We start from the raw sequence: 57,671 nt of genomic DNA, 5'->3' as shown, positions 1-57,671 counted from the left end.
TCTGGCCGTGCCAAGGATTACGGTTCACTCGCTGTATTTATAGCTATCATTCTTGCTCTGACAACCTGGCTGACTGTTCTCTGGCCATTAATCGTGCGGGGCTGATAATGACTAAAGTAAAGTCTTTGTTTGGTCCTTACCAGGTTTTTATCAATCTAGTAGTAACAGGTTTAATCATGTTATCGCTGTCCAGATTGGGACTGGTAATCTGGCAATGGGACAGGGTGGTGGCAGCGACAGATTTACCAACGATTTTTCTGCAAGGATTTCGAGCTGATTTAATTATTTTAGGCATGTTGCTGGCTCCATTGGTGTTATTAATGCCTGTATTGGTCAATCGTTGGGCATGGAAGATCTGGCAAAAGCTGGTGCTGATATGGGGCGTCATCATTATCGTCATTATCAGCTTTATGGAAGCATCAACCCCGGCGTTTATTATGCAGTATGACTTGCGTCCAAACCGCCTGTTTATTGAGTATCTACAGTATCCCAAAGAAGTCTTCGCCACCTTATGGCAAGGCTTTCGTGTGCCGTTATTTGTGGGTGTTGCTTTAACCCTATTATTTGGCAGTGGGACAATCCTGTTATTAAAACGCTGGATGGCACAGTCTCAATCCGACTGGCCGCTATGGAAGTTATGGTTAACCTGGCCACTTTTGGTGATTATTTTAGTGCTGATGATTCGATCTTCCATCGGTCACCGCCCGGCCAACCCTGCCAGTTTTGCACTGACTTCTGATGCCATGGTGAACAGTTTGATGATCAACTCCGCCTGGTCAGTGTATTTTGCCATTTACAATATGCAGCACGAGTCTAACTCTGCCGAAATTTATGGCACGATGACTGAGGCCGAGATCATGGCTGAACTGCATCAAAACTACCCTTGGATTAGTGTTGATAGCCAGGCACCATTTCCCACCTTAAATACCCGGCAAGCTAGCGTAAAGCGTGATAAACCGCTTAATCTGGTGATTATTCTGCAAGAAAGTATGGGGGCAACCTTTGTTGAATCTTTAGGTGGCGAGTATTCCGTCACACCAAATTTGGAACGCCTGAAACAACAAGGTTGGTGGTTTGAACAGCTTTATGCCACGGGCACTCGCTCAGTAAGAGGTATTGAAGCCGTGGTAAGTGGCTATTTGCCAACGCCTGCTCGCAGCGTAGTCAAGCTTTCGCTGTCTCAACAAAACTTTTTTACCATAGCTGGTTTACTTAAACAGCAAGGCTATTTCACTGAATTTATCTATGGTGGTGAGTCACATTTTGACAATATGGCGAGTTTCTTTATTGGCAATGGCTTTGAATCAGTAATTGATCAACATGATTACTCCAATCCGGTTTTTACTGGTAGTTGGGGTGTATCAGATGAGGATTTACTGAATAAAGCACACCAGCAGATTCAACAAAAACATGCGCAAGGTCAGCCTTATTTCAGTCTGGTGTTTACTTCCAGTAATCATTCACCTTATGAATTTCCGGATGGACGCATTGAACTGGATAACCCTGTTAAACAAAGTGAGACCAATACAGTTAAATATGCCGATTACGCCCTGGGCCAGTTTTTTGATAAGGCTAAGCAAAGCGATTATTGGGAGGACACCTTGTTTCTGGTGATTGCAGATCATGATTTGAATGTTTATGGCGATTCACTTGTACCCATCGAGCGTTTTCAAATACCGGGTTTAATTTTAGGTGCTGATATTCAGCCACGGAACATACCGACGATTGCCAGCCAAGTGGATATGCCACCGACCTTATTGTCGTTAATGGGTATAACAGCTGAAACACCGATGATTGGTCGAGACTTAAGCATTGAGGCTGAACAGCAATCAGAGGGCCGGGCAGTGATGCAATTTGCTGATTACTACGCGCTGATGCAAGGTGAGAAGGTCACCGTTTTAAGACCACAAAACTCTGCATTGAAAGGTCAATATTCACCAAAATCACGGCAATTAAATATCATCGGCCCGGCTGCTGCAGAGGATGAGCATAAAGCTTTGGCGCATGTTTTATTGCCATCATGGTTATATCGTCAGCAACGTTATAACGTGCCGTCTGGAAGCCTTGCCAGAAAATAAATAATCCGTTGCAGATGAGCCTGAGAATGAACTGGATTTTCACTCTCAGGCTTTTTTTGTTCTGTGTATATACCCATTTTTGAACAAAATAATAACTTAAGTTTTTCTTAAGTTTTGCTGCTTAACATAAGCAACCATAGTCATCAGGAGGTGATATATGGAAGCGAAAAAGCTGCAAACTTTAGTTCAACCTTCAGTAAAACATTGGCAACAACGGTTATTATTTCCCCACAAACCCGTGTCATTGATAAAGCGTAGTCATGCTGATGAATATTCAAACGTGCAGGCGTTTATCAGTGATCGCTTTTATGCTGCCTTTGGTGCAAAAATCCACAGTTTTTTACCGTATTTTCTTGCCAGTCATACTGAAGGTTGTGTTGATTCAGCGATTGGTTTTCAACCAGCACAAGGTCAGCAGTTATTTCTCGAACAATATCTACAACAGCCCATTGAACAATCACTGCAAACAATCACCAACGGGATCCGGCGGTCAGATATTGTAGAAATTGGCAATCTGGCAGCCAGTTTACAAACCGGTAGCCCGTTATTGTTTATTTTGCTGACTGCGATTTTGCATCAAGCAAATTATCAATGGGTGGTGTTTACCGCTACTCGACAGGTCAGACATTTATTAAGCAAGTTACAGCTCACCTCATATTCATTAGGTGATGCGGATCCGAATTTTTTGCATGATAAACAGCAACAATGGGGCAGCTATTATCAGCATCAGCCAATGGTTCTGACTGGGCATTTGCCAACCGCTGTTAACCATTTACAACAACATCCCGTCATTAACAGCGTATTGGATATTCACGCTGAATTTATATTAAACACGGCCAGGACGTTACGCCCATGACCAGTGAATTTTTACTGGCTCTTGAAAAGCTGGCTGCGGCAGAACCCGATAAAATCTGTGTACGAGACGGTACGCAAAGTTTGAGTCGTAAACAACTCGTGCAAAAAGTTGCTGCTGTGGCGACTGAGCTTGAGGTTTATCAAAACAAAGTGGTTGGTTTATTAGCCGACAATAGCCTGTCATGGTTATTGGTGGATTTGGCCGCACAGCATGTTGGTATTATTTTGTTGCCATTACCCTTGTTTTTTACTCCAGCCCAAATACAACATGCACTGCAAAGTACCGGTGCCATCGGCGTGATTCATGCTGACCATCTCTGGCCCACCTCTATTAGCCCAGACTTTTTTGCTGATAGAGAGCATTTGCATAACATTGACATGCTCTTCACCGGCACTCACTTGCCGAGTGATGTTTTATTGCCCATCGGCACGGCAAAGATTACGTTCACTTCTGGTTCAACAGGCACGCCTAAAGGCGTTTGCCTGAGTAACGACAATCAATTTCAGGTGACGCAAAGTTTATTAGCTGTGTTGCAAATGCAAAATGTAAGACATCTGGCGTTATTACCGTTAAGCACTTTATTGGAGAATATCGCCGGTCTTTACTCGGCATTATTAAGTGGTGGGGAAGTCATTTTATTGCCTGTAGTCGAAACAGGTGTATCCGGCAGTCTGTCCGGTAAAACTGACAAGTTGATTAAAACACTGACTCATTATCAGCCTGAAAGTCTGATTTTGGTGCCAGAGTTATTATCCATTTTGGTCCTTGCCGTCGAGCAGGGATGGCACCCACCAAGCTCATTAAAATTCGTCGCCGTCGGCGGTAGTCGGGTTGCAAAACCATTAATTGAGCGTGCACGCCAGTTGGGCATCCCTGTTTATGAGGGATATGGGCTGTCCGAGTGCAGTTCGGTGGTCAGTCTTAACACTCCATTACAGGATAAACCCGGTACTGCAGGCAGAGTGCTGCCACATATTAATATCAGTTTTAGTTCTGCTGAAATTGTGGTCGAAGGCAATGCTTTTCTTGGCTATGTAGGCTCAGCAGAACCTGCGGCTGACGAAGTCTATACCGGAGATTATGGTTATCTCGATGCCGATGGCTATCTGGTGATTCAGGGACGTAAAAAACAACTGATCATTTCCAGTTATGGCCGCAACATCAATCCGGAGTGGGTAGAAAGTGAAGTTCTAGCCCATCCCCAGGTATTGCAATGCGTGTTATTCGGTGATGCTCGTCCGTTTTGTGTCGCTTTGATTTACAGCACGCTGGACGATATTGCGCTTGAACATTGGATTAATCAGATAAATCAATCTTTGCCGCAATACGCCCAACTCTACAAATGGCTGCGTCTCGAGCAGCCTTTAACGTCTCTTAACGGCCTGTTAACTCTTAATGGTCGACCCGTCGTGAAGCCATTTTCAATCACTTTCAGGATTCTTTGGAATCCCTTTATCAGGAGCCACAGTATGGGATTTTTTGACACCCTATGTCAGGAAACAGCAGCAGATCGCTTAACGCTTTTTCAAGCCCCAATTTTTGATAAAGCGATGCAGGGTGATATTACCCTTGCAGACTATATCGCCTTTTTAACCCAGGCTTATCATCATGTGAAACATACCATTCCATTGTTGATGGCGGTGGGTTCACAACTGCCAGAGCAATATGAATGGTTACGTGAGGCGGTTGCTGAATATATAGAAGAAGAACTGGGCCATCAGGAATGGATCCTGAACGATATTGCGGCGTGCGGGGCCGATAAAGAACTTGTCAGAAACAGTCGTGCTCATAACACCACCGAACTGATGGTCGCTTACGCCTATGACACGGTGTTTAGAGTGAATCCATTAGGTTTCTTTGGCATGGTTCATGTACTTGAAGGCACCAGCATTGCCACCGCAGATAATGCCGCATCTGCTATACAAAAAGCCTTATCGTTACCTGATCAGGCGTTTAGTTACCTGCGTTCACATGGGGCATTGGATCAAGAGCATGTGAAGTTTTTTCAGGGATTGATGGATCGCATTGATGACCCGTCAGCCAAACAGCAAATTGTGCACAGTGCCAGAATGTTCTATCGCTTATACGGTGACATTTTTCGGAGCCTGACATGATTGGCTCAGTCACATCAAAACAAACCATCGTTGTTCTGACTGGTGCAACAGGTGGCTTAGGCAGTGCTTTGGCCGTTTCATTATCCAAACTCGGTGTCGTATTAATTTTGTCGGGTAGGGATCATCAAAAACTCGAACAGTTAAACCAGCAATTAGGTGGCCAGCATCATTGCATTGCTGGCGATCTGTCTACCCACAATGGTCGTCAGGCACTTACGGCATATTGTCAGCAATTCAGTGGTGGCATTGATGCTCTTATAAATAATGCAGCCAGCAATCATTTTGGCCCGTTACAGGAAATGAGTGAAACCGCTATTACCCATATGCTGACAACCAATTTATTGGTACCTGTTGAGTTAACACGTTGTCTGCTGCCCAGTTTGAGAAAGCGCGATAAGGCACAAATTATCAATATCGGTTCAGCTTTCAGCCGCTTAGGTTTTCCAGGCTTTAGTGTTTACAGTGCCTGCAAATTTGGTTTGCGTGGATTTACTGAAGCACTGCGTCGTGAACTGGCCGATACCAATATTACGGTGCGTTTGTTTGCCCCCCGAACCATTAAAACCGCTATGAATGATGCCAATGTGATGGCAATGAATGACGCACTGGGAAATCACAGCGATAGCGTTGAGCAGGTTGCCAAACAATTTGTCAGTTTTTTTCAGCACCCGCAACGCAGTGAGCAGTTTTTAGGCTGGCCAGAACGTTTTTTTGGCTGGTTGAATTCCATTAATAGTCGATGGGTTGATCAAGGTATTGCTGCAAAACTTCCCATTATTCAACGGTACTGGTCAGGAGAAAAAATATGAAAAGATTACTTATCACAAGCTATACAGCATCTTTATTGATGTTTTGTTTATCAGCTCATGCGGTTGCTCCAGAAGCTGTGCAACTGCAATCGGCCTGGGAGCATGCAAATTATGAATTAAGCGGAAAACCACAAATAGAGGCGTTCGAGCATCTGATTACCGAAGCCGATAAAACCAGACAGCAGTTACCGGCACAAGCAGATGTCTTAATCTGGCGCGGTATTATTTATGCGAGTTATGCAGGTAAAAAAGGTGGTCTAGGTGCATTATCAATGGCTAAAACGGCTAAAGCTGACTTAGAAAAAGCCATCGAAATTGATAAGCAAGCTTTGAATGGTTCGGCCTATACTACTTTGGGTACGTTGTTTTATAAGGTCCCCGGTTGGCCGCTGGGTTTTGGGGACAATACCATTGCCGAAAAAATGCTTAAAGAAGCGTTAACAATAAATCCGCAAGGCATTGATAGTAATTATTTTTATGCGCTATATCTTATTGAAAAACATCGATATGCTGAGGCCGAAAAGTTTCTTTTAAAAGCACAACAAGCGGCCCCAAGACCCGAAAGACCCTTAGCAGATAAAGGGCGTCATCAGGAAATAGACCAGGCGCTGGCAGCAGTGAAAAAACATATGGCCGAGCAAAAACATGCAAGTACTGTTAATTGAAGATGATGCATCTCTGGCACAGGGATTGATTCGATCTTTGCGCCATGAGCGCTTTACCGTCAATCATCTGAGTCTTGGCCGTCAGGCGATTAACAGTATTAAAACCACACCTCCTGATATGGTGATTCTCGATCTCGGCTTGCCGGATATGGATGGCACACTTGTGTTAGCCGAGATAAGAAAACTCGATCCTGCGTTACCCGTATTAGTGTTAACGGCACGTTCCAGTATTGATGATCGGGTGAGTGGTCTGGATGCCGGTGCTGATGATTATCTCGCCAAACCTTTTGATATCACTGAGTTATTGGCCAGATTAAGAGTATTTGAGCGGCGTTTAAGCAGTCAGCAGCATGCTGCGTTGCAAATTGGCGGCGTGGCCTTAGATAACAAAACGTTACAACTACAGGTTGATGGTCAGCAAGTTGAATTATCCCGACGTGAATTTATGTTACTGAAAATATTGATGGAAAATGCCGGCAGAGTTCAAACCCGCGACAGCCTGGAATCAAAACTTTACAGTTGGGGCGAAGAGGTTGCCAGCAATGCGATTGAAGTGCATGTGCATCATTTACGCAAAAAACTACCGGAAGGTTTTATTAAAACCATCCGTGGTGTGGGTTACCAGATAACCACTAAATGAAATCGATCCGACTATATTTATTGTTGATATTAGTTTCAACGCTGATTCTGGTGATGTTTGTCTCGCTATTGAAAGGCTATCAATCCAGTATCGAAACAGCCCAGCGTTTATTCGATGAACGTCTGTCTGACACCGCTGAATTAATTGCCAGTGCCAATACCCAGCAGCTGCCAGCAGATGTGTTTGGGGGGCAAACCAGCAGTTACCTGTTTTTTCAAATCTGGGATGCTAACGGCAATTTGATTACCCGCTCTGATACTGCGCCGAAAATCGCGTTAAGCCGTTTTGAAAAAGGTTTTTACGACGTTAATTTTAATGGTTTTCGTTGGCATAACTATGTTTACCCCGATCCACATTTGCAACGCTGGGTTATTGTCGGAGAACGCAGCGATGTCCGATCATCAATGGCCGAAGACATTGTTCTCGCTACTATTTTCCCAGCGTTTATCGGGATTATGGTTGCTGCGGTTTTAATTTGGTGGCTCATCGGAACCGGATTAAAACCATTAAAAAACCTGTCCCGGCAACTTGCCAGCAAACAAGCTGATGATCTCAAACCCATCCATCTGGCGGGCTTACCCACAGAAATCAATCAATTGGTGCAGATCATTAATCAATTATTTTGGCGGCTTGATCAAAGTTTTCAGCGTGAACAACGCTTTGCAGCTGATGCAGCACATGAATTAAGAACGCCTATCAGTGCATTGCAAATACATTTACACAATCTGCAGCAAACCCATGGCGATGACAGTGAAGAGTGGCAATTAATGCGCACAGCGGTTGAGCGAATGGGCCATCTGGTTAATCAGATCCTCACTTTATATCGCACAGCACCGGAACAGATTGCAGCTAAAACCGAAACCATTGATTTGTCGAAGCTGACCAGTGAAATGATTGCCCGTGATTACCAGCAATTTGAAAAACGTCGCCAACATGTTGAATTAAGTGCTAAACCAGCCATCATGCAAGCACATGTTTTTGCAATGGAAACGCTGATACAGAACTTACTCAGCAATGCCAGCAAATACGCGCCTGAAAAAGGTCATATCATGATTCAGGTCAATCCAATAGATAAAGGCGTGCGGTTCACCATTGAAGATGATGGTCCGGGTATTCCGGCTAATCAATATGAACGCATTTTTGACCGATTTTATCGCTATCAAAATGAAAACAGTGATTTGCAGATGCCCGGCTGCGGTTTGGGTCTGGCAATTGTGCAGCACATAGTCGAAATGCATCATGCTGACATCAAACTTAGCGAATCCTCTTTTAGCAGTGGTCTGAAAGTCATCATCGATTTTCCAGTGACGTTGAATAACTGATGAAACATATATTCACAACAATCATTATCTTATTGATTTCCTTTGACTTACATGCTGAGCCACCGGTGTATGAAATCATTATCAAAGACCATCTTTTTTACCCGGATGAACTGATTATTCCGGCCAATACCAAAGTTAAATTGCTGGTCAAAAATCAGGATGTCACACCCGAAGAATTTGAAAGTTATGAGCTTAACCGTGAAAAAGTAATTCCTGGTAAGTCGCAGGTGATCATTTTTATCGGGCCATTAAAACCCGGCATCTATCCATTTTTTGGCGAATTCTTCCCTAAAACAGCACAGGGAAGAATCATTGTTCAAGAAATTGAGGAGTAATCATGCTACTTAACAGTGTGATTCTCGTTTTAAGAGAAGTACTTGAAGCCGCCATGGTCGTGAGCCTGTTTATGGCGTTTACCACTGTCAGTGGACATTCACGCATTTTTTTAGTTAAAGCAATTATATTGGGGCTTATCACCGGGGCAATTTATGCTATTACCTGAGTTTTATTTCTACATGGTTTGAGGGTGTTGGCCAGGAAATTGTCAACACCATGATCCATATAGGGATTTATCTCTTTATGATTGCTTTTTTGTTTTTGCTGGCAAAAAATATTCTATTGCCCAATCGACTGGTCAAGCTATTGATTACGATGGCAATTATCCTGGCAATCAGTCGTGAAAGTGCTGAAATTATCTTGTATATCTCCGGATTTCGAAGTGACAGCTTCCTGATGGGCTCAGTTGTTACCGGAGGCCTGATTGGTCTTGGGATAGGGCTAAGCTGCGGTGTGTTTCTTTATCATTTGATGATTGCCCTGAAACCTGTTTCGGCGATAAAACTCATTGGTTTACTGGTGATCATGGTAGGGGGCAGCATGATGAGCCAGGCCACACAATTTCTCATACAAGCCGATTGGTTGCCAGCAACAGAGCCTGTCTGGGACAGTTCTCACATTATCAGCGAACATTCTTTACCGGGTCAGTTGTTGTATGCCTTGATGGCTTATGAAGCGACACCGACCTTATCGCAATTGCTGGTATACATTTGCAGCTTGCTGATAATGCTACTGGTGATTTTTATCGGCAGACATTTAAGGCAAACAACTCATGTTTAATATCCGCGTTTTACTGTTGCTGAATCTCACTGCAGTAAGTTTATTCAGTTCGACGAGTTTTGCTGATGGCAATCCGGTCGATAAAGTCTATGCCCCTTATGTTCAACCGCTTGAACGTGAAATCGAATGGAGAATGACCGATTCGGATGGTCGGCAAATCCAACGATTGGGCTTTGGCAAATCGGTAAATGATCGACTATTTATCGAAGCTTATTTAATCGCTGAAGACAATCAACACAATGATTTACGCCTTGAAGCCTTTGAAGTGGAGGCGTTGTGGCAATTAACCGAGCAGGGCGAATATGCCGTGGATTGGGGACTTATAACCGAACTGGAACGGCAGCGTGATGAGAATAATTGGGAAATAGCGACCGGTTTAATTGCTTTGAAAGAGTGGGGAAAGTGGGTGGGCACCGCCAACTTCTGGTTGAAATATGAGTGGGGCGAGAGCGTGCAGAGTGAATTTGAAACAGCCTTGGCTTTACAAACACGCTATCGCTTGTCACGTTTTTTTGAACCCGCCATGGAGTTTTACGCCGGTGAAAATACCCGCGCTTTAGGGCCCGTATTTTTAGGTGATATCAGTCTTTCACCGGGTAAAAAGCTGCATTGGGAGCTGGGCGTACTCACTGGCTTGAATGCAAAAACAGCTGATGTAAACTGGCGTGCATTATTAGAATATGAGTTTTAACTCACGCAATTCATTCTTCTTGTTGAGAAATACATCCTTCATAGGTTGCATTTTTAAAGTCATCAATGGCTTTCTGTTTGCCCTCATTGGTATCTTGCACTGGTTCTTGATAGGCACTCAACAATAAACCCCGAGTCACGTTGCCCATCGCGTTTTGCATGGCTTCGTGAATTGGCGTATTCATTTGGCGAAACAACATATACGAACCGGCTTTGCTGGCCCATTCTTCACAGATCTGTTCTGATTCGGCCTGAACCGAAAAGCTATTAAATAAGAACAATCCGGCCAACCAGAAACTTACTGTTAGATGTTTCATTTAAAAATCCTCATTGATAATGCAATGAATCTACCGTTATCAAGATGAAGATTTCGTCAAAAAAACAGGTACAACGCTTAAATAAATCAATCTAGTAAGTGAATTGAAAAGGAGAGCGATCTTTCGCTCTCCAGCTTGCTGTCAAATATCACTGTGCGGGCCAAACACTTCATAATGAATTTGTTCGCTTGGGATGCCTAAATCAATTAACTGCTGTTTAATAAAACGCATGAATTCAACCGGCCCACAGATATAAAAATGACCATCCGATAGTGGCAGTTCAAATTGTAAACGCTCTAATAACATCAAACCATTCAGGGCCTTTTCATCATCAGTGTCATCATGTTTATACCAATAGTAGTAATGCAACTTATCTAATTGATCTGCTTTACTTTGTAACTGATTAGCGTATGAATGCTGATGTTGATTTTCACATGCATGTAAAAACCAGATGTGTTGCTCTGTGTTGCTTTCAAGCAATGTTTCCAGCATCGCCATCATCGGCGTAATTCCCACCCCAGCAGAAATTAATACGGTTGGTTTATCCAGATGTGCCAGGTAAAAATCTCCGGTGGGTGGCATTAATTCAATCTGATCACCAACCTGAACTTTATCGTGTAAAAAGTTGGAAACTATGCCTGCTTTTGGCTGAGATTCACGTTTGACACTGATACGATAACTTTCACCATTAAATTTATCGGAAATCGAATACTGTCTGATTTCAATATTCTCTGCATGCTCCGGTTTTACTTTAACAGCCAGATATTGCCTGGTTGATAACTGGCAATCTCATCGCCATCCGCCGGCACAAAGGTAAAGCTGGTCACCAGCTCTGATTCCGGGGTTTTATCTTTCACTTTAAATAAACGCGGACCAGTCCAGCCACCAGGTTTAGTTTGATAATCGTTGTAAATTTCCTGCTCCCGACCAATCAATACTTTTGCCAGCAAACCGTAGGCTTTCACCCAGGCATCAGCGACTTCATCAGTAAAGTCATCAGGAGCCAGCTCACGAAGGGTTTCAATCAAATGATGGCCGACAATTTGATACTGGTCTGGCTGAATATCAAAACTGACATGTTTATGCGCGACTCTTTCAACCAACTCACCTAATGCACCCAGATCATCAATATGCTTTGCATACATCGCTACTGCACTGAACAGGGCAAATTGCTGTCTGCCAGTCGCCTGATTTGCAAGGTTAAAAATATCTTTTAATTCAGGGTTATGAGTAAACATGCGTTTGTAAAAATGGTCGGTAACTTCCACCCCGGCGTTCTCTAATAATGGCAGGGTGCTTTTTACGATTTCGATGGTTCTGTTATCTAACATAAATAACCTCTTAACTAATTTAAACAACTGATTCGTTATGTAGTTTGCAGAGGTTGTGCCACATATAGAAATATATATAAATCATATATATACATAAGCGTGAAACATAATATGTGTCATATTGACATAGAAAAACTCGTGTCTTTATGACCTAATGGTGCTAGATTGACCTAAATGAAAATTGAGGCGGCTATGCAGGATTTTGATTCAACCTTATTACTTGAAGTGGCTTTGGATCTGGCGAACAGTATCAATAATGATGATCGCTTTGATCGATTGCTGGCTTCTATTCGTAAAGTTATTAAGTGTGATGCTGTTGCCTTATTGGGCCTCCATGAAAACCTGCTAACACCCTTGGCTATTCAGGGGTTGTCCTCAGAGGTATTAGGTCGACGCTTCCATCTCAATGAACATCCCAGACTCGAGCAACTTTCAAATTCCAGCAAACCATTCATCTTTTCAGATAATTGTGATCTACCCGATCCCTATGATGGTTTGCTTTTAGCCAGAACAGGGGATCTTCCGGTGCATTCCTGTATGGGATTGCCATTGTATTCAGATCAGAAAGTCATTGGTCTGGTCACCATCGACAGTTTACAAGCTGGCAGTTTTAACAATATCAGCTCTAAAACACTTGAACTTATAGCAGCTTTGTCTGCGGCTACCTTAAAAACTGCCCTGGAATTTAAAAAGCTTGAAATCAGTGCTCAGCATGCCCAGCAACTGGTACAGGAACTGACTCAAGAAGCTTTATTAAAAGATGGGGGAGAGCTGATTGGTCAAAGCACAGCCATGCAGAGATTAAAAAATGAGCTTCAGCTGGTTGCCGGTTCGGATTACACCGTGCTTATCACCGGTGAAACCGGCGTAGGAAAAGAGCTGGTAGCTCGGACAGTACATCAATTGTCATTGCGAAAGGATAAACCCTTAGTCCATATCAATTGTGCTTCTTTGCCTGAAACCTTGGCTGAGGCCGAGTTGTTTGGCCATACCAAAGGCGCTTTTACCGGTGCAGATCGTGAAAGAGCTGGTAAATTTCAATTAGCCCATGGTGGCAGTCTGTTTCTTGATGAAGTGGGTGAGTTGCCTTTGACGGTGCAAAGTAAATTGTTACGTGTATTGCAAAGCGGTGAAATACAACCAGTGGGTAAAGATAATGTTGAACAGGTTAATGTTCGCGTGATTGCTGCTACCAACCGGGATCTCGAAGAAGAAGTCCGCGAAGGACGTTTCAGAGCCGATCTTTATCATCGATTGTCGGTATACCCGATCAAGGTTCCACCACTAAAAGATCGGGAACAGGACGTATTATTACTAGCAGGTTATTTTTTGGAAAAAACCAGTCGTAAATTAGGCATCAGGCAATTACGTCTTACTCAGGATGCTGAACTGGCATTAAGAAGCTATCACTGGCCGGGCAATGTCCGTGAACTGGAGCATGTCATCAGTCGGGCGTCATTAAAAGCCAAAGCCAAGCCTACAGCCAGCGGCATCATTTCATTGAATAGAGAATTCCTGGAATTACCCGCTAATCAAAAAGCGGATAACTTAAACGTACAAACAACCGAATCGTATCCTTTGATTGATACTGAGTTCGATCTCAAAACCGCCACCAATGAGTTTCAAAAACACTGCATTTTAACTGCTGTCACCCAAGCTGATGGAAACTGGAGTGAAGCGGCCCGAGCCTTGAAAACGGATCGGGCCAACCTGGTCAGAATGGCAAAACGCCTTGGAATTTCGGTTAAAAAATCCATTATTAATAATTAACGTTGTTGCTCATTTTTTAATGGATATCGTTTTATAAGCTCAGCGAGGCCATATCAATCACAAATCGATAACGCACATCAGATTTCTCCATCCGTTCAAACGCTTCATTGATCTCGTCCATTTTGATCATTTCGCATTCCGGCAAAATATTCATTCGTCCACAAAAATCCAGCATTTCCTGAGTTTCGGCAATTCCGCCAATCAACGATCCAGCAATGCGGCGACGTCCGAAAATCATTGGTGCGGTATTGGGTCCTTCAACTGGGCCAATCTGTCCGACTAAAACCAGCGTGGCATCGTTATCCAATAAAGGTATGTAAGGATTTAAGTCATGGTTCACTGGAACCGTATCGATAATCAAATCAAAACTTGAGCCTGCAGCGGCCATTGAATCTTCATTTTTGGAAACCAGAAATGCATGTGCACCCAGGTCTTTTGCATCCTGTTCTTTACTTGGTGATGTGCTAATGACAGTGACATGAGCACCCAATCCAACTGCCAACTTAATCGCCATATGACCTAAACCGCCCATCCCCACAACCCCAACACGGCTTCCTGGGCCAACATTCCATTCTCGTAAAGGTGAATAAGTGGTAATTCCCGCACAGAGCAATGGCGCGGCCAAGGCTAAATCCAGGTTTTCGGGGATACGTAAGACAAATTCTTCACGCACTACCAGATGTTTTGAATACCCACCCTGCGTGATATCACCGGTAATGCGATCTGGTGAACCATAGGTCAAGGTAAAACCATTACGGCAATACTGCTCATGATCGTTATGGCATTCATCACAGTCTTGGCAGCTATCGACCATACAACCCACAGCCACGTTTTCACCTGGTTTGAATTTGGTCACCGCAGAACCAATCTCGATAACCCGACCGACAATCTCATGACCTGGAACGACGGGATAAATTGATCCACCCCAATCATTTCTCGCCACATGTAAATCCGAATGGCAGACGCCGCAATAGAGGATTTCTAACGCAATATCATTGGCACGTAGTTCACGACGTTCAAAAGTTAACGGGGCTAATGGTGATTCAGATGAGTTTGCTGCGTAGCCGATGGTTTTCATGGAAATCTCCTGATTAAAAGGAAGTGATTAGGGTAGTGATTCAAAATGTAAAAATGAAAACGTGTTTATATTTCTTACATCCAGAATACAGCCACGTGGATTAACTTATTATTAAATTGATTTCAAACTAAGTTATCACATCAATATTTACTGAATTACTGATGGCACTATGAATGTCTTCGTCCGGTAAGTTTTAATTTCACTATATAAATTTTATATAGATCTTATAGTTTTATTTTGTAAGTCAAAAAATTCCCGCTCTAAAGCCGCATTCCCATTGAGGCTAATAATTTCTGTTTGTTGGCACAGCCATTGCTGACCTAGTACATAGTTAGAAATAACTAATGATTTAAGCTTGTTCCTGAAATTCCGGAGCAGGTATTAACGGGATTTACTGAATGTCGTCTTTTTCATTCCTAAATTCATTGATTAAGTGAGCTTTATTAATATTTTGAGGAAAGAAGTTATGACAGAACTTGTTGATGCGGAAGAAATTATAAAAGACCTGAATGATCTTATTGAACTGGATTATGACGCGGTTGCAGCCTATCAAGCAGCGATAGACAGGCTTGAAGATAAAAACTATAAAGATCAATTAGCTAACTTTATGCAAGATCACCAAAATCATATTGCTGCGTTAAGTCAGCTGGTGAGTCAGGAGGGTGGTTCCCCTGCAGATGGTGCTGATATGAAAGTTATTCTGACCAAAGGAAAAGTGGTCATCGCTGATTTGGGTGGTGATGAAGCAATCCTGAAAGCCATGTTGATGAATGAAGAAGTCACCAACAAAAGCTATGAGAAAGAAGTTGAAAAAGATTTTCCTCAACCTATTCAAGCTATTTTGATGGCTCACCTGGCCGATGAACGCCGCCACAAAGAATGGTTAGAAGTCGCCTTGTTAGATTAAATTGAATGGGAGATGGAGGTTAGTTTCTTTTGAAACTAAATCCATCTCCTTTATTGTGAGGATACTGCAGTCAAAGTATTTTACGGGGAGAAGGGCAATGGTCGATTCAGCTGAAGGGTATAACTACTCCATCGTAAAATATTTTATGGTAATGGCCTGCATCTATCTTGTGATAGGCACAGGAGTAGGCGTATTTATCGCCTCACAACTGGCCTGGCCCGATTTAAATTTCGATATTCCTTATATTACCTTTGGCCGTTTACGCTCGGTGCATACCAACACGGTGTTGTATGGTTTTGCTGGAACGGTATTGGTGGCAACCGCCTTTTATGTTGTGCAGCGCACTAGCCATGCCAGATTATGGAGCGACAAATTAGCCTGGTTTACCTTCTGGGGCTGGAATATTTATATGCTCGGCATCTTTATCACCTTGCCACTCGGCTTAACCCAAGGTAAGGAATATCATGAAGCCGAATGGCCGATGGACATCCTGCTTGCCTTTGTTTGGGTCGCTTTTTTAATCAACTTTACGATGACCTTAGCCATTCGCAAAGTGAGCCATATCTACGTCGCTAACTGGTTTTATCTCTCTCTGTTAATCATGTTCACCTTTTTGCATGTGGTCAATAGCCTGGCGATTCCGGTGGGCATGTGGAAATCCTATTCTGTTTTCGCCGGGGTTCAGGATGCAATGGTCCAATGGTGGTGGGGACATAACGCTGTAGGTTTTTTTCTCACAGCTGGCTTTTTAGGCATCATGTATTACTTTGTACCCAAGCAAGCTAATCGCCCGATATATTCCTACAGACTTTCAATAATTCACTTTTGGGCATTAACGTTTGGTTATGTCTGGCTCGGTGCACATCATCTGCAATACACCGCATTACCTGACTGGACCGGTTCATTAGGCGCGGCCATTTCGCTCGCAATGATCATTCCTTCATGGGGCGGGGCATTGAACGGGATGTTCACCTTAAGTGGTGCCTGGAACAAGCTGCGTACTGATTATATTTTGCGTTTTCTGATTGTCTCTCTGGCTTTTTATGCCATGTCGACTTTTGAAGGACCGGTTATGTCCTCAAAAACAGTGAATGCCTTGTCTCATTACACTGATTGGACTATCGGACATGTACATTCAGGTGCATTGGGCTGGGTGGCGATGATTTCAATCGGGGCGATTTACCATATGACTGAACGGATGTGGAACACCCAAATGTTCTCAGTAAAACTGGTCAATCTGCATTTTTGGATGGCAACGATCGGTACCGCCATTTATATAACATCGATGTGGATAGCCGGCATCATGCAAGGGCTGATGTGGCGTGCTTATGATGATTACGGAAATTTATCCTATACGTTCGTTGAATCCGTCGCAGAAATGTATCCGTACTATGTCATGCGTACTTTTGGTGGCTTTATCTTCTTTTGTGGCGCGGTGCTCATGCTGTTCAATGTCATTAGAACTATTCGCCAGGCCCGCACAAAAACTAGTGATTTATCAGCGCCTATAACGCAACAGACCTAGTCATCGGTATCGTGTTTGCCGATAAACCATTTCAAACTTGGTAGCTGATCTCAAGCAGCTTTTCGACAGCTTATAAAAGTAAAGAATTTACTAATTAGGAGTGAAAAATGGTTGAAATACTCACAACGATTTTTGCTACCAATATTGAAATGATGACAGTAAAGGATTGGTACGGAACGTTGATCACTGTCATCTCGTTTGTGCTTACGTGTTTAGCGTATTTTTGGGTATTCCGTCCGGCGAATAAAGTAAGACTGGAAGCCCACAGGCATCACTTGTTAAAACATGACAGAGATGAGCCGCTGTAAAAAATTACATTCAATAAAGTCAGGGCAGGGAAGTAGAGGAGTAATCTGCTAAAAATCAGCTTTATAAAGGCTTATTTATCATGCTCATCTCTGTTCACTAAAAACTCCAAACCCGCCCCGACATCTTCCTCACCACAAGCAGCCATATCATCTGGGCTACCAGCCTGGGCCTCTTTGTGGGTCAATATCAAATCTCGTCGTTCTTTAAGACTTTCTAGTTGAGAAAAATCTAATTCGTCGTGCTCTGTAGTATCAACTTTAGGTTTATCGCTCATAGAATTTGGCTTTATTTAAAATAATGAATTTGTGACCATGGCTAATCTAAAATTACTCTGGTCGAGATTTTTCTAGCTGCTGTCCTAATTAAAAGCACGTCTTGTGCCAAGAAGCTGTGAGATTTTCAACTTACGAATCTAACTTGCATTGTTATGCGTTTTTATCCCCTCTCTAAGTATTTGTGAAGTTCCCTGACCTTTATCAATAAATTCATCAGCAGACTTTCTTCAAAGCCTAAAGCGGTGCTATATAAGAAAATAGCGATGTTATAAAACTTCCCTTATAACTTTAGGATTATTTCCTATATTTACTACCAAACTTAAGTAGTAAATTGATGCCAATTCTGTGACACCAATCACGCCTTTTGTCTCTATGAAAATGGTCAGGGATTGCCAATAACAATTACAGGCACAAGAATTTTTAATAAATTTGCTCAACATACTGGGGAGAAGTAGCTTGAGTAATACAGCGATATATCAGGATTTAGGTGCTTATACAGTGAATACCCCTCATCAAACCAGGGACTCACTCGTTACAGATCTGTATCAAAAACACAATAGTTGGTTGATGGGGTGGTTAAGCAGAAAGCTGGGCTGCAGTTTTGATGCCGCCGATCTGATGCAGGATACCTTCTCCCGTATTCTACAAAAAGATGATCTCACTGATATCAAAGAACCACGGGCTTATCTCACCACGATTGCACATGGCTTAATGGTGAATCATGTGCGACGTCGTGATATCGAAGCGGCTTATCTTGAGGAGATTTCCAACCTGCCTCAGGCTGAAGCACCATCACCTGAAACCATCGCCATCATGATTGAAACTCTGACTAAAATTGATCAAATGCTCGATGGCTTGCCCAGCAAAACACGTAATGCATTTTTGTGGTTTCAGCTGGAAGGGCTTTCACATGCACAAATCGCGGAAAGGTTATCGGTATCGGTGAGTTCTGTTCGTCAATATATTGCCAAGGCTTTATTGCATTGCATCACCATGACTTCTTAATCGGTTTGCATAGTTAAATGGCACATACAAATACCAAAGCCCTTCATGACGCGACGAACTGGTATGTTCAATTAACCTCCGGCACGGCAACAGAACAAGATCGCCAGGCATGGAAAGCATGGCTTAACGCTGACCATTCAAATAAACTTGCCTGGCAGCAAGTGGAAGAAGTCACTAACTGTTTTATGGGACTAAATGCAAAAACCAGTATTGCAGTCCTAAACCGAACCTATGCTTCTTCTGTCTCTACTGGCAGAAGACAAGTCCTCAAAAATCTCAGTCTGCTTTTCGCGTTTAGTTCTGCCGGGTGGCTTACCTATAGAGAAAAACCCTGGTATCACTTTATGGCGGACTACTCCACCGCAAAAGGTGAAGTCCAAACATTCAGGCTGGATGATGGCACCAAACTGGTTTTAAATACCGACACCAAAGTATCGATTCATTTTGACGAACAGACCAGAAAAGTCAGACTGCTGCAAGGCGAGGTATATGTTGAAACCGCCGAAGAAACCAATCCTGTTTATCGTCCCTTTATTGTTCAGACCATGCATGGCACGGTGACCGCTTTAGGCACTCGCTTTAGCACACGCATCTATAAAAATCGCAGCTGTGTCAATGTGTTTGAACATGCAGTGGAAGTCAGGCCCATTGACGGGCTCGGCGATAAAGTGGTGGTAAATGCCGGTGAAGAAGTGAAATTCACCTCAATGCTATTCCAGCAAAAAATGTTGTTTGATATGTCAGCAGCTGATGCCTGGACCAAAGGTTTTATTATCATTGATAACATGCCGTTGGCGAAAGTTATCGACGAGCTATCACGATACCGCCATGGCGTCGTGCGTTGTGATCCCGCAATTGCTGATCTTGAAATCTCTGGTGCTTTGCCTATCACCGATGTAGATGCTGCATTGCTCAGCATCGCCAAAACACTTTCGATTCGTATTGAAAGTTTCACCCCTTACATGGTCATGCTCAAACCCGTATAAAAACGGCTTTTCTAAAAAACTTAAAAATAATTTCAAAAAAAATTGTCACTTTCCGATTTTCGATTGGCATAGCTAATAGAACAACAAAATAAGATCGGAGAGAGAATGTTGAATATGCACAATCAGGGCAAACTCTGCCTGAAGAAAAAGTTTTATCGTTGTCTATCAGTTGCCTCACTGAGTATGGCATCCACCATACCGTTGAATCATATCGTTATGGCAGCAGATGAAACTGTGCAGGAAGCACCCAAAAACTATTCAATTCCCGCAGGCCCTTTAAGTAAAGCCATCTCAGATTATGCCGCCGAAACCGGCGTGCGATTGACCTTCGATCCAGCCATAGCTCAGGGCAAACAAACCAGAGGCTTAGAAGGCGAATATTCTGTTGATGAAGGCTTTAACCGTCTTTTAAAAGACAGTGGCCTAGAAGCAATCGACGATCAAGCAGGTGGTTATTTTCTTGTACCAGCATTACCCACCTTTGGCGAAGATACTTTGACTCTGGAAAAAGTCGATGTCCGCGCTCAACGATTCTATGAATTAGGCCCATTACCAGGTTTAGGGCTCACTAAAGAAGAAATACCCGGAAACGTACAAAGTCTCTCAGCTAAAGATATTAAAGAATCACACTCTTTAAGCATGACTGATTTGTTTAATACCAAGCTTCAAGGTGTCACGGTCAATGACTACCAAGGTAACCCATTTCAAATGGACGTGCAGTATCGTGGATTTAGTGCTGGCCCACAAATAGGTACGCCACAAGGTTTAAGTGTTTTCTTCGATGGTATCCGTGTCAATGAACCCTTCGGTGATGTAGTGAACTGGGACATGATCCCCATGAATGCCATTGCCAATGTAGATGTATTTCCAGGTTCGAATCCCATTTTTGGTCTGAACACACTTGGTGGTGCATTCACCATGAAAACCAAGGATGGATTTAACAATACCACTACTGATATACAGGTTTTAAAAGGTTCCTTTGGCCGTGAACAACTCCAAGCAGAGAGCGGTTGGAACAATGGCACCATTGCATTTTTCGGAGCTGGAAGCTTTTTTATAGAAGATGGATGGCGCGAAAACTCTCCCAGTGAAGTCAATCAAGCATTCGGTAAAGCCAGTTATCGTGGTGAAAGATTAGATATCAACTTAAGCACATTATTAGTCGAAACAGATCTTGTTGGTAATGGATTAATCCCCAGTGAAGAATATGACCGAGATCGAAATAGTGTATTTACTGCGCCGGACACGACTAAAAATAAATTACAACAATTTCAATTAGCTTCCGCCTTTCAGGTGAATGAAACCTTTAGTGTAACCGGACAGGTTTATAGACGAAACAGTGACCGACGCCAAAAAGGTGCTGATGTGATGACGGATTATAGTCAAGAAGCAATTGCAAAACGTTTACCAGCTGAAGGTGAAGAATATACATGCTTATTCAATAGTACTAACGGAGAAGGGGTGCCGGATTACTATGTAATTCCAATTGAGAATTACGATCCAGATACAAATAACTTATTTACTTTTAATAATACGGCTTCACTATTTTTCTTGAATGATTTATTCGTTTTAAGCCCCGAAGATTTGGCAGCAAATTATGCATCATTTAAAAATACAGAGTTACCCGATGAGTATTTAAATGCTTATCGTTATAAGTTTGAATCATATCGTAATCTTTTAGAATACGAAGCAATTAATAGAAACAATCCCATAGTGAACGTGAGTGGAGAAAGCTCTGCAGAATATTTTAATGAAAATAGCTTTGTTGCAGATTTTTCTCAACCATTGTTTGCCGATGTTGTAGCCGCTCCTTTTGGTGCTTTTTTTGATATCAGCAATCATTTTTTTACTACAGATGAAAATGGCATTATTACCAAACACTATGTGACGCTATTACCAGCAATAAATCAAGATACATGCCAAGCAACACGAACTACCGTTAATAATTATGAAATCACCGATCCTGACAATCCTAGCAATCCTTTATTGATTGATGGTGCTGGGTTAGGGCAGCCTGGATATATTCCGGGTACACCAACCGCAATCCTTACCGATAATCGAATTACACAAACAACTGATGGAGCATCAGTACAATTTAACTGGAATTTAGCAAAGCATAAATTTATGGTCGGCTTATCTATTGATGATGCTAGTGCAGAATACAATAACAGCCAGCAATTAGGTTTTTTTGATGCTAACCGCAATGGCTATTTAGATCCAGACCAAGCACATCCGCAATTTGCTGCTGCGTTTACCCCGATTAATAACAATGACTTTAGTGGGACCAATACCACTAAAAGTGTGTATTTCAGTGAAACGTGGAGTCCAGTAGAAAATTGGCACTTTAATTTCTCTGGACGTTATAACGATACAAAAACCAAAAACAAAGTTGCTACTCGCAGTGGTTTTTTTGCTTATACGGTGGGTGACCTACTAACTGAGCCAGACAGGGTTAATATTTGCCCCAATGGCGATTGCAGTGGTGTGCCAACGAATTTTCATCCACTCAGAATAAACTCAACAGTGGATGAAGCTGAAACCGAAACCTTTAGCTTCTATTCATTTAATCCATCATTAGGCGCTACTTGGCAAGCAAGAGATAATCTAAATCTTTATGCAAATTGGTCTCAAGGAACACGAGTACCAAGCGTTATAGAGCTCGGATGTGCAGCCGACAATACGCCATCAGGAGTGTTTTATGGCGATGGGCAAGGCGGATTCTACGAAATCCCCAAAAGTGTGCAAGAAAACCGTCAGTGTTATTTGCCAACAACTCTATCTGGTGATCCTTATCTGCCGCAGATTAAAGCGACCTCACACGATATCGGGGTTCGGGGCACTATTGGTAATAACCTGCAATGGAATCTCGGTGCATACCAAACTGATTTAAAAGACGATATTTATTTCGTAGCGCTTAATAATGGTATGGGATTTTTTGACACGATAGGGGATACCCGCCGTCGAGGTATAGAGGCCGGTCTATCGGGTCAACAGGGCAAATGGGGCTTTAGTGTCAACTATGCGTTGACAGATGCCACTTTTGAAAATGATTTTTATATGTTTAGTGATGCTAATAGCAGTGCTGAATATATCCCCGGATTAGGGCTATCAGTAATTAAGGTCGAAAAAGGCAGCTCTATGCCGGGTGTGCCATTACATAATCTGAATGCGACTATTAATTATCAAGTCACACCTAAATGGCTAGTTGGTTTTACTGCGGTCGCTCATTCAGACAGTTATGTCCGTGGCAATGAAAACAATGAGCATAAAGTTGGCGAAACCCAATACAGACAAGTCACTCTTCCAGATGGGACTACTGTATTAGCTCCCAGACAGACTGCCTATAACCCAGGAAAGGTGCCAGGATTCGTCACATTTAACTTTCAAACAAGTTATAGGTTTACACCTAACTTGAATGTCAGCTTCTTGGTCAACAATATCTTTGATAAAGAATATTTTTCTGCGGGTCGTTTAGGCCGTAACCCATTCTCACCCAGTATTAACGGTGCCATAGGTCCAAGCGGCTATAACCACAATTCCGATGATTGGTTGAGTACTAATTTTGTGGCCCCTGGAGCCCCAAGAGGAGCATGGCTCAGTTTGAATTGGCAGTTTGATTAATGAAGAAAGAGGTTTTTGGACTAGGCAGGCATTTATGACTGCCAATGTTTCATCTTCAAGCGTTTAAAACCTGATCAGTAGTGACGCTTGAAATGAAGGTGATACAGGCAGCCACAAATGCCTGTTTATTGTAGCTCGTAAGGAGACGCAAATGAAACAGAAAGCATTAAAACTCACAATACTTGCAGCAATCGGGTTTTCTGCTGCTCAAGCTCAAGCACTCGGATTAGTCGCATTGCCTGATACTGGCTTTGCTAGTTCAGCCTATACCAATTGTTACAATGATGGTCGAGTTGTGCCACCCAGCAACGCAGATGATGTCAAAGGGAACTTTGGCTCTTATCCTATAGCAAGTGCCAATCGGCCTTCATCCTCAAAAAATAATACTTGTTATGTTACTCCACCAGCTGCTGAAGGAACCTCACCAATTGCAGGTTATACATTGGCTGGTTTTCGTACTACGAATATTCCAACAACCACAGGTGGCACAGGCAATATTGGGACAGTTGTAGATTATCTATGGCGTAACGCTGCTCAAACGATGTGTATTTTTGGGACTCGAGCCACCATGATCAACGCTGATCATGATAGTTCAATTTCTGGTACACAATACTTTGAGATTAATGATATAGCCCGTGGAGGTTTTGCAGCCTCGGGCACTGTCAATGTTGGTTACACCTTATTTACTACGACTGCTTCACCTGTTTATCGCGTAGGTAGAACATTTACAGCAGTTCAACACAGAGCACTTCAATACAACACACTGGCAAATCAAGCCATTAATGGTACGAACTATCTGGATCTGCCGACCAAAAATAGCGTCACTGCAGCTATTACAGGTGAAAACTCACCTATTGATGCTACGACACCAGCCAGCACAACCTTGGCAACACAAGATGCTGTTGTAAATAGCAATTGGGTAAATTTTACTGCTGATACGGTGTTTATTGATGATGATGGTTCGACAAACCCTTTATCAGGTTTCACCTATATAGAAGCTCCTTGTAATTCAACAAATCCAACAACATGGGTACAAACAGGTGCAATTCGCCTGCGTCAAACCGCTCAGGAAGAAACTACCTTCAAGGAAATTACCATTCCTGGGTTTGCTCCTCCTGGTGCAACGATACCCTGATAAATGATTGTGAACTTAGATGACAAGCGAGGTGTGTTCAACACACCTTGTTTGTTTTAAAGGAATATTTTTAAGGAGCCTATCATGGCGATTAAAATTTTTAATACGACAGAAGTAACTTATGCCGGCACCAATAATGCTGATTTGGTTATTGGAAATGATTTGGATAATTTTATAGAGGGCGACGATGGCAATGACATAATCTTTGCTGGTGGCGGCAATGATATTGTTTTTGGTGGTAATGGTAATGATGTCATCTTTGGTGGTTCAGGAAATGACTACATTGACGCTGGAGATGGTAATGACATTGTTTTCGGTGGAGATGGTGATGACACCATTTTTGGTGGCTCCGGCAACGATATTATTTTTGGAGGTAGTGGTGACGATACTATCTTCGGTGGGGATGGTGATGACATTCTTCATGGTGGTGAAGGCAGTGATTATATTAACGGTGGTAGTAGTACCGCTGGTGATGAAACTGTCGATGGCAATATCTATCTCGCAACGTCAAATGATGTACTAATCGGCGGGGAGGGGAATGATACTTTCGTTTTCGGAGACGATGATGAATATGAAGATCATGACGATGACGACGACGATGATCATGACGATGACGATGACGATGACTTTGAGGCGCCTTCGGTCACATTAGATGGTGGCACTTCTGCTTTAGATATTGCAGGCAATATCGCTAGATACACCAATGTGACTGAAGCAGAAGAAGGTAACGAAGATGCTGGTTTTGTTGTCTACGATAATGTGACCGGACAGTTCGTTGCATTGGATAGCCTCGAAATTGCTGAACAAACTCAAACTGATGTTCGTTTGAATATCGTTACACGCCCTGGTTCTTCAGAAATCAATACTGCAGCTACTACTATTGCAGGATATAACGCTGTAGATACGCTTGAATTCACCGAAAGTGGTGACTTCTCTGAGTCTATAGGCTTTGCAGGTATTGAACGTATCGAGTTAGCCAGTGGCGTTAATATCATCCTTTCATCTGAGCAATTGGAAGAAAACGGTGAGTCCCTGAGCTTGGGTGTTTTGAATCCTGGTACCCATATTTATGGTGTTGCAGGCGGTCCTTCTGAGTCAGTCACAATCAAGATGGAATACGAGGAAGAAGAGTTCGAGCCTGACGATGACATTGAAGGGGCCGAAGAAGTTGAATATGACTATGCTGTGTTTTCAGCTGCTGACTACTCCATAGCTAACTTATTCCACGATGTAGACATTATCTACGATGCCAGTGAAGGCGAAGAAGGCAGTTTTACCTATATAAACGGTGGCAATGAATTGGTGGGTGCCACTGAAACTGTTTATGGTAGTGCTGGTGTCGACTACGGTGTCATGAATGGTGGTGATGATACCTACTACGGCGGTGGTGGGAACGATGTGCTGGTTGGTGGAAGTGGTACCGATAGTTTGTATGGTGAAGATGGCGATGACATCTTTATTATCGGCGGATTTGGCACGGGTGTATCTGGTACGACCTCTGATGCTGATGATGGTCAAAAAGAATGGATCGCGACAGGTGCGAAACATGATCTGATCGTTGGTGGAGATGGTATTGATACCTTGCGTATTACTACCGGCATTGGTGCGGATACTAAAGCTAACGGCACTATTGTGTTAAACGATGCCAATTTCCAAAGCATGGAAGTCGTTCAGGTCGGTGGTACGGTTGACCGACTGAATGTTGAAAATGAAGCATTGCAGATGCTGAATGATCATTACTACTTCCAGGCCAATGGCAATGTCGATGATCTAAGCAATACCCTGGGTAATAACGGTGGAACCATTAACAACGTGGTTGTTGATGCGTCTGGCGTGACTGCCAACGGGCTGCGTTTTGAAGGTAATGCCGATAACAATACCTTTATCGGTACCACACAAGACGATGTGTTTATCGGTAACGGTGGTAATGACGTGCTAACCGGTGGTGGCGGTGCTGATACCTTTGTGTTTGGCAAAGTGTGGGAACAGGTTGTTACTGGCGATGATGATGAAGTCCAAACCTATGTTGATACGGCGTTTGAATTAAGTGGTATCGACTTTATCACTGACTTTATAAGTGGTCTGGACAAAATCGCGCTCAATATCGATATGTTCAGTTCATTAACGGTTGGTGGCTTCTCTGCAGCTAATTTGGTGGTCGGTGCTGGTGCAACAGCAATGGACGCGGATGATTTCTTACTGTTCGATACCTCTACATTTACACTGAGTTACGATGCCGATGGTAATGGTGCTGGAGCTGCAATCCAGTTTGCTATCTTGGATGGTGTGACGTCATTTAGTGCCACCGATGTGGAAGTTTTTGCTTAAGCGTTGAGCGAAGGGTGTACCTGTTTCCCCAGTCAGGTACACCCTTTTTTTTCAAACTTAATCATTAATCGAGAAAGCCATGTCAGAACATTTATTTTTCAGCAGAAGTACAGCTTTATCTGACCATCCTGCACAACATGCATGTGTCAGGAGCAATAAGACTCAACAAGGTTTTACATTGCTTGAATTGCTGGTTGTCATGGTCATTATTGGCTTGTTGGCTGGTTATGTCGGGCCGAAATATTTTGCTCAAATTGGCAAATCAGAAGTGAAAACCGCAAAAGCTCAAATTGAAGCACTGGGCAAAGCTTTGGATCAATATCGCCTTGATGTAGGGCGTTATCCCAGTACAGAACAAGGTCTGGCTGCATTAAATACCCGACCGGGCAATGAGCAAAAATGGCAAGGGCCATATTTGCAAAAGGCGGTACCGAATGATCCATGGGGCAATCCCTATCATTACCAAATGCCAGGTGCTCATGGACAATATGACGATTACGATTTGTGGTCGCTAGGCAGTGATGGAGCCAGCGGCGGCAAAGATACTGCAGCTGATATTGTGAGCTGGCAGTAGGTGTTTTGCGAATGAAGTTTACCTTGAAAGTGATCCAAGGTGATGCCATCACGCTGATGGAGATGGAAGCAGGCAATGCGTTGCAAGCTCGCTATTTAGCTGAGCAGCAAGGACATCATGTGCTTTCGGTTAATCAGCACAAGGCAGGGCCGATTAAATTCAATCTGACCGGTCTGAAAAAAACCAAATTCAATGTGATGTTATTCAGCCAAGAGCTACTGGCTTTAATTGAATCAGGATTAAGTCTGGTTGAGGCCATCGAGGCCTTAGCTGAGAAAGAAACACACGCTGAATCGAAAGCGGTGTTAAATCAAATCAAGTCGTCATTGTTTGATGGACAGCCACTTTCGGCGTCATTAGAAAAGGTGTCTGGCGTTTTTACGCCGCTTTATATTGCATTGATCCGCGCCAGTGAACGCACCGGTGATATGGAAACCGCATTAAGCCGACATGTAGCGTATCAATCTCAGGTTTATACGATGAAAAAGAAAATTGTCTCGGCGGCTATTTATCCAGTGTTGCTGCTGGTTGTTGGCGGTCTGGTGGTGTTGTTTTTACTAGGCTATGTGGTGCCCAAATTCAGTGTAATTTATGAGAGCACCAATGCTGATTTGCCTTGGCAGTCTCAGTTATTGCTTAGCTGGGGCCGTTTATTACATAGCCATGGGACCGAGGCTTTTGCGGTGTTCATTATCAGCACCTGTGTGTTGGTCTATGTATTGAGCCGACCTTTTGTTCGGCGAGTTATCATGGCCAAAGCCTGGCAAATCCCCAAGTTGGGCGAAACCCTACGAATCTATCAACTGGCGCGTTTTTACCGAACATTAAGCATGTTGCTGCGAGGCGGGATTCCGTTAATGACAGCAATGCAGATGGTGTCGTCATTATTACAGCCATTGTTACGCAGCAAACTAGCCTTTGTGGCAAACGATGTAAAAGAAGGCAAACCCTTATCCAGTGCCATGGAAATGCACGGACTGACCACGTCCATTTCAGTACGCATGTTACGAGTAGGTGAACGTACCGGACAAATGGGCGACATGATGGAACGCATCGGCATCTTTTATGACGATGAAATTGCCCGAGCAGTGGAGTGGTTTACCAAATTACTCGAACCGGCCTTGATGATTATTATCGGTCTGGTGGTCGGGTTGGTCGTGGTGTTGATGTATATGCCGATTTTTGAATTGGCAGGGAGCATTCAATGAACACGGCTTATCATGCATCGTTGCAGTCACCGTCTGAAAAAATCGATGCAGTATTAACGGTAGAACAATTACATCAGGCTAAAAAGCTTGCTGGTCAAACCAATCAACCATTGTTAACAGTGCTGGAAGATATCAGCAATTTAACGCCTGATCTGTTTGTACAGGCTTTAGGCCAGTTGATGCATTACCCGGTGCTGACTATTTCACAGTTATATGACATGCAGCCCGACTTTACTGTGTTGTCATTTACTCAGGCCGAAAAGTTAGGCTGCATTGCAGTGCGCGATCAGCAACATACCTTATATATAGTCCATGCCAATCCGTTTGAAGCCAATTTAACCAGCAAAATTGATCTGCTGATCGCTGAAACGGTCGTTTGGATATTAACTCATAACGATGATTTAGAGGTGTATTTAGCCCATCACGAAACCAGTATGCGAGCGTTGGGTGAGGTGAATGCCATCCATGGTGAACATATCCTTGAGCAACACGGGCTGGAAGATATTTCACTACGATCTATCAGCGAAGATACCAGCCCGATTGTGAAGTTTGTTCGTTCAACGCTTTACGACGCCCTTAAGTCCGGTGCGAGCGATATTCATCTGGAAACTGATCAAAACGGTTTGAAGGTGAAATACCGTATTGATAGTGTTTTGAGTCATGTCGGTGGAATTCAAGGTGCTGCCCAAGCTGAGCAAGTTATCTCACGGGTCAAGGTTATGTCCGAGTTGGATATTGCCGAGCGGCGTATTCCTCAGGATGGACGTTTTAAAATCCTGGTATTGGGTCGTGAGGTAGATCTTCGGGTATCGATAATGCCCAGTGTGCTGGGTGAAGATGCAGTCTTGCGGGTGTTGGACCGACAAGCGTTAAGCGAAGAGGCACAAGGCTTGAGTCTGGATTTACTCGGCTTTGCACCTGACATCATGGCGCGGTTTCGTTTATTAGCCGAAGAGCCTTATGGCATGTTGCTGGTCACCGGACCAACAGGTAGCGGTAAAACAACGACCTTGTACGGCATTATTTCGGAAATAAATCACGGTACCGACAAGATCATTACCATTGAAGATCCGGTGGAATATCAACTTCCGGGCGTGTTGCAAATACCCGTTAATGAGAAAAAAGGCCTGACCTTTGCTAAAGGCTTGCGTTCTATCTTACGTCACGACCCTGACAAAATTATGGTCGGCGAGATCCGTGATAACGAAACCGCACAAATTGCGGTGCAATCTGCGTTAACCGGCCATTTGGTATTAACCACCGTGCATGCCAATAACGTATTTGATGTGATTGGCCGGTTTACCAATATGGGCGTAGACCCGTACAACTTTGTATCAGCGATGAATGGCATTTTGGCTCAGCGACTGGTGCGGGTGAATTGCCCACATTGCCTGGTCGACGATAATCCTGATACTGCTCTGATCGAAAAATCTGGTTTAACGCTGGAACAAGTCAGCGACTTCACCTTTAAAAAAGGCCAGGGCTGTGGCCAGTGCCATGGCCTGGGTTACAAAGGCCGTAAAGCCATAGCGGAATTGCTGTGTTTCAACGATCACATCCGAGAATTGATTGTGACCCGAGAGCCGGTTCGCAAGATCAAAGAAGCAGCCTATGCCAATGGCACCAAGACAATGCGTGAAGCCGCATTGCTATTGGTCAAACAAGGTGAGACGACGTTAGAGGAGATTAATCGTGTTACCACATTGGCTTAGTTTGATGAAAGATGAGCTGAATGTGTGTATTCGGCCCAACAGTCTTATTTTACGGCGCTTTAAAGGTCTGCCCGCTAAAACCACTTGTGTCGATCAGCAAAAAATCGTTTTGAAAAAAACGATGAGTCAGGCCGAGATTGAATCGGGCTATTTAGCCAAAGTGCTGAAAGAGGCACTTAACGTGGAGCGTTGGCAAGCCTCCACGGCCACCATTGTAGTAGCCAATCATTTGGTTCGTTATGCCTTGATTCCTTGGAATTCAGAAATAAAAACTGCTGATGAATCTCAGGCTTATTTACATCATTGTTTTATCAGCGTGTATGGCGATGCCGTAGCGAGCTGGAATAAATGCCAAAGCCCGGCTGCATATGGTCAAAAGGCATTGGCAAGTGCGATGCCACGCGAACTTTTGCAAACGGTGCAGGATGTTTTTTCTCCCATGCTGATCCGCTTTAACTCGGTTCAACCTTATTTAATGACCATTGCCAATCAAGCCATTGCAGTAATTAAAAAACAAAATTTACAAAGCGCCTGCTGGCTAGCTGTTATTGCGGATGGTCGTGTGTGTCTGTGTTTGCTGATAGAGGGCGAGTGGTGTTGGGTGAAAAATGTGCAGCAGGAAACAGATACCGTTGCCCAAATCGAGATGCTTATCCAGCGCGAACGTTTAATGAACAATGAGATAGATAAGCTGTTAAAAAAAGGCAGGCAGTTACCAATGTTAGTGCATTGGCCTGATTTGCCCGTGAACCAAAAAATACAACTGCCAAACCATCGGATTATCAAGCTGGCCTCTTCAAAACTATTTAGCACTGATCCGGCAGAAAATCAGATAACAAGGTTAATAACTTTATGAAACTGATTAGCCTGAATCACACATTGAACCCGGCCCATTCACGGCCAATTCCCAATATATTTTTGTTTATCAGTGTGGCGATATTACTGATTAGCCTGTTCTTTCTGCAACGCAGTAGTGTCACGTTGCAGCAACTTAAAAATGAACAATCAGAATATTCGCGTTCAGTGGATAGCAATTCTGTGGCATTAAAACTCACCGAAAAAGAACAAACGGAATTGGACGCTGTGAAAGCAGCCATCAGCGAAATTGTTATGCCCTGGCCGCGTTTGTTTAGTGCCCTGGAAGTATCCAGATTGCAAACGATTAATGTGCTTTCTGTTGAGCCGAATCTCCGGGCAAAAAGCTTTCATATTACGGCGGTGACTTATCCGGTTGAAGAAATACTGATGTATATCACTCAGCTTAAACAACAGGAGGAATTTACTTCAGTAAGTTTAATTTCCACCGAGACAGTCAGGGTGGATGGCAAAAATGCGACCCAGTTTGAACTGTTAGTGCTCTGGTAAGCGTATGACACAGAGCAAACACATGGATGCAAAAATGCAGTGGTTTTCATACCAAATGCGTCGATTGGGCTGGCAAGGACAGGTGGCCATTCTGTTATTGATCGCAACCGTAGTTATCTTTTTTATCGTCCAGGCCAATAACGAAGAGGCGCAAAAGCTGGGTTTGGTGATTGATGATCTGCAACGCACTGTGCCGGTCGAAATCAAACGCGAAAAGCAATCCAACTATATCGCTAAACGTTTTTATGACGCGTTACCTTCTGAGAATGAAGCGAATCAAAAAATTGCTGATGTATTTGCCATTATCGAAAAACACGATTTAGCGCTGAATCGATCGGATTACTCAACCCGTGCTATCCCTCAATCCCCCATGGTGTTGTATCACATCAAATTCCCCTTAGTCGCACAGTATCCAACCATCCGAAATTTTGTCACCGATGTCATGAATAGCCAGCGGACCATTGCACTAAGTCATATCAACTTTAAACGTGATGATCTCAACAGTGACGTGGTCAGTGCCAATCTCGAATTTATTTTATATACCAAAGCAGCAGGAAAAGAGTAAGTGCAAAGCATTAAAAACAACTTGCTATGGATTGGTCTGGCGATAACGTTGCTACTGGTCTATCTGGTCGAGCAGCAAGAAGAAGACGTTGATGCTGTTGAAGTTATCGCACCTGCGTCAGTGCAAGTTCAACCTTTGCAAACCACCCAAACTGATACGACAGATGAGGATATTCAGTTACGAAAACCGATTATCGAAACGCCGAGAAATCTGTTTGAAATACCACGAGTCGCTGAGCCGGAAATGACGGTAGACCCTATGCCGGTAGCACCCGCATCGCCGGTTAATCCCTATATATATGTTGGAAAACTAATCGAGGATGGTGAAATGCGGGTGTTTTTGACCAATGGGCAGAAGAACTATGTGGTCAAAACTGGCGATACGCTCGAAGACACCTGGCAAGTCAAATCCATTGAGTCGACTGAAATGATTCTGTTTAACCTGCCAACCCAAACCCAAGTCAGTGTGCAAATTGGAGCGTTACTTTGAAATTAAAAAGGGATATTTACTGGGTAAGCACGCTGAAACGCAGCAGTTTGCTGATGGCAATGCTGTGTTTGCAAAGCTGTTCATCCATATCAACGTATCAGAAACAGGATCTGGTGGATCAAGAGTTTAATGATGCCAGACAATTGATTGCTAAAGGCCAGTTAGACGCTGGAACCCAAAAACTGACGGCATTGGTTCAGCAATATCCCGACAATGTTCATTACAGAAACACCCTGAAAATGCATCAGGATTTAGCGGTCGCCCAACGCATTAAATCTGCCGAAGTTTTACTAAAACAAGGCGACTTGAATCAAGCCGAATCCATATTTCAAAGCATTTTAATCACTTCCCCCGAAAATCAGCGTGCTTTGAACGGCTTAAAAAAAAGTGGCGATTGCCCAAAGACATAAAACCCTGGTGAATGGTGCTCAAATGGCCTATGCAGAACAGGATTTTGATACGGCCCGAGCATTATTGAGAGCAATCCTGGCCGAGGATACCACTCATGTCGAAGCCAGATCCTTGTTTGAAATGATTGATCAACAAGCCATGGACAAGGTTAATACCGTTCCCCAAATTAATTCGGCCTTTAAACAATCGGTCAGTCTGGAATTTAACAATGCACCTATCAAGTCGGTATTTGAATATATCGGTAAAGCAGGGGATTTGAATTTCACCTTTGACCGTGAACTCAGCGATAGCATGCTGACCAGTGTGATATTACGTAACACGCCGATCAGTGATGCGATTGAGACCATTCTGACCACTAATCAGTTGGGCAAAAAGGTACTTAATGAAAACACCATTTTGATTTATCCATTAAGCCGAAGTCATCAATATCAAGAGTTATATGTCCGTAGCTTTTATCTGAATAACATGGACGCTGAACAGGCGATGCTGTTGGTCAAAACGGTGCTGCAAGTAGAAGAAGTGTATATCGATGAAAAGCTGAATACGCTGGTGATGCGTGACACGCTGGATTCGATCAAAACGGCTGAAAAGTTGATTACCTCACAAGATCTGGTTGAGCCGGAAGTGATGCTCGAAGTCGAGGTCATGGAGGTTAATCGCCGTAATCTTGAAGAAATTGGTATTCGTTACCCTGTGCAAATTGGGCTTGGCGTGGAAGGTGAAGATGGCGAGCCTGGCAGGCTGACCTTGGCCGAATTGAAAGAATTTAATTCGGATCTGGGCGTATTCAGTATTACCGACCCCGTATTGGCTTTGAATTTATTACATCGCGATACCGACACTAATCTGTTAGCTAATCCAAAAATTCGGGTGAAAAACCGCGATAAAGCCAAAATCCATGTTGGCGACAAAGTACCGGTACTGACCAGTGTTTCCAATTCAACAGGATTTGTTTCGCAATCGGTCAGCTACATTGATGTGGGCATAAAACTGGAAGTTCAACCAACCATTCTGATTCAAAATCAGGTTTCGATTGAGGTTGAGCTGGAAGTCAGTAATATCATTGATCAAGTTACCAGCAACAGTGGTGTTTTAGCTTACTCGATTGGTAGCCGTAATGCCGCTACAACGTTGCAATTAAAAGATGGTGAAACTCAAGTTCTAGCCGGTCTGTTCACAGATGATCGGCAAAATAATACCTACAAAATTCCGGGGCTATCTCACCTGCCTTTTATAGGCCGTTTTTTTACCAATATCAGTACGGATAAACAGAAAAGTGAAATTGTTCTGCTGATCACCCCACGTATTCTTCACAACATTGTGCCGGCCAATTCTGTTTACACAGCATTTCCTTCCGGTGTCAGTCAGGCAGCCCGAAGTGCTCAGATGCCTCAAGCTCGACCAATGGCGACTGTTGCTCCACATCCTATGGCACCGATTGTGATTCAGACTGAATCAGATATGCAGGAAAGAAATGCGGCGACAGCAGAAGAATTTGCCAGACAAATCCAATCGCCGAGTGGCATCGAATGAAGATGGTTCAGAAGAAACACCGTGGTTTTACGCTGATAGAACTGCTAGTGGCGTTGGTGTTATTGGCATTAATCGTGAGCTCTGTAGCACCGCTGATGCAAATGACCGTCAAGCGAAATAAAGAGCAGGAACTCAAACGGGCGTTATGGCAAATGCGTGATGCGATTGATGCCTATAAAGAGGCAGTTGAAGACGGTCGTATCGAAATGTCCGACGATAAATCAGGTTATCCCCGTTCGTTACAAGAGTTAGTGGATGGAGTTGAAAACGCTCAGGATCCTGATAACAAAAAAATCTATTTCTTACGACGGATACCACGGGATCCCTTTGCCACAAATGACAAGCTAAGTAATGCAGAAACCTGGGGATTGCGAAGTTATGAAAGCTCTTTTGATGAGGGAGAGGCGGGCAATGATGTGTATGACGTGTATTCACTTTCTAACGCCATTGGCATTAACAAACAACCATATCGAGACTGGTGATGCATAAGAAGAACTTATCCGCTGGCTTTACCTTGATTGAAATACTGGTGGTATTGACCATCATAGCCGTACTGCTGAGTCTGGTGGCCCCCCGATATTTTGATTCGGTAGATCGCTCAAAAGAAAATGTGCTGCGGCATGACTTGATAGTGATGAGAAGTGCCATCGATCAGTACCTGGGTGACAAAAATCAATATCCCAATAGTCTGCAGGATCTGGTTGATGGGCGATATTTGAGAGAGGTGCCCGTTGATCCATTGACCGATCGGCGTGACACCTGGGTCTTCAGTAAGCCGGCCACCAATGACTATGAAGGCAGTATTGCTGATGTATTTAGCGGCTCACCGCTGATTTCATCTGAAGGTACACCGTATGCTGAATGGTAAAGCCCAAAAATCCAATCGCGGCTTTATCCTACTCGGCATGCTCTGTTTGCTGGTCATCTCAGGCTATGTCTTGAGCCAGGCCAGTGCCAAATGGAGCGATGTAGTGAAGCGTGAACGAGAGCAGGAGTTGTTAAAAGTCGGTGACACCATCAGAAAGGCAATTGGCAGTTATTACAATGCCACCCCCGGTGTAGTGAAGCAGTATCCACCGAATCTGGAAGCCTTGCTTTACGACGATAGATTTCCCACGCCCAAGCGGCATATTCGCAAGCTTTATATTGACCCGGTCATCCAGCGTGAAGGCTGGGGCATTGTGGTTGCTCCCAATGGTGGCGTGATGGGGGTAAACAGTCTGTCGGGCGAAAAACCATTCAAACAGAAAAACTTTAGACCTCTTTATCAGGATTTTGAAGATAAGGACTATTACGGTGAATGGTACTTCGTGTATGTGGAAAACTACCTGTAAAACAGCAGCTTGCGAGTAACTTATGAAACAACAACTAACAACAGCAAAAAATGAAATCGCTGAGGCACTACTGGCCTTTAAATCCGTGTTCATTACGGTGGCGCTTTTCAGTGCCATTTTGAATCTGCTGATGCTGGTGCCATCGCTATATATGCTGCAGGTTTATGACCGGGTATTGAGCAGCCGGAATGAAGCAACATTATTAATGCTGACCTTGATTGTGGTGGGGGCGTATCTCATTTTGGGCGGTTTGGAATATGTACGCAGTTTTGTGATGATTCGGGTGTCATCAAAACTCGATACGCTATTAAACAAGCGGGTTTATACCGCGGCTTTTGAACAAAGCCTGAAAAATAAAGGCATTAACGCCGGGCAATCACTACAAGATCTGACAGCCATCAGACAATTTGTCGGCGGTAATGGCTTATTTGCTTTTTTTGATGCCCCCTGGTTTCCCATCTATATATTGATTATTTTCCTGTTTGATACGTCACTGGGTTTGTTTGCGTTAGCCGGTTCCATTTTATTAATCGTATTGGCGGTTATTAGTGAGTACATATCCAGAAAGCCGCTCGCTGAAGCCAACTCCATTGCCGTTAAAGCCAATAATCTTGCTACCAATAATTTACGCAACGCCGAAGTGATTGAGGCAATGGGCATGCTGAATAATTTGATGTCACGTTGGTATCGGTTACAACAACAATTTTTAGCATTGCAAAGTGAAGCCAGTGATAAAGCCGCGTCCATTGCTGCAATGAGCCGTTTTTTACGCATCAGTTTGCAATCACTGGTGTTGGGATTGGGTGCTTTATTGGTACTGGAAAACAAAATCACCCCCGGCATGATGATTGTGGCTTCCATCTTAATGGGTCGAGTTTTAAGCCCGGTCGAACAATTAATCAGTGTTGGCAAGTCATGGAATGCAACCAAGAGCGCCTATTTTCGTCTGCATGAATTGCTGGCCGCTAATCCTGCTCGTGAATCTGGTATGGAACTGCCTGAACCAATAGGGCTGGTTACTGTTGAAGGCATTACGGTACTGCCTCCCGGCGCTCAAGTGCCTGCATTAAAAAATGTGACTTTTGCGTTGGAACCTGGCGATGTGCTTGGCGTAATTGGGCCAAGTGGTGCGGGCAAATCGACTCTGGCGCGTATTCTGGTTGGGATTTGGCCACCTAGAATTGGCCATGTTCGACTGGATGCAGTGGATATCTTTCAGTGGAACAAACACGAGCTTGGTCCTCATATTGGTTATCTGCCACAGACTATTGAACTATTTGCCGGCACGGTGAGTGAAAACATCGCCCGTTTTGGCGAAGTAGAGCCTGACAAAGTCATTTTGGCAGCGAAACAGGCCGGTGTGCATGAAATGATTCTTCGCTTACCCGAGGGTTATGACACGTTGTTGGGTGATGATGGCGCGGGTTTATCCGGCGGTCAGAAACAACGTTTGGGATTGGCAAGAGCTATCTATAACGAGCCATCGTTAATTGTGCTTGATGAACCGAATTCAAATCTTGATGAAACCGGTGAGATAGCACTCGCCGCGACAATTAAACAACTTCAAAAGCAACGTAAAACGGTGGTGATGATTACTCATCGCACCAGTGCATTAGCCGTTAGCAACAAACTGTTATTGCTGGTTGATGGCACCACTCAGCTGTTTGGACCGACAGCAAAGGTCATGCAAACCATTGCCCAGAAAAACAAAGAAAATCTAGACAGAACTCAGCCTTCTGCCGTTGCATAACAACAGGGAAACGTTATCAAGATGCAAAACGAACATACCGATCATCAGAATAAAGATGTACTGACATCTATGAATAAAGACATCAAAAAATATACGAGGTTAGGGTGGAGCATCGTTATTGCCGGGTTTGGTGGGTTTTTGATTTGGGCTTCGCTGGCACCTCTGGATCAAGGCGTACCGCTTAATGGCAAAGTGTCTGTGGCGACCAAAAGAAAAGCTGTTCAGTATCAGGATGGTGGAACAGTTGAAGCAATTTTGGTTAAGGAGGGTGATCTTGTTATGGCGGGTGAGGTCGTGGTTCGAATGAATAGCATTCAAGCCAAAGCCAATGCCGAAACTAATCGAGTGCAGTATTACATTGCCAAAGCAACAGAAGCGAGATTGATTGCTGAGCGGGATGATCTGCAAACAATTGAATTCCCCCAAATGCTGATGGAGGTTAGCGATTACCCACGTATTTCAAGTTATTTAGGATCACAAACAGAAATATTCACTTCACGTAGAAAAACCCTACAGAGCCAGTTATCGGTTATTGATGAAAATATCCGGGGATTAATCTCAAAAGTCGAGGGACTGCAAGCTTCAAGAGAAAATAAACTTGAGCAGTTAAAATTTCTTAACGAACAATTAAAAGGCATTCGAGAACTGGAAAAAGAGGGTTATGTCGCTCGTAATCGTCTGCTTGAGCTAGAACAAACGCTGGCTCAGATTAATGCCACCATTTCAGAGGATATCGGCAATATTGCACTGGCTCGAAGCCAAATAGCTGAACTCAAATTAAGCCAATTAAAGATTCGTCAGGAATACATTGCCGAAGTTAGAGCACAGCTATCCGATGTGCAAAAGCAAGTTGATGCGCTTGGCAATCAGTTAACTGGCCTGGATTACGATCTTGAAAAGGTTCTGGTGAGAGCACCAGTGTCAGGCACGGTAGTAGGCATGAATGTGTTTACCGAAGGTGCTGTTGTTGCACCGGGCTTTACCATGATGGAAATTGTGCCCAGAGACGATAGTTTGGTTGTTGAAGGACAATTGGCTGTGCATTTGATTGATAAAGTCAGTCCCGGATTGCCGGTAGAGCTGATGTTTACTGCTTTTAATCGTAATCTCACACCACATATTCCGGGTGAAGTCACTCAAGTTTCAGCTGACCGATTATTGGATGAGGTGACAGGTTCGCCGTATTACCAGTTGATCGCCAAAGTCTCGCCCGAAGGTATCGACATGATGCCGGATTTACGATTACAACCCGGCATGCCCGTAGAGATGTTTGTCAAAACTGGTGAACGAACCATGCTGAATTATCTGCTTAAACCGATTACTGATCGGCTTAAACTTTCAATGTCAGAAGAGTAGGTAAATCCCATGCATCTTTTGACTAAAAACCTCAGTTTTCTGATTTTATGCCTCACCAGCATCGCTGAAGCACAAGCTATAAATTTGATTGAGGCTTATACATTGGCCCGGGATAATGATCCGACATTTATAGCTGCTTTTTATGCACATCAGGCTGGTCAAGAATTTAAAGCGCTAGGACGTTCCAATTTATTACCCGTAGTGACTGCAAGTTATTCGCGTTATAAAAATCATGCCGATATTGATTTTGAAAATGGCTTGGTAAAACGTACCGAAGAAAGGGATTACAGCAGTCAAACAGCCTCAGTCCAGTTGCGTCAGCCACTGATCAATTTTGATGGCTATGCGCGTTATAAACAGGGTGTGGCACAAACGGCGATGAGCGATCAGGAATTTGCCATACGTGAGCAGGAACTGATTTTGCGTGTTTTCAATCGATATGCGGCTGTTTTATATGCTCAGGATATGTTGGGCTTAGCCAAAACAAAAAGAGCAGCTTACGCCGCACAAAAACAGGCAAATCTGTTTATGTTTGAAAATGGCGAGGGCACCAGAACGGATATCCTCGAATCTCAGGCGAAATTTGATCTGGCAGAGGCAGATATTGTCGAGGCACAGAATATTCTGACCGATGCACGAGCCACGTTGAATAAGGTTTTGGGCAGGAAAGTCGACAATATTCAGCCATTGATTAAAGACTTTGCCTCATTACCCATTGAGCCCATCAATCTCGAACAATGGGAATCACTTGCTTTACAAAGCAACCTTGAGCTTGCTGCTCACCGATACACTTTAGAAATAGCTGAACAGGAAGTAAATCGCAGTAAGGCCGCCTATCTACCACGGTTAGATGCGGTGATGAGCATTAATAATAACGTTTCTGATACGACCAATACCTATAATCAGGATGCATTGATACGCTCAATAGGTGTCCAAGTGACGTTACCGCTGTATTCCGGTGGTGCGACACCAGCTCGGGTCAGCCAATCCAAAGCAAATTTACTTAAAGCCAAAGCCGAATTTGATGAAAGAGCCAATGGCGTCATCATTGAGCTGCAAAAGCAGTTCAATCTGGTATTAGATTCAAAACTCAGATTAACAGCATTAACCACAGCAGTGAATTCAGCAGAATTATTAGTCACCGCTACTCATAAAAGCATCAAAGGGGGAACGCGAACCAATATTGATGTGCTGAATGCCGAGAGCCAACTTTTTGAAGCCAAAGGCGATTTATTACTGGCTCGTTATAACTATTTGCAAAGTTATCTGAATCTGAAAAAAGTTACCGGCACCTTGGGTTTTGATGACTTGCAATTGGTCGCAGCACGATTTCAAAATTGAGCCGACGAGCGAATTAGACTTAATAACAATAAATCAGCAACTTAAACCTGAATCCTTTCAGCCTGATCACGAAAACTTGAGGATTTTTTCTCTTGAATATTCATTTATGGTTAGCCGAATAGCTGGATAAATTAAGGCTAATTAAGTTCAGTTGCATACAGTTAGTAAAAAAATTTCAAAAAAATTGTCACTTTTGTCTTTTCAATTGGCATAGAAGGTAAGGGGACAGATTAACCGGGTTAATTTGAAACCTATGACTAATGAATAATCGTCGTAAATTTCCCAGCGCCGAACCTAGTTGAAGTTGATAACCACACTTTTACATTTATAACGAAGGAAAGTAATTCTATGGATTCAGTGCCAGATATAGTTGATGCGGTACTTATATTTCTCGCATTTTTATCGGTCCTGATCTGGGCTGTTGCTATCACCAAGTTTTTTGTTTTCTATCGTAATACCGGCCATGACCGTCATTTTCTAAAGTTGTTTTCGCAAATAAAACATATTGATGAATTGCCAGCGATTGTCTCGTCTACCAAAGGACGCCTATCACGCGTTTGTCAGGCTGGATTGACTGAGTTCTCGTCCTTACGAGATATGAACAATGTGTTTTTGCCAGAAGACAAACAACAAATATTAATGCATGCCCTGAAACAACAAGCCCATATTGAACAAACCCGGATGGAAAACGGCCTTTCTATTTTGGCCAGTGTCGGTTCTACCGCACCGTTTATCGGTCTATTCGGGACTGTCTGGGGCATTATGAATGCGCTTAAAGCTATATCAGCTTCAGGCTCTGCCAGTCTGGATGTGGTGGCTGGGCCGATTGGTGAAGCGTTGATTGCCACTGCGGTTGGTATTGCTACCGCGGTGCCTGCAGTACTCGCTTATAACTATTTTCTTCGTAAAGTGCGTCTTTCTGTCGCTACCATGGATAACTTTGCCTCAGCCTTTCAGTTATTAGTATTGAAATCAAAAGGTCAATATGACTAGGGGAGTTGAACCGAAAATTCAGACAGCAGTATTAATTAATAATCAAAACTGGACTGCGTTACAACGCCAGTCTTAACTTTGTAAGGAAACCTGCTATGGCAATGAATATGGGTAGTGATGACAATATGATGAGTGAAATCAACGTGACGCCTTTGGTCGACGTTATGTTGGTATTGCTGACTATCTTTATCGTCACCGCGCCGTTATTAACCAATGCCGTACCGGTTAATCTTCCCAAAGCCACTTCTGATCTCTCACTGACTCAGCCAAATACCATAGGTATTAGTGTGACTGATGATGGTACGGTCTATTTTACCGATGAGGCGGTTTCTCAGGAGGATCTGGACCAGAGATTAATGCAGATAGCAGAGAATGCAGACAGCACGGTTGAGATTTTTGCCGATGAAAAAGCCGAATATGGCAACGTGGCCAAAGTCATGGCAGCCATCCAACGGGCTGGCATTACAAAATTCACTTTTGTGATGCAACCAGAGATGATTAATTAACCATGGTTGATTGGCTGAATAGCTTTGTGAACAACTGATATGACCACTCTGGTTCCAGATTTTTCATCAGCCCAAGCCGTTGGCTCTGAGCGAATGATGCCTGGGTTTTTACTGGCATTATTAATTCATATTGGTTTAATCATATTATTTTTACCGGTCATGGAATATTCACCTCCGGCAGCGCCTATGCGAATTGCCGTGCAAGTGACGCAGTTACAAGAGAAAGTCGAACCGGTTATCGATGAGCCTGAAATCATCGAACCTGAACCGATTATTGAACCTGTTGAGCTGATCAAACCCCCGATCATTGATAAACAGATCCTTATCGCCAAAGATGATACGCCGCCAGAACCTGAAGAATTGCTTGTGCTGGAGCCGATACCCGAAGAAAAGATTATTGAAGAAGTAAAACCGATAGAGCCACCACCTAAGCCCGAGCCGGTAAAACCTGAACCCAAAAAAGTCGAAAAACCGAAACCAAAGGTTGAGCCCAAACCGGAAAAACCGAAAGTTGTTGAGAAACCAAAACAAGAAGAACCTGTAGCTGAAACGATAGTGGCTGAGGTTGTTGAACCTGTTACAACATTAACGAAGGATTCGATAAACGAGGCTGCAACAGAAATATCACCATTGCCGTCATCCACTGTAAATTCAAACAATGCCTCATCAACCAGTACAGCAGCCAATGCGACTGGCGATAACCCGAATGAGGCCACCAAGGGCGGTGCAGATGAAGTCGATCGTAATGAAGCCTGGAAAGGTTATGGTCAATTGCTCTATGCGATGGTTTCGAAAAATAAACAGTATCCCCAACAAGCCATTCGTCGACATCTGGAAGGTATTGTTATGGTCAGTGTGCGTTTTGAAAAAGGCGAAATGGTCGAAATTAATGTATTGGGACAGGGCAGTGGCCATACAGTATTGGACAAGGCCGCCAGAGAAATGCTGGAAAATGCCGTTAAAGAAATGCCAGTCCGGGGAAACCTGTCGAATAAATCATTTACCGTCGTTGTACCAGTAGATTTTAAATTAACGGGCTGAACTTGTTTGAAACAGAATTTCGCTGTGAATCATAAATTCAGAATTTAAATTCTTGTGGGGTTTGTGTGGTAAAAACGCTCAGATTTTAAATTTTGGACCATTAGGAAAAGTGAACGAGTATTAGGCTTTCAAACCATTGCCTGCGCTGTAATTTCGATAGAACGTTGACGCTTTGCGGTATCAAAGATGTCTGAGACGATCATTAGTTCGTCAGCTTCCGTTTTATCAATAAGTTTTTGTAAACCGCTTTGAACAGTCTCATGGCTACCAATGACACTGCAATCCAGCATCTGTCCTGCTTGGGCCTTTTCCTGCGGCGACCAGTAGGTTTCTATATCCTCAATTGGCGGCTGCATCAAGCCACGAGTACCGCGAAAGAGGTCAGTAAAGGACATCTGCTGTGATGTTGCAAGGTAGCGAGCTTCCTCGTCAGTATCAGCCGCGATCACATTGACTCCGACCATTGCGTATGGCTTATCCAGCTGTGCCGAAGGTTTAAAATTCATCCGATAGACCTTAAGCGCCTGATGGAGTGCTTGCGGAGCAAAATGAGAGGCGAAACCATAAGGCAAACCCAGGCTCGCTGCCAGTTGTGCACCAAATAGGCTGGATCCCAATATCCAAATAGGCACATTGCTCCCTGAACCGGGGACAGCCTCAATTCGTTGGTTGGCTCCCTTGGGTGCAAGAAAAGCCTGTAATTCCTGCACATCCTGCGGGAAATTGTCAGCGTTGGCTGGATCTCGACGCAAGGCACGTAAGGTCATTTGGTCGGTCCCTGGAGCGCGGCCCAACCCAAGATCGATACGGCCGGGGAACAATGCTTCCAATGTCCCGAACTGTTCAGCAATCACATAGGGCGCGTGGTTTGGCAGCATGATGCCACCGGCACCAACGCGAATGCTGCTAGTCCCCGCAGCGATATGGCCAATGACGACTGAGGTAGCTGCAGTTGTAACACCAGGCATATTATGATGCTCCGCTACCCATATGCGTTTGTATCCCAGACGTTCAGCCTGCTGCGCATATGTCCGGGCATCATTGAGAGCAGTTCGGCGATCAAAGCCTTGGCGTACACGGCCAAGTTCCAGAATAGATAGGGGGATCATAGGTAATTTCAACTCATTTTGTTTTGTTGATACTTACTACGGTAACATTTGGGATCAAGTTTGTAAGACAATCCATAAAACAGTCATCTAACTATTAGATAGCAATGATTTGCAAAAACATTGCACTCTGACGGTGTTTGATAATTGATTACCAGACTGGAAAATTTCTATTGTTTGGATCGGCAAGGAAAGTTAAGTATCAATATATAAGGCGGCTGTCAGAGATCTGAATCCTTCCAAGTGGAACTGAAACAGTGAGCCTAAGTTATACTCATATTTCTTGCGCCGTAATCGAGCAAACATCCATTGCAATTGAACACGCTTCAGGGAAGCCACATTTTTATTCCCGCCTCATCTGGAAACCTATGATTAACCGACCACCCCAGCAAACAGAATCTATGGAAACCATCTCCAATCTCGACAATCTTGCAAGGTTGGCAAGCTACTCGTTTATGGACACGCTCAATGCTGATCCTGACGCGACATCCAACGGAGTCGATCACTATCCACGACAAGTCTTCTCAGGCCACTATGTCCCGGTCAATCCTACGCCACTCGAAAATCCCGAGTACGTCACGCACAGTAAAAACCTGTTTCGCGAACTGGGCTTCGCCGATAGCATGGCTCAGTCAGCCGATTTCATCCGCGTGTTCTCCGGCGACCTGAAAAATGTTCCGGAACCGATGCGTAAGCTTGGGTGGGCGACTGGCTATGCACTCTCTATCTATGGCACTGAATACAAACAGCAATGTCCGTTTCAGACTGGCAACGGATACGGCGACGGTCGGGCTATTTCGGTGCTAGAGACCGTGATTAATGGTCATCGCTGGGAAATGCAGCTAAAAGGTGGAGGCCGAACACCATATTGCCGCGGCGCAGATGGACGTGCTGTTTTGCGATCAAGTGTTCGAGAGTTTCTGGCACAGGAGCATATGCACGCGCTCGGGCTTCCAACATCACGGTCTCTGAGTCTGTATGTGTCGAAAACCGAGAAAGTAAAGCGTCCGTGGTACTCAGAAGGCTCACGCTCAAAGGATCCAGATATGGTTATATTTGAGCCAGCAGCCATCTCAACGCGGGTCGCACCGTCTTTCATTCGGGTTGGACAAATCGAGCTTTTCGGTCGTCGTGCCCGTAATAACGATCATCCACAAGTAATGGAAGAGCTGGAGCAGATAGTCTTTCACCTTATTGATCGTGAGTATGGAGACGTCATTGACCAAAGCCCGAGCACTCCAGAAAAAGTATTGATGCTTGCCCGCGAGTTCCGCAGCCGACTGACATCACTAGTTGCCGATTGGATCCGTGTCGGCTATTGCCAGGGGAATTTCAACAGCGACAATTGTGCTGCAGGTGGATTCACTCTCGACTATGGCCCATTTGGATTCTGCGAACTATTTGATCCTTACTACCAGTCATGGACGGGGGGAGGTCAACATTTCGCATTTTTGAATCAACCAGTTGCAGCGGAAAAAAACTTTCAAATGTTTTGTACAGCATTACGTCCGTTGCTGACTTCAGATCAGGACTGTCTGCAACAGCTCGACGAAATTCAAAACAGCTTTGCATCCGTAATGCAGCTGCAAATGGAGAAAATGTGGGCAGCCAAACTTGGGCTAGATACTTTTAACGCAGAGCTATTTAACGAGCTGGTATCGCTGATGATGCAAACATCGGTTGATTACACCATTTTCTTTCGCGAACTATCATCAGTGCCGGACGATATTGAGCCACTCAAAAAAAGCTTTTACCAGAACCGAAACTATAATCAAGACCCCGAACGGATGAATAATCGCTGGTCAGAATGGCTCAATAAATGGAAAACGATCATTACGGTCAACACCACCGATACTCTTGATGAACTCTCTAGAAAGATGAAACTGGTGAACCCGAAATACAGTTTGCGGGAATGGTTCGTGGCACCGGCTTATCAGCAAGCGAAAGAGGGGGACTACTCTCTACTTCGAGAACTGCAAGAAATCATGACCAAGCCATACGAAGAGCAATCAAAAGAGGTTGAGGAGAAATATTACAGGCTGAAGCCACTCGAGTTTTTTGAGGTCGGCGGGCTATCGCATTACAGTTGCTCGTCTTAATTTTACGAAATAGCCAGAATCATTGACGCCACTAAGCAATCGAATATTTCGCTATTTGTCATTACTGTAATTTGAAAAGACATTTGCTGAGATATATAAAAAATTAAAAAGCAAAGCCTAATTAAAAACTCAAGGTCATCTGTGTTTTAGATTAACCCAATGAGTAACAATTTCAGAATTTAAAATGTTGTGGGGTTTGTATGGTTAAAACACTCAGATTTTAAATTCTGAACCATCTTAGAAAACAACCTTTTGTCATAACACAGATTATCGGAATATCTATCTGTACTGATTTTCGTTGTTTACCAATTGGGATAATACACGAGTCTTATAAATACAATAACATAAAAATTATTTTCCAGATCTACTACGACAAATTGTCATTTAAAGTGAGATTTTGTTCCAGAATTGCCAAATAAAGTGATATTTATAGTGACCATTTCATGAAGGGTCTAAGGCTTTTCCTTTTTTATCAAAATTTAAGCGTAAGTGTCTGTGACGTTTGTATATGGTTAAATTATCATATTAATTATAGAAGTACCATATAAGAGGATCTATCGCTGTAGATAATTTCAATTGAATTATTGATGAAGATAATTCTTTTTGCAATATTGGAGGGGGGGGGGATGAAGGAGTCAACAAAGATATATTATCTGTTATAAAGATAATATATCGATTTTAGTTTTAACGTTTAATTGATTAATTGATTAATTGATTAATATATAAGGTTAATGTGTATTATAATTAATAATAAAAATATTTATTATTAATGAAATAAGTTTTTTCAAAAAATTATTTAGTAGGGCAACATAATTTTTTTGGTCAAAAATACATCTTCATTTACGTGATATTCGTTATGCTGCATAACGCTCAGGTTTGCTATCCAAAGGGTAGGAAACATTAACTGTAACAGTCGGTATGTCATCAATTGAAAGCTGATTAATCCTACCCAAATTACTCTTTTTCTGAACAGTCCCTTTGAGAATCCAGAAGAGCTTACGAGCATTTTCTGGTATTAGATATTTACGAGTTCCTTCAGTTAATCCAGCATTAAAATGCTCAATATTGCTATTGGCTTTAATTAGACCTCTAATGACATTTGGATGAAAGCCTGTGAAAAGAGAGAAGTCTTCGATACTTACGAGTACTTCTTCATTGGTTCGCATTTTGGTCGGTAGGGGCGGAGGGATAATACGTGCTGAAAGCAAAGGTTTATACCAATCGAATTCGCTCAACTTTATCTCACCGGCTAACACCTTCTCTATCACCTGCGTTAGTGTAAAGCGATGACGTGAATCCTTAACTAGTTCAGCAATACTGACTGAATTTCTAGATTTATAAATTTCAAGGTTACCTAGTTCCATAAGCAAACTATGAATGGACCGTTTGCTAATTCGAAATTCGGTATTCGGCTTAGGTTTAATACCCTCAAGCAAACTATTTTGTCTCAAGTTTTTCACTTGATTCCTACTGATACCAAATGCTGCAGCAGCAGCGTCATAATCTAATAGATCATCTAAATCGTAATCATGCGCTAACGCATCAAAGCTTTGATGCTTTGTGATGATTTCCTTTGCAATTTCAGCTGCTTTTCTGACATTGAGGTTCTCAGAATTTTTGAAATCGACAAAGGTTAAACGTGGATGAAAGTTTATCTCCTTATTTTTAATAATTTCATCAGCTAAGGCTTTACCAAGCTTAGATGGTGATTGAAGCCCCAATTCAAGCAACTTTGCTAGATGCTCTAAATCATCTTCAGTTATGTATTGAGTTAGTACCTGACGCAACTCCAAATAATCAATATAAGCTTGCTCATTGCCTGTTTCAAAAATTTTCGTCAGAATAGTTGTGCTCTCGCATACCATAGTTTGTATTGGTACGGTTACTAAAGATGCACCACAATCACATTTAAAAAGATGCTTACGGTCCCAGAAAATAGCACTCTGACAAACATGACATGTCTCCACTAACTTGATTTCATGCTTGGTACAAGCTTTGACTAAAACGTGATCCCACACTCTCAAAAAATACCCTTTTTCCTCAAGGCACTCCGGACAATAGTGGGATGTTTTTCGAATTGAGAATCTGTGAACTGAAACACCACAAAAAAGGTAATGATCAGAAGCGTTTTTTATTTGCTTAGGAAGAGCAGCGTGTTCTTCTGGAATATTAATACCAAGAAGTGTGCATGCTTTTATTATCTCTTTTTCACTACGGATTACTGATTCAGTTTTTTTTGAATGATGGCTATCTACCAACTTTGCCAGACTATGAAGTAATTTACGTGGACTTTGATAACCATTATGAAATGACGCCCTCAGCAGGATACTGCCGGCTGATTCATCAGCTAGAGGGATAGCGTTGCCAATAATTTATGTCTCAACTTACTTGCTTACCGATGTGATAGGGGATCTATGTAACTGGTAAGCATCTTCAATCTTCATCTTGAATGGATTATGGTTACCAATCAATAAATCAATATTTTTAGAAAAATTAAACCCCGTTGCTAGATGGTTAATGGTTACTTCAATACTACCTTCACGTATGGCAGCCTTAGCAGCATTTTTAAATAATTCTGCTATATTGCTGGGGTAACCATTAGTTGCCAGGAAAATTCTTAAAAAATCACTATTTTTTTCAAAACCATAGAATGATTTGAATCCAAGTTTCTTTTTGTAAACATCCACCAAGCTAGTTACATAGTTATAAAACTGATTCGATGGCTGGTCATAGGCATAATCAAGTTTACCAATGTAGAGCTTTAGAATACGTCTAACATCTTCATCGTTAGTTTCAATTAATGATTCAACCCCTGGCGTTCCCATTAATAAAATTGGTATCCCGGTAGCATTGATTAATGCCTTGACCCAACCCAGCACCTCTTTACGGTTCTTGTCAGTTAATAACTCATGAAATTCATCAAAAATTATGAGGTTTGTACGGGCAGACTTTAATTGACGTTTAAGACGTTCTGTGAGGCCAGTCTTTTCATTGATGTTTTTGGCTGAATGGTCACCTAGTTGGGCTAGCATAACCTTTGCAAGTCCATTTACAGACTTTCCTTGGATACTTGTGAAAAGAATAGGATGAGTTTGTATCTCAAGATCCTGATCAATAATCACTTTCTTGGGAAATTCTTTCATAAGTATTTTGCTCAAGGTGGTTTTGCCTGTTCCAGCATTTCCGGTCAAGCAAATGCTATCTGGTGAAATTATCTTTCCCTCCCCAAGAAGTATTTCTGTAATATTAATCGTCTCTTTAAGAACCTCATAAATCTGACGTAATTCGTCATGCATAATTACGATTTCATGAATTTTCTGTGCCTCGGCAAGCTTGAGTGATTGATTCATTGTCATCAATCCTCGCCCAAGTCTAATACAGCCATGTTTGTCCTCTCATTGGGTTCACCCATGAATGGTTCATCATTGAACGCAACATCATGAGTAAGCATGGGATCAAAATTATTGTCTTCAAGAAGATGTTTACCGACTTCAAAACTTTCAGCTTTCCTTTTATTAATTTCGCTAACCTTACTGGCATTTCTTCGTTTTTTCTTTTTATCAGAATTAGCAAAGCTTCTCGTAAGATCCCAAAGTCTTTTTCTCGCCTCTGCTTCAGTCAGAGAGTCCATTAATTGACCTTCTGATTCATTCTTTGACCGTAAGAGTTCATATTCATATAGGCTCAGGTTATTGAAGAGATCTGGTCTGATAGTTACTGCAGTTATATATCCATCATCAAAAGGATTTTTTACAAGCACCGTTCCAAGATCTAAAACATCTATAAAAACATCAACTTTCATTTTATTACCTTTCATTTTGATCTTTTCTTCGATTGTTTTTAGAGCATGTGAGTACCACTGTGTATTAAATGCAGTAACCCGACCCTTGTTAACTGAGCATTGTTTAGTGATTCTGGCATAGTTATTCAATTGTTCTGATGGTATCTGACCGACCTGACGTCGATTAAGCATGCGTCTCATAACATTGCTTGGAGTATCTTCTAGGCCACGATGCCAGCGGTTATGATAGACGTCTAGAAATTCATCAATAGCACTCTTCAATTGACCGAGCGTTACTATTGCATTTGCTTCAGAGTCATAGCCACCGCGTGACTTAGGATTTGAGAAAGTCGTTCCTGGCAGTCGGTGAAATAAATCCGTATTGATCGTTCTAAAAAATCGCTCAACAAATGGTTTGAAATTTGGACTGTAAGGTGGTGCATATTCAATTGTAGTGCCTGTTTCGTTCAGTAAATTTTTAACAGACGCAGAAATATAATCAGAGCCGTTATCGACAATCAGTTTTTCAATTAACCCACCAGGTAAATCATTCTCTTTGTTGTAAGCTTTCTTCAGGGCGCTTAAGAGGGTGTTAGCAGAAAAATCAAAAAAGCTCAACTCATAAGACAAAATATGTCGCGAGCATCTATCAATCAAAACTGTAAGAAGAGGCCTTCCGATAACTTCTCCTGTCTCTTCATCAATCACAATAATATCCATGCGGTTACCATCAGCTTCTACATTTTCGAATACCCGAAGTACATTGAAAGACTTACCCGCTGCAATTAGCTTTTTCTTGGCTGCGTTAGGTCCTAACTCCTGCATCAGTAGAAACATCGGATCAGTTTCTGTAATACGTCTTTGAAGTGTTCGTATAGATGGGATTTTTACTTTGCCATGAAGACCTTTTTCTATAATAATTTCGTCTAGTTTGCCTTGAATATGATGTGCAATATCAATTACAGTGTCTCTAGTATCACTAAGATAGTGCTCATCACATAATTCACTAATTTCTTTTTCAAGCCAGTCTTCAAACATAGACATTTTTGGTTTACGCTTGATGGGAGGACATAAAGACATAATATCTCGTTGGCTCTCTATAAAAGCTTTAATCCATCTGCAAACGGTAGAATGAGCCGGCGGTTTTTCCCCAAGTGTTTTTGCTACTTCTTGAATGACTTTTTGTGGACCATTAGTAGCCCGCGAACTGTATGTGTAGTGATTACTTAAAACCGTTTCGACATAAGCGAGTCTTTTGGTAAGCGTCTTTTTATGAGACTCAGGCAACTCGCCTACACCGAAGCGAAATTCTTCGGCTTTAGCAGAAACGATTTTGATATTATTCTGTTCAATGTATTCTTCCATTTCCTCAGGTGTTTTTACGAACATCTGTCCACCACGGCAACGAACAACTCGTATAACGCTTAAATTCGCACTGGCAATTTCAAATTCGGCACCTTTCAGAACAAATCGATCGCCAACATTAAAAGTATGAGTCATTAGCATTACTTGACCTCCAGCAGCGATTCGGTGTTCAACTTGTAACGTTCATCGTATGTAAACCAACATTCGAAGAGCAAATGTTCAACCAATTGAAAGGGTAAATTTTTGCTTTTTAAAAGTGAGTAACAATCAAATATTGATGCTTTAAAACCCCGCTGAAATAGTACTCGGGCTTCATTCATCTCCCATGCCGTCACAGGAAGCTTTAAGTTTGCGTAAACAAACTCCCGATCTAAATGTGTGTGCTCTAAACTGATATTTTCATCCGTTCGAATTTCATGCTGAAAGCCCTCATGATTGAAAAAGGTATATGCTCGGTCCATAAGATCCATTACATTTTCGCTATCAAGATGAGCGGCTGGCTTAACCTCACGAAAGGTTATTCGTCCATCGGTATGAATTACCATTGCGTCTGGTGTGTATCTACCCCCATCCTTAAACTTTATTGTTAATGGTTGTAGAAAATAGGACTTAATATCATTCTCGAACTCCATCATCAGGGCATGAGCCGCTTCAAGCCTGCTTTCACAAGGCATTAGGTGTTTGCCATTCTTGATACTCCAAAAAAATGATATACATTTTCCTGTTGCACCTTTTTTGAAGGGACGTACTCCTTGAATGACACCTAATTTAGCTCTCTGATTTGATAATAATTCTTTGATCTGTGATTTAAGAAAACTCATCAAATTTCCTCCTTGAGTTCAGCGGTATTCAATCCCGTGCATAAAGCATGTGCAGCCTTATGCCCACATTTACAGGGCAAAAGTGTTTTTCCATTTTTAACGCTGGGGAAACAAATAATTTTTCTACCATGCCTCCCTTTTGTGAAAACGCTGCTTCCCTGCAAAACTCCTAACCGAGGTTTTACTTCCATAGCCAGCGTAATTTTATTTTGTAACGTATACATATTAAGCTCCCAATAATAACAGCAAGTAAAACGCTGTAGCTCTCTTTGTCGTGAGCAGTTTGCTGGAATTTAGTGGCGAGTCAAGGAGGAAATGCAGCACAAAAAAACGCTGCACTGATATAATTGGCTCAAATCGCGATTATTTAAACCATTTGAAAATAAATTTAAGGCATTGATTAAATTGAATATATTGCTTAAAGATGTATTGGATATTTCGGCTGGCTATCCTTTTCGCAAGAAAGTTGAACCAGTTCACAAAGGCGTTCCAGTCATCCAATTAAAAGATGTTGATTTGCGCGAAGGACTAAATGTTAAAGACTTAACTTTGACAGAGTTACCCTATAGAGCACCCAGTGAATGGGTAGAGAACGAAGACATTTTATTTATAGCAAAAGGCAGTCAGACTTTTGCTGTCTTGGTTAAAGGACTTGAAGAACAAGCAGTCTGCACGCCGCATTTTTTTCATTTAAAAGTTAAATCAACACAGGTTTTACCTGCATATATTGTTTGGCTGCTTAACCAAGCTCCAATGCAGCAATACTTTGATCAGGTTTCAGAGGGGAAATATTCAAAGCTGATAAAAAAAAGCTCGCTCCAGAATATAAGTCTTAAATTGCCAGCACTATCTATTCAGGAACAAATTGTTAGCTTGAGTGAAGATATGCAAACACAAACAAAAGCACTTGAAGACATTCACAAACAACGTATAAATAAATTGACTAATCTGAACGAACAAGCGATGGGTGAAGAATGACCATTATTCCAGGTTTAAATAGTGAACAATCCGCTGAGACCCTTAAGCAGGTTTCTCTTAAGCACCTTGATATTGATGAAGCTGTTCTGACGGTTTTATATATAGCTCTACCACTTTTCATTCATCAAAGAATTACGCATCAATCTAAACTGTTTGAATTGGAAAGCCTTAAAGAGATATATAGCAATCAGAATGCAACTTCCCAGCGAACTCTTTTAGAGTTTATGACCAATGTTTGCTCTGATGAAATACCCGAGCTTGAATTACTTAAGCCGAAAATAGATGAGTTGTTTTCTGCTTTTAACGATACAGAAGACTTGTCTGATATTTTTTTAGCAGTTCATGATCTTTTCGTAAGCATGGAGAAAGAGGGGTTATCAATGCTGCAGATGCTGGATGTCATCTTTCAATCGTTCTATCAGAAAGATACAGACGCTTATTTTGAATATTCAGCCAATGAATTGTTGTTTAATATTATCGGTATTGAAATAAATGGAACAATAACTGCTCTCATTAATAACGCAGGGAAAATCATTTATGGATTGCTCAAAAACATAGATAAGCGTCGGCAAGGCAATACTCATAACACGATAGAACTGCAGGAAGGTAAAAACTACCATATCCTCTTGATAATCATGTTAATACTGCAGGAGGGAAGCCCTAAACGTTCTTCAATTGCTCCTATTGTATTAACTAAATCCACAAAAGCATCTAAAGCTGATCTCGTATTAATGTCGTTAAATACTGAGTTAAATCCTGAAAAGGACCTTTATAATATTGATGTTGAGCAGTTTGAGTTTGGGATCCCTCAAAAAAACCGTCCAGAATTTTTGTATATTCAACATGCTATCTCTTCCATAAAAGAAGGAGGTAATGCGTTCATCATTACACCGGTTTCCGTTTTCTATCGTACTGGGTCTGATAAAGCTATTCGCCAAAAGCTTGTTGAGGCCAATTTGATTGATACGTTGATTTTTTTACCTAAGAAATATCCCTCAAAATCATCAAGTCCCATGGCAATTCTCATTGTAAGAAAAAATCGTGTTAATTCGGATACGCTTTTCATCAACGCTGAGGCATTCGGTATTGGGAACAAACAGATAGACCATGATGCTATACGTGAAGTAATGAGCTCACGTGAAACGATTGCCCAAAAAAGCTATTCTGCAAGTCATGATGAAATCGTTAAGAATGATTTTAATTTAAACTTGAAACATTATATTCAACCCGAAAATAAGGATGTCATCGAGCCAGAGGATAATCGTGATACTTCAGAATTAATCGCTGAGTTTATCGAGAGAGAACGACTCATCGAAGAAAAATATCAATCGATATTAAAAGCACTCAAGGGATAGTGACCTTTTCCTTTATTTAAATATTCATGTATGGAGTAGTCATAAGGGAGTGGATATGCATAACCGTAAATCACTGAGCAGGCAAAAATTATATGACCTGGTGTGGACCACTACATGTTAAACATATACCGCTATATTATTCTGTTAATCATCATTATTGTCTCCGGCTCGGTCTGGGCCTTGCCAACAACTTTCGAGCAAGCAAAAGTAACTGCTAGAGAACAGATTTATTTTGATCGAAATGATACTGGTTCGACATATTGTTCCTGCCAATGGAAATGGGTAGGGCGGTCGGGTGGTCGAGTCGACTTTAAATCTTGTGGTTATAAAGTTAGAGCAGAAGGACAGCGTAATCGGGCGCAGCGTATTGAATGGGAACATATCGTTCCTGCCTCAAACTTTGGCCGTGCAAGGCAATGTTGGCAAAAAGGTGGTCGCTCGAACTGTAAGCAAACCGATCCAGTATTCAATTTGATGGAAGCTGATTTACATAATCTCACACCAACAGTGGGTGAGCTTAATTCAGACAGACAGAACTTCAACTATGGGGTCTTACCAGCGACATCTAAACGACATGGAGCTTGTGACTTCAAAGTTGATTTTAAAATAAGAGAGGTTGAGCCCCGAGATGAAATTAAAGGGTTCTTGGCAAGAGTATATTTTTACATGCATGACCGATACAGCATGAATATGTCTCAGCAACAACAACGCTTATTGATGTCCTGGCATAACGCTCATCCGGTTTCAACGTGGGAATTGGAAAGGGACCGCCGTATTTCATTTATAACGGGCCATTCAAATCCATTTGTGACTGGCGAAAAGAATTGGAAGATTGGACAGAAAAGCACAGGAAAAATTGAAATCAATGCCGATAAAGCACCAGTGCTCCAAAAGATAATTAGGGGCAACCGTAACAGTAAAGTTTTTCATTTACCCCATGGCTGTCCATCATATGACAAAGTCAGCCCCAAAAATATTGTCGAATTTGTTTCCGAAACCGAAGCACATGATGCAGGATATAAAAAAGCAGGTAACTGTAATTAGGATAATGCTTGAAATGTTTTCGCTTAAACTATCTGCTTGGAATAGTAAAAATTAGGGCTGTAAACCACATGATGTTAGTCGTCGATCTGGAAGCAACTTGTTGGGAAGATAAGGTGGATGGAACCGATCGCCGGCAGACGGTAGATGATATGGAAGTGATTGAATTTGGTTGTGTCGTCTGTGAAATAAATGGAACGGTTATCGATTCAAGATCTTTTTTTGCACGTCCCAAGTTACATTCTGTTTTAACTGAATTCTGTACGAAGCTAACGTCTATCAAGCAGTCAGATGTTGATAATGCCCCACATTATGTAGATGTCACCAAAACACTAAACGAATGGCTTGGACAATACGAATTATCACAATGGGTGTCATGGGGAAACTATGATAAGAATCAACTTTTAAAAGAGTATGAGAGACATGGCGTATGTCCCAGCTTTCTTGATTTACCTCATGAAAATTTAAAAAAGCGGTGGAGTAAAGGTAAAAAAGCTTTTCGTAACGCAGGCCCTAAAGTTGCCTTGGAATATCATGGCCTGGAATTTGAAGGCAAATATCACCGTGCAATTGATGATGCATTAAATATCGCACGACTCTTACCATTTATTTATAACGAGACCGTGGAAAGATAATTTGTTGCTACAGAAATGGTTTTTTTATTAATTACATTAGTTCACGAAAGTATTGTAAAAATTCAAATAGATTGTTAATTTACGATCGTGTTCCGTAATAACGAGCACGTTTTGCCAGTTGGATGATCCACTGGTTCCTTAGTTTCTGCTGAGCAGGGCGAGGTAACCAATAATTGTGGAGAACTTCATGGCAAAAAACCGACCTTCCCTCCGTGCTCCTCGCACTAAAGCTTTCAAAAAACAACATGGCCGTTGCTACTACTGTGATCTACCCATGTGGATCTCAGATCCAAAGATCTTTTCTCAGCGTTATAAATTAACTTTAAAACAAGCTGAACAGTTCAAATGTACAGGTGAGCACCTCACTGCATTTCACGCCGGAGCGCTTCTAATCAATCCAATATTGTCGCGGCTTGTCATTACTGCAATGCTAAAAGGCACGCTCGTAAAGAGGAACTATCACCCAAGACATACAAAAAGAAAGTGCAGAAGCGCGTGCGAGCAGGAAAATGGAATGCAGGGCTTCTGTTAAGCGCTCACTGATTCCCTGAGAGTTTTTCCTGAATTCTTAAATAGATTTCTTCCCGATTCACTGCCACCTCTCTGGGGGCAGTGATTCCTATTCGAACCTGGCTTTTTTTCCCATAACCAGATACGCCTAACACTTCAATCATGACTCCTTGTCCAATATAAAGTTTTTGGCCAACCTGTCTCTTTAAAATCAACATCCTTGTCTCCTTATTTTTCCGCTATTGCGAGCTTACAAAAATTATTGGCTGATCTCACATGGCTTCATAGAGTCTTTTACAAAATTCTTATTGATCCAATCACAATGGTTCTCTATATTTTCTCTTCTCTGTATTTTCTCTTTTGGCCATAAATTTAATTGAAGGTGATTATGCCTGCTGTAAGTGATGAATTCTGGGACAGGGTTATTATATTGGTCGATATGAACTGCTTCTTCGCCCAGATAGAGCAACAAGATAATCCGTTTTGGCGCAACAGGCCTGTGGCCATTACGAATGGAAAATTAGGTAGCACGATTATCACATCTTCATATGAAGCCCGGGCGTATGGAGTAAAGACGGGCATGCGTCTGAAAGAGGCGAGAGGACTCTGTCCCGAGCTTATCCAGGCTCCGAGCCGACACATCGATATGTGGAAAAATCTACTCAAATTATGCAAGCGCTAGAAAAAGTAACCCCCGACCTTGAAATATATTCCGTCGATGAAGCTTTTCTGGATGTTACCCATTGTCAGAGCCTTTTAGGAAATCCGGAAACCATCGCGAGACTAGTAAAAAAAACCGTGAGCGATGCTTCTGGCCTGACGTGTAGTGTTGGTGTGAGTGGTGACAAAACTACTGCCAAGTTTGCAGCCAAATTGAATAAGCCAGATGGTTTAACTGTTATCAAGCCTTGGGAAGCTGAAGCTA

Annotated in this window: 56 protein-coding genes and 2 pseudogenes (1 of these 58 running past the window's edge); 45 read left to right on the top strand and 13 right to left on the bottom strand. The window is 42.6% G+C overall.

Annotated features, from left to right (window positions below):
* The 12 genes from E8Q33_RS08955 to E8Q33_RS08905 form a co-directional block, all read left to right on the top strand.
* Window positions 1-105 carry the 3' end of a diacylglycerol kinase gene (locus E8Q33_RS08955; RefSeq protein ID WP_136554408.1) on the top strand. It extends 216 nt beyond the left edge of the window, so 105 of the gene's 321 nt are visible here — the last part of the coding sequence; its start codon lies off the left edge, out of view; the stop codon is at window positions 103-105.
* Between the two features lie 2 nt (window positions 106-107).
* Complete coding sequence (locus E8Q33_RS08950; protein ID WP_168800181.1) at window positions 108-2,078, top strand: LTA synthase family protein; 1,971 nt, start codon at window positions 108-110, stop codon at window positions 2,076-2,078.
* A gap of 157 nt (window positions 2,079-2,235) precedes the next feature.
* Window positions 2,236-2,934: a thermostable hemolysin gene (locus E8Q33_RS08945; RefSeq protein WP_136554252.1), complete on the top strand. Its 699-nt coding sequence runs from the start codon at window positions 2,236-2,238 to the stop codon at window positions 2,932-2,934.
* A complete protein-coding gene (locus tag E8Q33_RS08940; RefSeq protein ID WP_136554250.1) occupies window positions 2,931-5,048 on the top strand; it encodes an AMP-binding protein in 2,118 nt (705 codons plus the stop codon). Before E8Q33_RS08945 ends, E8Q33_RS08940 begins: the two co-directional genes overlap by 4 nt.
* Complete coding sequence (locus E8Q33_RS08935) at window positions 5,045-5,857, top strand: SDR family oxidoreductase (protein ID WP_136554248.1); 813 nt, start codon at window positions 5,045-5,047, stop codon at window positions 5,855-5,857. Before E8Q33_RS08940 ends, E8Q33_RS08935 begins: the two co-directional genes overlap by 4 nt.
* Window positions 5,854-6,522 (top strand): hypothetical protein, encoded by a 669-nt coding sequence (locus E8Q33_RS08930; protein WP_136554246.1) that lies wholly within the window; start codon window positions 5,854-5,856, stop codon window positions 6,520-6,522. The genes E8Q33_RS08935 and E8Q33_RS08930 overlap by 4 nt, the downstream gene beginning before the upstream one ends.
* Complete coding sequence (locus E8Q33_RS08925; protein ID WP_136554244.1) at window positions 6,503-7,162, top strand: response regulator; 660 nt, start codon at window positions 6,503-6,505, stop codon at window positions 7,160-7,162. Before E8Q33_RS08930 ends, E8Q33_RS08925 begins: the two co-directional genes overlap by 20 nt.
* Window positions 7,159-8,484: an ATP-binding protein gene (locus E8Q33_RS08920; RefSeq protein ID WP_136554242.1), complete on the top strand. Its 1,326-nt coding sequence runs from the start codon at window positions 7,159-7,161 to the stop codon at window positions 8,482-8,484. The genes E8Q33_RS08925 and E8Q33_RS08920 overlap by 4 nt, the downstream gene beginning before the upstream one ends.
* Entirely contained in the window at window positions 8,484-8,819 is a 336-nt protein-coding gene (locus E8Q33_RS08915) for a cupredoxin domain-containing protein (RefSeq protein WP_136554240.1), read from the top strand. The genes E8Q33_RS08920 and E8Q33_RS08915 overlap by 1 nt, the downstream gene beginning before the upstream one ends.
* A gap of 2 nt (window positions 8,820-8,821) precedes the next feature.
* Entirely contained in the window at window positions 8,822-8,986 is a 165-nt protein-coding gene (locus tag E8Q33_RS16005; RefSeq protein WP_247869998.1) for a hypothetical protein, read from the top strand.
* Between the two features lie 77 nt (window positions 8,987-9,063).
* Entirely contained in the window at window positions 9,064-9,600 is a 537-nt protein-coding gene (locus tag E8Q33_RS08910) for an FTR1 family protein (RefSeq protein ID WP_247869997.1), read from the top strand.
* Window positions 9,593-10,291, top strand: coding sequence for a hypothetical protein (locus tag E8Q33_RS08905; protein ID WP_247869996.1), 699 nt, complete (start codon window positions 9,593-9,595; stop codon window positions 10,289-10,291). Before E8Q33_RS08910 ends, E8Q33_RS08905 begins: the two co-directional genes overlap by 8 nt.
* Window positions 10,292-10,301: 10 nt before the next feature.
* Here the strand turns inward: E8Q33_RS08905 and E8Q33_RS08900 are convergent, their stop codons facing one another.
* The 4 genes and pseudogenes from E8Q33_RS08900 to E8Q33_RS15990 all read right to left on the bottom strand — a co-directional run bounded on the left by E8Q33_RS08900 (window position 10,302) and on the right by E8Q33_RS15990 (window position 11,938).
* Window positions 10,302-10,607, bottom strand: a complete 306-nt coding sequence (locus E8Q33_RS08900) for a hypothetical protein (RefSeq protein WP_136554238.1) — start codon at window positions 10,605-10,607, stop codon at window positions 10,302-10,304.
* Window positions 10,608-10,748: 141 nt separating this feature from the next.
* A complete protein-coding gene (locus tag E8Q33_RS16000; protein ID WP_247869995.1) occupies window positions 10,749-11,189 on the bottom strand; it encodes a hypothetical protein in 441 nt (146 codons plus the stop codon).
* 36 nt (window positions 11,190-11,225) lie between these two features.
* Window positions 11,226-11,333: pseudogene (locus E8Q33_RS15995) on the bottom strand (hypothetical protein); the annotation flags it as partial.
* A 20-nt stretch (window positions 11,334-11,353) separates the two neighbouring features.
* Window positions 11,354-11,938 (bottom strand): globin domain-containing protein, encoded by a 585-nt coding sequence (locus tag E8Q33_RS15990; RefSeq protein WP_247869994.1) that lies wholly within the window; start codon window positions 11,936-11,938, stop codon window positions 11,354-11,356.
* Window positions 11,939-12,112: 174 nt separating this feature from the next.
* Here E8Q33_RS15990 and norR point away from each other — a divergent pair, with 174 nt between their 5' ends.
* On the top strand, window positions 12,113-13,708 hold the full coding sequence (gene norR, locus E8Q33_RS08890) for a nitric oxide reductase transcriptional regulator NorR (RefSeq protein WP_247869993.1): 1,596 nt from the start codon (window positions 12,113-12,115) through the stop codon (window positions 13,706-13,708).
* Between the two features lie 31 nt (window positions 13,709-13,739).
* Here norR and E8Q33_RS08885 read toward each other — a convergent pair whose 3' ends face one another.
* Window positions 13,740-14,786: an NAD(P)-dependent alcohol dehydrogenase gene (locus E8Q33_RS08885; protein WP_136554236.1), complete on the bottom strand. Its 1,047-nt coding sequence runs from the start codon at window positions 14,784-14,786 to the stop codon at window positions 13,740-13,742.
* A 433-nt stretch (window positions 14,787-15,219) separates the two neighbouring features.
* On the opposite strand from E8Q33_RS08885, the gene E8Q33_RS08880 reads away from it, so the two are divergent.
* From E8Q33_RS08880 to E8Q33_RS08870, 3 genes are all read left to right on the top strand, one after another.
* Window positions 15,220-15,693, top strand: a complete 474-nt coding sequence (locus E8Q33_RS08880) for a PA2169 family four-helix-bundle protein (protein ID WP_247869992.1) — start codon at window positions 15,220-15,222, stop codon at window positions 15,691-15,693.
* 97 nt (window positions 15,694-15,790) lie between these two features.
* On the top strand, window positions 15,791-17,218 hold the full coding sequence (ccoN, locus tag E8Q33_RS08875) for a cytochrome-c oxidase, cbb3-type subunit I (RefSeq protein WP_136554234.1): 1,428 nt from the start codon (window positions 15,791-15,793) through the stop codon (window positions 17,216-17,218).
* Window positions 17,219-17,325: 107 nt separating this feature from the next.
* Window positions 17,326-17,526: a cbb3-type cytochrome c oxidase subunit 3 gene (locus tag E8Q33_RS08870; protein WP_136554232.1), complete on the top strand. Its 201-nt coding sequence runs from the start codon at window positions 17,326-17,328 to the stop codon at window positions 17,524-17,526.
* Window positions 17,527-17,597: 71 nt separating this feature from the next.
* Here E8Q33_RS08870 and E8Q33_RS08865 read toward each other — a convergent pair whose 3' ends face one another.
* Window positions 17,598-17,801: a hypothetical protein gene (locus E8Q33_RS08865; protein ID WP_136554230.1), complete on the bottom strand. Its 204-nt coding sequence runs from the start codon at window positions 17,799-17,801 to the stop codon at window positions 17,598-17,600.
* Window positions 17,802-18,258: 457 nt separating this feature from the next.
* On the opposite strand from E8Q33_RS08865, the gene E8Q33_RS08860 reads away from it, so the two are divergent.
* From E8Q33_RS08860 to E8Q33_RS08755, 23 genes are all read left to right on the top strand, one after another.
* A complete protein-coding gene (locus E8Q33_RS08860; RefSeq protein ID WP_136554228.1) occupies window positions 18,259-18,807 on the top strand; it encodes a sigma-70 family RNA polymerase sigma factor in 549 nt (182 codons plus the stop codon).
* 17 nt (window positions 18,808-18,824) lie between these two features.
* Window positions 18,825-19,793, top strand: coding sequence for a FecR domain-containing protein (locus tag E8Q33_RS08855; protein ID WP_136554226.1), 969 nt, complete (start codon window positions 18,825-18,827; stop codon window positions 19,791-19,793).
* Window positions 19,794-19,898: 105 nt separating this feature from the next.
* Complete coding sequence (locus tag E8Q33_RS08850) at window positions 19,899-23,414, top strand: TonB-dependent receptor domain-containing protein (protein WP_136554224.1); 3,516 nt, start codon at window positions 19,899-19,901, stop codon at window positions 23,412-23,414.
* 151 nt (window positions 23,415-23,565) lie between these two features.
* Window positions 23,566-24,549 (top strand): hypothetical protein, encoded by a 984-nt coding sequence (locus E8Q33_RS15640; RefSeq protein ID WP_211116133.1) that lies wholly within the window; start codon window positions 23,566-23,568, stop codon window positions 24,547-24,549.
* Between the two features lie 84 nt (window positions 24,550-24,633).
* Window positions 24,634-26,877 carry a calcium-binding protein gene (locus E8Q33_RS08840; RefSeq protein ID WP_136554223.1) on the top strand — a complete coding sequence of 748 codons (2,244 nt, stop codon included), beginning with the start codon at window positions 24,634-24,636 and terminating at the stop codon, window positions 26,875-26,877.
* Window positions 26,878-26,956: 79 nt separating this feature from the next.
* Window positions 26,957-27,451: a type II secretion system major pseudopilin GspG gene (gene gspG, locus E8Q33_RS08835; RefSeq protein ID WP_136554221.1), complete on the top strand. Its 495-nt coding sequence runs from the start codon at window positions 26,957-26,959 to the stop codon at window positions 27,449-27,451.
* 11 nt (window positions 27,452-27,462) lie between these two features.
* Window positions 27,463-28,659: a type II secretion system F family protein gene (locus tag E8Q33_RS08830; protein ID WP_136554219.1), complete on the top strand. Its 1,197-nt coding sequence runs from the start codon at window positions 27,463-27,465 to the stop codon at window positions 28,657-28,659.
* On the top strand, window positions 28,656-30,371 hold the full coding sequence (locus E8Q33_RS08825) for a GspE/PulE family protein (RefSeq protein WP_211116132.1): 1,716 nt from the start codon (window positions 28,656-28,658) through the stop codon (window positions 30,369-30,371). Before E8Q33_RS08830 ends, E8Q33_RS08825 begins: the two co-directional genes overlap by 4 nt.
* Entirely contained in the window at window positions 30,352-31,227 is an 876-nt protein-coding gene (locus E8Q33_RS08820; protein ID WP_136554217.1) for a hypothetical protein, read from the top strand. The genes E8Q33_RS08825 and E8Q33_RS08820 overlap by 20 nt, the downstream gene beginning before the upstream one ends.
* On the top strand, window positions 31,224-31,736 hold the full coding sequence (locus tag E8Q33_RS08815; RefSeq protein ID WP_136554214.1) for a hypothetical protein: 513 nt from the start codon (window positions 31,224-31,226) through the stop codon (window positions 31,734-31,736). Before E8Q33_RS08820 ends, E8Q33_RS08815 begins: the two co-directional genes overlap by 4 nt.
* Before the next feature lie 4 nt (window positions 31,737-31,740).
* Window positions 31,741-32,301 (top strand): hypothetical protein, encoded by a 561-nt coding sequence (locus E8Q33_RS08810; RefSeq protein ID WP_136554212.1) that lies wholly within the window; start codon window positions 31,741-31,743, stop codon window positions 32,299-32,301.
* Window positions 32,302-32,790, top strand: coding sequence for a hypothetical protein (locus E8Q33_RS08805; RefSeq protein WP_136554210.1), 489 nt, complete (start codon window positions 32,302-32,304; stop codon window positions 32,788-32,790).
* Complete coding sequence (locus E8Q33_RS15985) at window positions 32,787-33,200, top strand: M48 family metallopeptidase (protein WP_247869991.1); 414 nt, start codon at window positions 32,787-32,789, stop codon at window positions 33,198-33,200. The genes E8Q33_RS08805 and E8Q33_RS15985 overlap by 4 nt, the downstream gene beginning before the upstream one ends.
* Entirely contained in the window at window positions 33,178-34,734 is a 1,557-nt protein-coding gene (locus E8Q33_RS08800) for a type II and III secretion system protein (protein ID WP_247869990.1), read from the top strand. Before E8Q33_RS15985 ends, E8Q33_RS08800 begins: the two co-directional genes overlap by 23 nt.
* Window positions 34,731-35,216 carry a prepilin-type N-terminal cleavage/methylation domain-containing protein gene (locus E8Q33_RS08795; RefSeq protein WP_136554208.1) on the top strand — a complete coding sequence of 162 codons (486 nt, stop codon included), beginning with the start codon at window positions 34,731-34,733 and terminating at the stop codon, window positions 35,214-35,216. Before E8Q33_RS08800 ends, E8Q33_RS08795 begins: the two co-directional genes overlap by 4 nt.
* The gene (locus E8Q33_RS08790; protein WP_136554207.1) at window positions 35,216-35,602 is read left to right on the top strand and encodes a type II secretion system protein; all 387 of its coding nucleotides are present in this window, start codon (window positions 35,216-35,218) and stop codon (window positions 35,600-35,602) included. The genes E8Q33_RS08795 and E8Q33_RS08790 overlap by 1 nt, the downstream gene beginning before the upstream one ends.
* Window positions 35,589-36,068 carry a type II secretion system protein gene (locus tag E8Q33_RS08785; RefSeq protein WP_136554205.1) on the top strand — a complete coding sequence of 160 codons (480 nt, stop codon included), beginning with the start codon at window positions 35,589-35,591 and terminating at the stop codon, window positions 36,066-36,068. The genes E8Q33_RS08790 and E8Q33_RS08785 overlap by 14 nt, the downstream gene beginning before the upstream one ends.
* Before the next feature lie 22 nt (window positions 36,069-36,090).
* A complete protein-coding gene (locus E8Q33_RS08780; protein ID WP_136554203.1) occupies window positions 36,091-37,818 on the top strand; it encodes a type I secretion system permease/ATPase in 1,728 nt (575 codons plus the stop codon).
* 21 nt (window positions 37,819-37,839) lie between these two features.
* Window positions 37,840-39,174 carry an HlyD family type I secretion periplasmic adaptor subunit gene (locus E8Q33_RS08775; RefSeq protein WP_136554201.1) on the top strand — a complete coding sequence of 445 codons (1,335 nt, stop codon included), beginning with the start codon at window positions 37,840-37,842 and terminating at the stop codon, window positions 39,172-39,174.
* Between the two features lie 9 nt (window positions 39,175-39,183).
* A complete protein-coding gene (locus E8Q33_RS08770; protein ID WP_136554199.1) occupies window positions 39,184-40,515 on the top strand; it encodes a TolC family outer membrane protein in 1,332 nt (443 codons plus the stop codon).
* 348 nt (window positions 40,516-40,863) lie between these two features.
* A complete protein-coding gene (locus tag E8Q33_RS08765) occupies window positions 40,864-41,508 on the top strand; it encodes a MotA/TolQ/ExbB proton channel family protein (protein WP_136554197.1) in 645 nt (214 codons plus the stop codon).
* 95 nt (window positions 41,509-41,603) lie between these two features.
* Entirely contained in the window at window positions 41,604-42,014 is a 411-nt protein-coding gene (locus E8Q33_RS08760) for a biopolymer transporter ExbD (RefSeq protein WP_136554195.1), read from the top strand.
* Window positions 42,015-42,053: 39 nt separating this feature from the next.
* The gene (locus tag E8Q33_RS08755) at window positions 42,054-43,055 is read left to right on the top strand and encodes a TonB family protein (protein WP_136554194.1); all 1,002 of its coding nucleotides are present in this window, start codon (window positions 42,054-42,056) and stop codon (window positions 43,053-43,055) included.
* A gap of 128 nt (window positions 43,056-43,183) precedes the next feature.
* Here the strand turns inward: E8Q33_RS08755 and E8Q33_RS08750 are convergent, their stop codons facing one another.
* Entirely contained in the window at window positions 43,184-44,176 is a 993-nt protein-coding gene (locus E8Q33_RS08750; protein ID WP_247869989.1) for an LLM class flavin-dependent oxidoreductase, read from the bottom strand.
* A 386-nt stretch (window positions 44,177-44,562) separates the two neighbouring features.
* Here E8Q33_RS08750 and E8Q33_RS08745 point away from each other — a divergent pair, with 386 nt between their 5' ends.
* Window positions 44,563-46,260 (top strand): YdiU family protein, encoded by a 1,698-nt coding sequence (locus E8Q33_RS08745; protein WP_247869988.1) that lies wholly within the window; start codon window positions 44,563-44,565, stop codon window positions 46,258-46,260.
* 854 nt (window positions 46,261-47,114) lie between these two features.
* Here the strand turns inward: E8Q33_RS08745 and E8Q33_RS08740 are convergent.
* The 5 genes from E8Q33_RS08740 to E8Q33_RS08720 are packed head-to-tail and all read right to left on the bottom strand — an operon-like array spanning window position 47,115 to window position 52,451.
* Window positions 47,115-48,617, bottom strand: coding sequence for a TniQ family protein (locus E8Q33_RS08740; RefSeq protein WP_256369451.1), 1,503 nt, complete (start codon window positions 48,615-48,617; stop codon window positions 47,115-47,117).
* A 27-nt stretch (window positions 48,618-48,644) separates the two neighbouring features.
* The gene (locus E8Q33_RS08735) at window positions 48,645-49,610 is read right to left on the bottom strand and encodes an ATP-binding protein (RefSeq protein ID WP_168800180.1); all 966 of its coding nucleotides are present in this window, start codon (window positions 49,608-49,610) and stop codon (window positions 48,645-48,647) included.
* Between the two features lie 5 nt (window positions 49,611-49,615).
* On the bottom strand, window positions 49,616-51,547 hold the full coding sequence (locus tag E8Q33_RS08730) for a DDE-type integrase/transposase/recombinase (protein ID WP_136554186.1): 1,932 nt from the start codon (window positions 51,545-51,547) through the stop codon (window positions 49,616-49,618).
* Window positions 51,547-52,227: a TnsA endonuclease N-terminal domain-containing protein gene (locus tag E8Q33_RS08725; protein ID WP_136554184.1), complete on the bottom strand. Its 681-nt coding sequence runs from the start codon at window positions 52,225-52,227 to the stop codon at window positions 51,547-51,549. Before E8Q33_RS08725 ends, E8Q33_RS08730 begins: the two co-directional genes overlap by 1 nt.
* Window positions 52,227-52,451 carry a hypothetical protein gene (locus E8Q33_RS08720; RefSeq protein ID WP_136554183.1) on the bottom strand — a complete coding sequence of 75 codons (225 nt, stop codon included), beginning with the start codon at window positions 52,449-52,451 and terminating at the stop codon, window positions 52,227-52,229. Before E8Q33_RS08720 ends, E8Q33_RS08725 begins: the two co-directional genes overlap by 1 nt.
* 181 nt (window positions 52,452-52,632) lie before the next feature.
* Between E8Q33_RS08720 and E8Q33_RS08715 the strand changes: the two genes are divergently transcribed.
* From E8Q33_RS08715 to E8Q33_RS08700, 4 genes are all read left to right on the top strand, one after another.
* Window positions 52,633-53,205 (top strand): restriction endonuclease subunit S, encoded by a 573-nt coding sequence (locus E8Q33_RS08715; RefSeq protein WP_168800179.1) that lies wholly within the window; start codon window positions 52,633-52,635, stop codon window positions 53,203-53,205.
* Window positions 53,202-54,560 carry an N-6 DNA methylase gene (locus E8Q33_RS08710; protein WP_136554179.1) on the top strand — a complete coding sequence of 453 codons (1,359 nt, stop codon included), beginning with the start codon at window positions 53,202-53,204 and terminating at the stop codon, window positions 54,558-54,560. Before E8Q33_RS08715 ends, E8Q33_RS08710 begins: the two co-directional genes overlap by 4 nt.
* A 180-nt stretch (window positions 54,561-54,740) precedes the next feature.
* Window positions 54,741-55,604, top strand: coding sequence for an endonuclease (locus tag E8Q33_RS08705; RefSeq protein WP_211116131.1), 864 nt, complete (start codon window positions 54,741-54,743; stop codon window positions 55,602-55,604).
* Between the two features lie 68 nt (window positions 55,605-55,672).
* A complete protein-coding gene (locus tag E8Q33_RS08700; RefSeq protein WP_136554175.1) occupies window positions 55,673-56,236 on the top strand; it encodes a 3'-5' exonuclease in 564 nt (187 codons plus the stop codon).
* Window positions 56,237-56,772: 536 nt separating this feature from the next.
* Here E8Q33_RS08700 and E8Q33_RS08690 read toward each other — a convergent pair.
* Complete coding sequence (locus E8Q33_RS08690; protein WP_136553363.1) at window positions 56,773-56,964, bottom strand: carbon storage regulator; 192 nt, start codon at window positions 56,962-56,964, stop codon at window positions 56,773-56,775.
* 170 nt (window positions 56,965-57,134) lie between these two features.
* Between E8Q33_RS08690 and E8Q33_RS16750 the strand changes: the two are divergent.
* A pseudogene (locus E8Q33_RS16750) lies at window positions 57,135-57,671 on the top strand (DNA polymerase IV); the annotation flags it as partial.

Source organism: Methylophaga sp. SB9B, from assembly GCF_004832235.1.
Lineage (GTDB): Bacteria > Pseudomonadota > Gammaproteobacteria > Nitrosococcales > Methylophagaceae > Methylophaga > Methylophaga muralis.
The sequence above is the reverse complement of the archived record's forward strand: the minus strand, read 5'-3'. Positions and strand labels throughout refer to the sequence as shown.

What these genes read in the sequence shown, in the direction of transcription:
- E8Q33_RS08900 (WP_136554238.1), bottom strand. Translation starts at nt 10,607, where the DNA reads ATGAAACATCTAACAGTAAGTTTCTGGTTGGCCGGATTGTTCTTATTT.
- E8Q33_RS08735 (WP_168800180.1), bottom strand. Translation starts at nt 49,610, where the DNA reads ATGAATCAATCACTCAAGCTTGCCGAGGCACAGAAAATTCATGAAATC.
- E8Q33_RS08925 (WP_136554244.1), top strand. Translation starts at nt 6,503, where the DNA reads ATGCAAGTACTGTTAATTGAAGATGATGCATCTCTGGCACAGGGATTG.
- E8Q33_RS08700 (WP_136554175.1), top strand. Translation starts at nt 55,673, where the DNA reads ATGATGTTAGTCGTCGATCTGGAAGCAACTTGTTGGGAAGATAAGGTG.
- E8Q33_RS08785 (WP_136554205.1), top strand. Translation starts at nt 35,589, where the DNA reads ATGCTGAATGGTAAAGCCCAAAAATCCAATCGCGGCTTTATCCTACTC.
- E8Q33_RS08840 (WP_136554223.1), top strand. Translation starts at nt 24,634, where the DNA reads ATGGCGATTAAAATTTTTAATACGACAGAAGTAACTTATGCCGGCACC.
- gspG (WP_136554221.1), top strand. Translation starts at nt 26,957, where the DNA reads ATGTCAGAACATTTATTTTTCAGCAGAAGTACAGCTTTATCTGACCAT.
- E8Q33_RS15640 (WP_211116133.1), top strand. Translation starts at nt 23,566, where the DNA reads ATGAAACAGAAAGCATTAAAACTCACAATACTTGCAGCAATCGGGTTT.
- E8Q33_RS08885 (WP_136554236.1), bottom strand. Translation starts at nt 14,786, where the DNA reads ATGAAAACCATCGGCTACGCAGCAAACTCATCTGAATCACCATTAGCC.
- E8Q33_RS08795 (WP_136554208.1), top strand. Translation starts at nt 34,731, where the DNA reads ATGAAGATGGTTCAGAAGAAACACCGTGGTTTTACGCTGATAGAACTG.
- E8Q33_RS08905 (WP_247869996.1), top strand. Translation starts at nt 9,593, where the DNA reads ATGTTTAATATCCGCGTTTTACTGTTGCTGAATCTCACTGCAGTAAGT.
- E8Q33_RS08865 (WP_136554230.1), bottom strand. Translation starts at nt 17,801, where the DNA reads ATGAGCGATAAACCTAAAGTTGATACTACAGAGCACGACGAATTAGAT.
- E8Q33_RS08710 (WP_136554179.1), top strand. Translation starts at nt 53,202, where the DNA reads ATGACCATTATTCCAGGTTTAAATAGTGAACAATCCGCTGAGACCCTT.
- E8Q33_RS16000 (WP_247869995.1), bottom strand. Translation starts at nt 11,189, where the DNA reads ATGCCACCCACCGGAGATTTTTACCTGGCACATCTGGATAAACCAACC.
- E8Q33_RS08945 (WP_136554252.1), top strand. Translation starts at nt 2,236, where the DNA reads ATGGAAGCGAAAAAGCTGCAAACTTTAGTTCAACCTTCAGTAAAACAT.
- E8Q33_RS08745 (WP_247869988.1), top strand. Translation starts at nt 44,563, where the DNA reads ATGGAAACCATCTCCAATCTCGACAATCTTGCAAGGTTGGCAAGCTAC.
- E8Q33_RS08725 (WP_136554184.1), bottom strand. Translation starts at nt 52,227, where the DNA reads ATGAGTTTTCTTAAATCACAGATCAAAGAATTATTATCAAATCAGAGA.
- E8Q33_RS08825 (WP_211116132.1), top strand. Translation starts at nt 28,656, where the DNA reads ATGAACACGGCTTATCATGCATCGTTGCAGTCACCGTCTGAAAAAATC.
- E8Q33_RS08770 (WP_136554199.1), top strand. Translation starts at nt 39,184, where the DNA reads ATGCATCTTTTGACTAAAAACCTCAGTTTTCTGATTTTATGCCTCACC.
- E8Q33_RS08855 (WP_136554226.1), top strand. Translation starts at nt 18,825, where the DNA reads ATGGCACATACAAATACCAAAGCCCTTCATGACGCGACGAACTGGTAT.
- E8Q33_RS15990 (WP_247869994.1), bottom strand. Translation starts at nt 11,938, where the DNA reads ATGTTAGATAACAGAACCATCGAAATCGTAAAAAGCACCCTGCCATTA.
- E8Q33_RS08930 (WP_136554246.1), top strand. Translation starts at nt 5,854, where the DNA reads ATGAAAAGATTACTTATCACAAGCTATACAGCATCTTTATTGATGTTT.
- E8Q33_RS08760 (WP_136554195.1), top strand. Translation starts at nt 41,604, where the DNA reads ATGGCAATGAATATGGGTAGTGATGACAATATGATGAGTGAAATCAAC.
- E8Q33_RS08915 (WP_136554240.1), top strand. Translation starts at nt 8,484, where the DNA reads ATGAAACATATATTCACAACAATCATTATCTTATTGATTTCCTTTGAC.
- E8Q33_RS08920 (WP_136554242.1), top strand. Translation starts at nt 7,159, where the DNA reads ATGAAATCGATCCGACTATATTTATTGTTGATATTAGTTTCAACGCTG.
- E8Q33_RS08790 (WP_136554207.1), top strand. Translation starts at nt 35,216, where the DNA reads ATGCATAAGAAGAACTTATCCGCTGGCTTTACCTTGATTGAAATACTG.
- E8Q33_RS08775 (WP_136554201.1), top strand. Translation starts at nt 37,840, where the DNA reads ATGCAAAACGAACATACCGATCATCAGAATAAAGATGTACTGACATCT.
- E8Q33_RS08850 (WP_136554224.1), top strand. Translation starts at nt 19,899, where the DNA reads ATGTTGAATATGCACAATCAGGGCAAACTCTGCCTGAAGAAAAAGTTT.
- ccoN (WP_136554234.1), top strand. Translation starts at nt 15,791, where the DNA reads ATGGTCGATTCAGCTGAAGGGTATAACTACTCCATCGTAAAATATTTT.
- E8Q33_RS08730 (WP_136554186.1), bottom strand. Translation starts at nt 51,547, where the DNA reads ATGCTAATGACTCATACTTTTAATGTTGGCGATCGATTTGTTCTGAAA.
- E8Q33_RS08935 (WP_136554248.1), top strand. Translation starts at nt 5,045, where the DNA reads ATGATTGGCTCAGTCACATCAAAACAAACCATCGTTGTTCTGACTGGT.
- E8Q33_RS08815 (WP_136554214.1), top strand. Translation starts at nt 31,224, where the DNA reads ATGAAACTGATTAGCCTGAATCACACATTGAACCCGGCCCATTCACGG.
- norR (WP_247869993.1), top strand. Translation starts at nt 12,113, where the DNA reads ATGAAAATTGAGGCGGCTATGCAGGATTTTGATTCAACCTTATTACTT.
- E8Q33_RS08910 (WP_247869997.1), top strand. Translation starts at nt 9,064, where the DNA reads ATGATTGCTTTTTTGTTTTTGCTGGCAAAAAATATTCTATTGCCCAAT.
- E8Q33_RS08720 (WP_136554183.1), bottom strand. Translation starts at nt 52,451, where the DNA reads ATGTATACGTTACAAAATAAAATTACGCTGGCTATGGAAGTAAAACCT.
- E8Q33_RS08755 (WP_136554194.1), top strand. Translation starts at nt 42,054, where the DNA reads ATGACCACTCTGGTTCCAGATTTTTCATCAGCCCAAGCCGTTGGCTCT.
- E8Q33_RS08780 (WP_136554203.1), top strand. Translation starts at nt 36,091, where the DNA reads ATGAAACAACAACTAACAACAGCAAAAAATGAAATCGCTGAGGCACTA.
- E8Q33_RS08830 (WP_136554219.1), top strand. Translation starts at nt 27,463, where the DNA reads ATGAAGTTTACCTTGAAAGTGATCCAAGGTGATGCCATCACGCTGATG.
- E8Q33_RS08870 (WP_136554232.1), top strand. Translation starts at nt 17,326, where the DNA reads ATGGTTGAAATACTCACAACGATTTTTGCTACCAATATTGAAATGATG.
- E8Q33_RS08690 (WP_136553363.1), bottom strand. Translation starts at nt 56,964, where the DNA reads ATGTTGATTTTAAAGAGACAGGTTGGCCAAAAACTTTATATTGGACAA.
- E8Q33_RS08940 (WP_136554250.1), top strand. Translation starts at nt 2,931, where the DNA reads ATGACCAGTGAATTTTTACTGGCTCTTGAAAAGCTGGCTGCGGCAGAA.
- E8Q33_RS08950 (WP_168800181.1), top strand. Translation starts at nt 108, where the DNA reads ATGACTAAAGTAAAGTCTTTGTTTGGTCCTTACCAGGTTTTTATCAAT.
- E8Q33_RS08810 (WP_136554212.1), top strand. Translation starts at nt 31,741, where the DNA reads ATGACACAGAGCAAACACATGGATGCAAAAATGCAGTGGTTTTCATAC.
- E8Q33_RS08765 (WP_136554197.1), top strand. Translation starts at nt 40,864, where the DNA reads ATGGATTCAGTGCCAGATATAGTTGATGCGGTACTTATATTTCTCGCA.
- E8Q33_RS16005 (WP_247869998.1), top strand. Translation starts at nt 8,822, where the DNA reads ATGCTACTTAACAGTGTGATTCTCGTTTTAAGAGAAGTACTTGAAGCC.